60 protein-coding genes (2 of these 60 running past the window's edge) are annotated in these 55,245 nt (G+C 71.0%); 26 read left to right on the top strand and 34 right to left on the bottom strand.

Annotated elements, in window-relative coordinates; all coding sequences use genetic code 11:
* Positions 1-13 carry the 5' end (the start) of a DNA-3-methyladenine glycosylase gene (locus OHO83_RS33745; RefSeq protein WP_266668979.1) on the bottom strand. 629 nt of this gene lie to the left of the window's left edge, so only the first 13 of its 642 coding nucleotides appear in the window; its start codon is at positions 11-13; its stop codon lies beyond the left edge, outside the window.
* 193 nt (positions 14-206) lie between these two features.
* Here OHO83_RS33745 and OHO83_RS33740 point away from each other — a divergent pair, with 193 nt between their 5' ends.
* The 3 genes from OHO83_RS33740 to OHO83_RS33730 all read left to right on the top strand — a co-directional run bounded on the left by OHO83_RS33740 (position 207) and on the right by OHO83_RS33730 (position 2,276).
* On the top strand, positions 207-989 hold the full coding sequence (locus tag OHO83_RS33740; RefSeq protein ID WP_266668981.1) for a sporulation protein: 783 nt from the start codon (positions 207-209) through the stop codon (positions 987-989).
* Between the two features lie 95 nt (positions 990-1,084).
* Entirely contained in the window at positions 1,085-1,624 is a 540-nt protein-coding gene (locus OHO83_RS33735; protein WP_266668983.1) for a YbhB/YbcL family Raf kinase inhibitor-like protein, read from the top strand.
* Positions 1,625-1,769: 145 nt separating this feature from the next.
* Complete coding sequence (locus OHO83_RS33730) at positions 1,770-2,276, top strand: HNH endonuclease (RefSeq protein WP_266668985.1); 507 nt, start codon at positions 1,770-1,772, stop codon at positions 2,274-2,276.
* Between the two features lie 72 nt (positions 2,277-2,348).
* On the opposite strand, the gene OHO83_RS33725 is transcribed toward OHO83_RS33730, so the two are convergent.
* From OHO83_RS33725 to OHO83_RS33715, 3 genes are all read right to left on the bottom strand, one after another.
* Complete coding sequence (locus OHO83_RS33725; protein ID WP_100592537.1) at positions 2,349-3,281, bottom strand: SPFH domain-containing protein; 933 nt, start codon at positions 3,279-3,281, stop codon at positions 2,349-2,351.
* 140 nt (positions 3,282-3,421) lie between these two features.
* The gene (locus OHO83_RS33720; protein ID WP_266668987.1) at positions 3,422-3,853 is read right to left on the bottom strand and encodes an NfeD family protein; all 432 of its coding nucleotides are present in this window, start codon (positions 3,851-3,853) and stop codon (positions 3,422-3,424) included.
* 64 nt (positions 3,854-3,917) lie between these two features.
* Complete coding sequence (locus OHO83_RS33715) at positions 3,918-4,715, bottom strand: ABC transporter ATP-binding protein (protein ID WP_266668989.1); 798 nt, start codon at positions 4,713-4,715, stop codon at positions 3,918-3,920.
* A 124-nt stretch (positions 4,716-4,839) separates the two neighbouring features.
* Here OHO83_RS33715 and OHO83_RS33710 point away from each other — a divergent pair, with 124 nt between their 5' ends.
* Entirely contained in the window at positions 4,840-5,628 is a 789-nt protein-coding gene (locus tag OHO83_RS33710) for a hypothetical protein (protein ID WP_266668991.1), read from the top strand.
* A gap of 118 nt (positions 5,629-5,746) precedes the next feature.
* Here OHO83_RS33710 and OHO83_RS33705 read toward each other — a convergent pair whose 3' ends face one another.
* The 4 genes from OHO83_RS33705 to OHO83_RS33690 form a co-directional block, all read right to left on the bottom strand.
* Complete coding sequence (locus tag OHO83_RS33705; RefSeq protein WP_266668993.1) at positions 5,747-5,986, bottom strand: chaplin; 240 nt, start codon at positions 5,984-5,986, stop codon at positions 5,747-5,749.
* A gap of 198 nt (positions 5,987-6,184) precedes the next feature.
* Positions 6,185-6,427: a chaplin gene (locus OHO83_RS33700; protein ID WP_266668995.1), complete on the bottom strand. Its 243-nt coding sequence runs from the start codon at positions 6,425-6,427 to the stop codon at positions 6,185-6,187.
* Between the two features lie 196 nt (positions 6,428-6,623).
* Positions 6,624-7,268: a response regulator gene (locus OHO83_RS33695; protein WP_266668997.1), complete on the bottom strand. Its 645-nt coding sequence runs from the start codon at positions 7,266-7,268 to the stop codon at positions 6,624-6,626.
* Positions 7,261-8,406, bottom strand: coding sequence for a GAF domain-containing sensor histidine kinase (locus tag OHO83_RS33690; RefSeq protein ID WP_330280185.1), 1,146 nt, complete (start codon positions 8,404-8,406; stop codon positions 7,261-7,263). The genes OHO83_RS33695 and OHO83_RS33690 overlap by 8 nt, the downstream gene beginning before the upstream one ends.
* 202 nt (positions 8,407-8,608) lie before the next feature.
* On the opposite strand from OHO83_RS33690, the gene OHO83_RS33685 reads away from it, so the two are divergent.
* The 3 genes from OHO83_RS33685 to OHO83_RS33675 all read left to right on the top strand — a co-directional run bounded on the left by OHO83_RS33685 (position 8,609) and on the right by OHO83_RS33675 (position 11,412).
* Entirely contained in the window at positions 8,609-9,310 is a 702-nt protein-coding gene (locus tag OHO83_RS33685; RefSeq protein ID WP_330280184.1) for an SDR family NAD(P)-dependent oxidoreductase, read from the top strand.
* A complete protein-coding gene (locus OHO83_RS33680; protein WP_330280183.1) occupies positions 9,307-10,389 on the top strand; it encodes an S-adenosylmethionine:tRNA ribosyltransferase-isomerase in 1,083 nt (360 codons plus the stop codon). The genes OHO83_RS33685 and OHO83_RS33680 overlap by 4 nt, the downstream gene beginning before the upstream one ends.
* A gap of 294 nt (positions 10,390-10,683) precedes the next feature.
* On the top strand, positions 10,684-11,412 hold the full coding sequence (locus OHO83_RS33675; protein ID WP_266669005.1) for a transglycosylase SLT domain-containing protein: 729 nt from the start codon (positions 10,684-10,686) through the stop codon (positions 11,410-11,412).
* 87 nt (positions 11,413-11,499) lie between these two features.
* Here OHO83_RS33675 and OHO83_RS33670 read toward each other — a convergent pair whose 3' ends face one another.
* Positions 11,500-14,037: an FHA domain-containing protein gene (locus tag OHO83_RS33670; RefSeq protein WP_432748821.1), complete on the bottom strand. Its 2,538-nt coding sequence runs from the start codon at positions 14,035-14,037 to the stop codon at positions 11,500-11,502.
* Positions 14,038-14,304: 267 nt separating this feature from the next.
* Between OHO83_RS33670 and OHO83_RS33665 the strand changes: the two genes are divergently transcribed.
* A complete protein-coding gene (locus OHO83_RS33665) occupies positions 14,305-16,341 on the top strand; it encodes a streptophobe family protein (RefSeq protein WP_330280182.1) in 2,037 nt (678 codons plus the stop codon).
* Between the two features lie 113 nt (positions 16,342-16,454).
* Positions 16,455-17,693: a phosphoserine phosphatase SerB gene (serB, locus tag OHO83_RS33660; RefSeq protein WP_266669011.1), complete on the top strand. Its 1,239-nt coding sequence runs from the start codon at positions 16,455-16,457 to the stop codon at positions 17,691-17,693.
* Positions 17,694-17,790: 97 nt separating this feature from the next.
* Here the strand turns inward: serB and OHO83_RS33655 are convergent, their stop codons facing one another.
* The 4 genes from OHO83_RS33655 to OHO83_RS33640 form a co-directional block, all read right to left on the bottom strand.
* Positions 17,791-18,309, bottom strand: coding sequence for a SixA phosphatase family protein (locus OHO83_RS33655; protein WP_266669013.1), 519 nt, complete (start codon positions 18,307-18,309; stop codon positions 17,791-17,793).
* A gap of 85 nt (positions 18,310-18,394) precedes the next feature.
* Positions 18,395-18,610 (bottom strand): hypothetical protein, encoded by a 216-nt coding sequence (locus OHO83_RS33650; protein ID WP_266676250.1) that lies wholly within the window; start codon positions 18,608-18,610, stop codon positions 18,395-18,397.
* A gap of 250 nt (positions 18,611-18,860) precedes the next feature.
* Complete coding sequence (locus OHO83_RS33645; RefSeq protein WP_264484672.1) at positions 18,861-18,980, bottom strand: SGM_5486 family transporter-associated protein; 120 nt, start codon at positions 18,978-18,980, stop codon at positions 18,861-18,863.
* Between the two features lie 60 nt (positions 18,981-19,040).
* Entirely contained in the window at positions 19,041-20,333 is a 1,293-nt protein-coding gene (locus OHO83_RS33640) for a CynX/NimT family MFS transporter (protein ID WP_330280181.1), read from the bottom strand.
* Positions 20,334-20,460: 127 nt separating this feature from the next.
* Here OHO83_RS33640 and OHO83_RS33635 point away from each other — a divergent pair, with 127 nt between their 5' ends.
* Positions 20,461-21,144, top strand: coding sequence for a FadR/GntR family transcriptional regulator (locus tag OHO83_RS33635; RefSeq protein ID WP_266669017.1), 684 nt, complete (start codon positions 20,461-20,463; stop codon positions 21,142-21,144).
* A gap of 22 nt (positions 21,145-21,166) precedes the next feature.
* On the opposite strand, the gene OHO83_RS33630 is transcribed toward OHO83_RS33635, so the two are convergent.
* The 3 genes from OHO83_RS33630 to fabG form a co-directional block, all read right to left on the bottom strand.
* Positions 21,167-21,544 (bottom strand): hypothetical protein, encoded by a 378-nt coding sequence (locus OHO83_RS33630; RefSeq protein ID WP_266669019.1) that lies wholly within the window; start codon positions 21,542-21,544, stop codon positions 21,167-21,169.
* A gap of 153 nt (positions 21,545-21,697) precedes the next feature.
* Entirely contained in the window at positions 21,698-22,465 is a 768-nt protein-coding gene (fabI, locus tag OHO83_RS33625) for an enoyl-ACP reductase FabI (protein ID WP_330280180.1), read from the bottom strand.
* Positions 22,466-22,470: 5 nt separating this feature from the next.
* On the bottom strand, positions 22,471-23,187 hold the full coding sequence (fabG, locus tag OHO83_RS33620; RefSeq protein ID WP_116502852.1) for a 3-oxoacyl-[acyl-carrier-protein] reductase: 717 nt from the start codon (positions 23,185-23,187) through the stop codon (positions 22,471-22,473).
* A gap of 244 nt (positions 23,188-23,431) precedes the next feature.
* Between fabG and OHO83_RS33615 the strand changes: the two genes are divergently transcribed.
* Genes OHO83_RS33615 through tyrS form a run of 3 tightly spaced genes read left to right on the top strand, consistent with a single transcriptional unit; the run spans position 23,432 to position 27,676 of the window.
* Complete coding sequence (locus tag OHO83_RS33615; protein WP_330280179.1) at positions 23,432-24,955, top strand: TldD/PmbA family protein; 1,524 nt, start codon at positions 23,432-23,434, stop codon at positions 24,953-24,955.
* 5 nt (positions 24,956-24,960) lie between these two features.
* The gene (locus OHO83_RS33610; RefSeq protein WP_266669026.1) at positions 24,961-26,355 is read left to right on the top strand and encodes a metallopeptidase TldD-related protein; all 1,395 of its coding nucleotides are present in this window, start codon (positions 24,961-24,963) and stop codon (positions 26,353-26,355) included.
* A 52-nt stretch (positions 26,356-26,407) separates the two neighbouring features.
* Positions 26,408-27,676 (top strand): tyrosine--tRNA ligase, encoded by a 1,269-nt coding sequence (gene tyrS / locus OHO83_RS33605; protein ID WP_266669028.1) that lies wholly within the window; start codon positions 26,408-26,410, stop codon positions 27,674-27,676.
* 79 nt (positions 27,677-27,755) lie between these two features.
* On the opposite strand, the gene OHO83_RS33600 is transcribed toward tyrS, so the two are convergent.
* Entirely contained in the window at positions 27,756-28,031 is a 276-nt protein-coding gene (locus OHO83_RS33600; protein ID WP_330280178.1) for a GlsB/YeaQ/YmgE family stress response membrane protein, read from the bottom strand.
* Positions 28,032-28,246: 215 nt separating this feature from the next.
* On the opposite strand from OHO83_RS33600, the gene OHO83_RS33595 reads away from it, so the two are divergent.
* On the top strand, positions 28,247-28,633 hold the full coding sequence (locus OHO83_RS33595; RefSeq protein WP_266669032.1) for a DUF3099 domain-containing protein: 387 nt from the start codon (positions 28,247-28,249) through the stop codon (positions 28,631-28,633).
* A gap of 196 nt (positions 28,634-28,829) precedes the next feature.
* Positions 28,830-29,051 carry a hypothetical protein gene (locus OHO83_RS33590; protein ID WP_206301923.1) on the top strand — a complete coding sequence of 74 codons (222 nt, stop codon included), beginning with the start codon at positions 28,830-28,832 and terminating at the stop codon, positions 29,049-29,051.
* A gap of 9 nt (positions 29,052-29,060) precedes the next feature.
* Here OHO83_RS33590 and moaA read toward each other — a convergent pair whose 3' ends face one another.
* The 3 genes from moaA to OHO83_RS33575 all read right to left on the bottom strand — a co-directional run bounded on the left by moaA (position 29,061) and on the right by OHO83_RS33575 (position 32,188).
* On the bottom strand, positions 29,061-30,050 hold the full coding sequence (moaA, locus tag OHO83_RS33585; protein ID WP_266669034.1) for a GTP 3',8-cyclase MoaA: 990 nt from the start codon (positions 30,048-30,050) through the stop codon (positions 29,061-29,063).
* A gap of 144 nt (positions 30,051-30,194) precedes the next feature.
* A complete protein-coding gene (locus tag OHO83_RS33580; RefSeq protein ID WP_266669036.1) occupies positions 30,195-31,823 on the bottom strand; it encodes a solute symporter family protein in 1,629 nt (542 codons plus the stop codon).
* Positions 31,820-32,188, bottom strand: coding sequence for a DUF485 domain-containing protein (locus OHO83_RS33575; protein WP_266669038.1), 369 nt, complete (start codon positions 32,186-32,188; stop codon positions 31,820-31,822). Before OHO83_RS33575 ends, OHO83_RS33580 begins: the two co-directional genes overlap by 4 nt.
* Before the next feature lie 335 nt (positions 32,189-32,523).
* On the opposite strand from OHO83_RS33575, the gene OHO83_RS33570 reads away from it, so the two are divergent.
* From OHO83_RS33570 to OHO83_RS33555, 4 genes are all read left to right on the top strand, one after another.
* On the top strand, positions 32,524-34,065 hold the full coding sequence (locus tag OHO83_RS33570; protein WP_266669040.1) for a S8 family peptidase: 1,542 nt from the start codon (positions 32,524-32,526) through the stop codon (positions 34,063-34,065).
* 103 nt (positions 34,066-34,168) lie between these two features.
* Complete coding sequence (locus OHO83_RS33565) at positions 34,169-35,716, top strand: S8 family serine peptidase (protein WP_330280177.1); 1,548 nt, start codon at positions 34,169-34,171, stop codon at positions 35,714-35,716.
* A gap of 86 nt (positions 35,717-35,802) precedes the next feature.
* Positions 35,803-37,209 (top strand): CoA transferase, encoded by a 1,407-nt coding sequence (locus OHO83_RS33560; RefSeq protein WP_330280176.1) that lies wholly within the window; start codon positions 35,803-35,805, stop codon positions 37,207-37,209.
* An 84-nt stretch (positions 37,210-37,293) separates the two neighbouring features.
* Entirely contained in the window at positions 37,294-38,325 is a 1,032-nt protein-coding gene (locus OHO83_RS33555; RefSeq protein WP_443066070.1) for a CopD family protein, read from the top strand.
* 18 nt (positions 38,326-38,343) lie between these two features.
* Here OHO83_RS33555 and OHO83_RS33550 read toward each other — a convergent pair whose 3' ends face one another.
* From OHO83_RS33550 to OHO83_RS33515, 8 genes are all read right to left on the bottom strand, one after another.
* On the bottom strand, positions 38,344-39,387 hold the full coding sequence (locus OHO83_RS33550; protein ID WP_266669048.1) for a zinc-dependent alcohol dehydrogenase family protein: 1,044 nt from the start codon (positions 39,385-39,387) through the stop codon (positions 38,344-38,346).
* Positions 39,388-39,445: 58 nt separating this feature from the next.
* Entirely contained in the window at positions 39,446-40,171 is a 726-nt protein-coding gene (locus tag OHO83_RS33545) for a lysoplasmalogenase (RefSeq protein WP_266669050.1), read from the bottom strand.
* Positions 40,168-41,070 (bottom strand): sterol desaturase family protein, encoded by a 903-nt coding sequence (locus OHO83_RS33540; protein ID WP_330280175.1) that lies wholly within the window; start codon positions 41,068-41,070, stop codon positions 40,168-40,170. The genes OHO83_RS33545 and OHO83_RS33540 overlap by 4 nt, the downstream gene beginning before the upstream one ends.
* Positions 41,071-41,194: 124 nt before the next feature.
* Positions 41,195-41,917 (bottom strand): VIT1/CCC1 transporter family protein, encoded by a 723-nt coding sequence (locus tag OHO83_RS33535; RefSeq protein WP_266669054.1) that lies wholly within the window; start codon positions 41,915-41,917, stop codon positions 41,195-41,197.
* Between the two features lie 22 nt (positions 41,918-41,939).
* The gene (locus OHO83_RS33530) at positions 41,940-43,166 is read right to left on the bottom strand and encodes an amidohydrolase family protein (protein ID WP_330280174.1); all 1,227 of its coding nucleotides are present in this window, start codon (positions 43,164-43,166) and stop codon (positions 41,940-41,942) included.
* Positions 43,163-44,455, bottom strand: coding sequence for an amidohydrolase family protein (locus OHO83_RS33525; RefSeq protein WP_330280173.1), 1,293 nt, complete (start codon positions 44,453-44,455; stop codon positions 43,163-43,165). Before OHO83_RS33525 ends, OHO83_RS33530 begins: the two co-directional genes overlap by 4 nt.
* A 10-nt stretch (positions 44,456-44,465) precedes the next feature.
* A complete protein-coding gene (locus tag OHO83_RS33520; protein WP_329435778.1) occupies positions 44,466-45,350 on the bottom strand; it encodes an SDR family NAD(P)-dependent oxidoreductase in 885 nt (294 codons plus the stop codon).
* The gene (locus OHO83_RS33515) at positions 45,350-46,147 is read right to left on the bottom strand and encodes an acetoacetate decarboxylase family protein (RefSeq protein WP_329435777.1); all 798 of its coding nucleotides are present in this window, start codon (positions 46,145-46,147) and stop codon (positions 45,350-45,352) included. Before OHO83_RS33515 ends, OHO83_RS33520 begins: the two co-directional genes overlap by 1 nt.
* Before the next feature lie 53 nt (positions 46,148-46,200).
* Here OHO83_RS33515 and OHO83_RS33510 point away from each other — a divergent pair, with 53 nt between their 5' ends.
* From OHO83_RS33510 to OHO83_RS33485, 6 genes are all read left to right on the top strand, one after another.
* Positions 46,201-46,860 carry a TetR/AcrR family transcriptional regulator gene (locus OHO83_RS33510; RefSeq protein WP_405636513.1) on the top strand — a complete coding sequence of 220 codons (660 nt, stop codon included), beginning with the start codon at positions 46,201-46,203 and terminating at the stop codon, positions 46,858-46,860.
* A 61-nt stretch (positions 46,861-46,921) separates the two neighbouring features.
* Positions 46,922-47,917, top strand: coding sequence for a DEDDh family exonuclease (locus tag OHO83_RS33505; protein WP_266565783.1), 996 nt, complete (start codon positions 46,922-46,924; stop codon positions 47,915-47,917).
* Positions 47,918-47,980: 63 nt separating this feature from the next.
* Positions 47,981-48,214: a hypothetical protein gene (locus OHO83_RS33500; RefSeq protein ID WP_100592621.1), complete on the top strand. Its 234-nt coding sequence runs from the start codon at positions 47,981-47,983 to the stop codon at positions 48,212-48,214.
* A 55-nt stretch (positions 48,215-48,269) separates the two neighbouring features.
* On the top strand, positions 48,270-49,064 hold the full coding sequence (locus tag OHO83_RS33495; RefSeq protein WP_266669065.1) for an SURF1 family cytochrome oxidase biogenesis protein: 795 nt from the start codon (positions 48,270-48,272) through the stop codon (positions 49,062-49,064).
* 90 nt (positions 49,065-49,154) lie between these two features.
* Complete coding sequence (locus tag OHO83_RS33490) at positions 49,155-50,942, top strand: glycoside hydrolase family 15 protein (protein ID WP_266669067.1); 1,788 nt, start codon at positions 49,155-49,157, stop codon at positions 50,940-50,942.
* A gap of 5 nt (positions 50,943-50,947) precedes the next feature.
* Entirely contained in the window at positions 50,948-51,703 is a 756-nt protein-coding gene (locus OHO83_RS33485) for an SDR family oxidoreductase (protein WP_266669069.1), read from the top strand.
* A 25-nt stretch (positions 51,704-51,728) separates the two neighbouring features.
* Here the strand turns inward: OHO83_RS33485 and amaP are convergent, their stop codons facing one another.
* From amaP to OHO83_RS33460, 5 genes are read right to left on the bottom strand one after another with little or no spacing between them, the layout of a single operon-like run.
* Positions 51,729-52,316: an alkaline shock response membrane anchor protein AmaP gene (gene amaP, locus OHO83_RS33480; RefSeq protein WP_266669071.1), complete on the bottom strand. Its 588-nt coding sequence runs from the start codon at positions 52,314-52,316 to the stop codon at positions 51,729-51,731.
* On the bottom strand, positions 52,313-52,978 hold the full coding sequence (locus OHO83_RS33475; RefSeq protein WP_330280171.1) for a DUF6286 domain-containing protein: 666 nt from the start codon (positions 52,976-52,978) through the stop codon (positions 52,313-52,315). The genes amaP and OHO83_RS33475 overlap by 4 nt, the downstream gene beginning before the upstream one ends.
* Complete coding sequence (locus OHO83_RS33470) at positions 52,975-53,319, bottom strand: hypothetical protein (RefSeq protein WP_266669075.1); 345 nt, start codon at positions 53,317-53,319, stop codon at positions 52,975-52,977. Before OHO83_RS33470 ends, OHO83_RS33475 begins: the two co-directional genes overlap by 4 nt.
* 3 nt (positions 53,320-53,322) lie before the next feature.
* Entirely contained in the window at positions 53,323-53,508 is a 186-nt protein-coding gene (locus OHO83_RS33465; RefSeq protein ID WP_227293983.1) for a hypothetical protein, read from the bottom strand.
* A 39-nt stretch (positions 53,509-53,547) separates the two neighbouring features.
* Positions 53,548-54,009 (bottom strand): Asp23/Gls24 family envelope stress response protein, encoded by a 462-nt coding sequence (locus tag OHO83_RS33460; RefSeq protein ID WP_266669077.1) that lies wholly within the window; start codon positions 54,007-54,009, stop codon positions 53,548-53,550.
* 117 nt (positions 54,010-54,126) lie between these two features.
* Here OHO83_RS33460 and OHO83_RS33455 point away from each other — a divergent pair, with 117 nt between their 5' ends.
* Positions 54,127-54,861: a nucleopolyhedrovirus P10 family protein gene (locus OHO83_RS33455; protein WP_266669079.1), complete on the top strand. Its 735-nt coding sequence runs from the start codon at positions 54,127-54,129 to the stop codon at positions 54,859-54,861.
* 44 nt (positions 54,862-54,905) lie between these two features.
* Here the strand turns inward: OHO83_RS33455 and OHO83_RS33450 are convergent, their stop codons facing one another.
* Positions 54,906-55,245, bottom strand: partial view of an enoyl-CoA hydratase/isomerase family protein gene (locus OHO83_RS33450; RefSeq protein ID WP_116502821.1) — the 3' portion only. The gene runs 473 nt beyond the window's last position; 340 of the gene's 813 nt are visible here — the last part of the coding sequence; its start codon lies beyond the right edge, outside the window — the gene reads right to left on this strand; its stop codon occupies positions 54,906-54,908.

Raw genomic sequence — 55,245 nt, 5'->3', positions numbered from 1 at the left:
GGGCCGCGATCATGGCGGACGAGCGTAGTCCAACGGAGAAGTAACGGAGAAGTGCGGCGAATCGGCGTGGACGGGTGGCCTCGGGCTCCGTTGCTTGCCAGGGTGAGCCGCGCGGAACCGGTCACCGGTCTATCGCGTTGGTAGAGATCAAGGATCGCGACAGGAAGACACGGGCCACGGGTTGTGGCACGGGGAGGAGTGGAGTCATGGGGTTCAAGCGGCTGCTGGCGAGTCTGGGTGCGGGCGGTGCGTCGGTCGAGACGGTGCTGACCGAGATCAACGTGGTGCCGGGTGGCGTCGTCCAGGGTGAGGTGCGGATCCAGGGCGGGTCCGTGGACCAGGACATCGAGGGGCTGTCGGTCGGTCTGCAGGCGCGGGTCGAGGTCGAGGGCGCCGACCAGGAGACCAAGCAGGACATCGAGTTCACGAAGCTGCGCCTCGGCGGGGCGTTCCAGCTGCAGGCGAACGCGGTGCACGCGGTGCCGTTCGGGCTCGAGATCCCGTGGGAGACGCCGGTCACGACGATCGACGGGCAGCAGCTGCGCGGCATGAACATCGGTGTGACGACGGAGCTGGAGATCGCGCGTGCGCTGGACTCCGGTGACCTCGACCCGATCAACGTGCACCCGCTGCCGTCGCAGCAGGCGATCCTGGACGCCTTCATCGGGCTGGGCTTCCGGTTCAAGAGCGCGGACATGGAGCGCGGGCACATCCGGGGGACGCGGCAGAAGCTGCCCTTCTACCAGGAGATCGAGTTCTACCCGCCGCAGCAGTACCGCGGGCTCAACCAGGTCGAGCTGAGCTTCGTGGCGGACGACCGCGAGATGGACGTCGTCCTGGAGATGGACAAGAAGCCGGGGCTCTTCAGCGAGAGCAGTGACACGTTCCGGTCGTTCGTCGTGGGGCACAACGACTTCCAGGGGACGGACTGGTCGGCGTATCTGCACCAGTGGCTGTCCGAGGTCGGCAGCAAGCGCAACTGGTTCTGACCCCGGTGTGCCGGCCGGTGGCGGCGCCGTCCGCTGCCGGCCGGGCGGGGCATAGGCTCGGCACCGAGAGTTTTCGCCGATCAGGAGGTGCCGACGTGACCGACCTCAAGAGGCCGCCGCTTCCCCATGACTTCCATCCGCAGGTGCCGTCGTTCACGGTGGTGAGCGAGGACTTCGAGCCGGGTGCGGTACTCGAGGACGCTCAGGTCTACGCGGCCGGGAACACCTCGCCGCAGCTGCGGTGGGAGGGCTTCCCGGCCGAGACCAAGAGTTTCGCCGTGACGTGCTTCGACCCGGACGCTCCGACGGGCAGTGGTTTTTGGCACTGGACCGTGTTCGACATCCCGGTGTCGGTGACCGAGCTGCCGGCCGGCGCGGGCAGCGGCAAGTTCGAGGGGCTGCCCGCCGGTGCGGTGCAGGTGCGCAACGACTACGGGACGAAGGACTTCGGGGGCGCCGCCCCGCCGCCCGGTGACCCGGCCCACCGTTACGTCTTCACCGTGTACGCGGTGGATCAGGAGAAGCTGGGTCCCGACTCGGACGCCTCGCCGGCTGTCGTCGGGTTCAACCTGCGCTTCCACACGCTTGCGCGCGCGCAGGTCCTCGCTCAGTACGCGGCTTCCGCGGACAGCTAGCGTTCATCGGCTGTTTGCCCGTCCCCGGTCATGGAAGTGATCGGGGGCGGGCATTTTTATTGCGTTGTCCATCTCGGCGCGCCCGGCCAGAGTTGATCCAAGCCCGCCACGGGGGTGGGCCGGGGTCGTACGGGAGGTGGGCGAGATGCGGGACACGCTGGTACTGAACGCCAGCTTCGAGCCGTTGTCGACGGTGACGCTCAACCGAGCCGTCGTACTGGTGCTGCAGGACAAGGCCGTCGTCGAGCAGGCCCACCCCGGACTCCGAGTGCGTGCGGCCGCCGTGGACATACCGGTGCCGCAGGTGATCAGGCTCTGCAGGTACGTACGGGTGCCCTTCCGAAGACGGGCTCCGTGGTCGAGGCGGGGTGTGCTGGTGCGTGACCAGCACCGGTGTGCGTACTGCGGGCGGCGGGCGACGACCGTGGACCACGTGGTGCCGCGGTCGCGCGGTGGTGCGGACTCCTGGCTGAATACGGTCGCCTCGTGTGCGGAGGACAACCACCGCAAGGCGGACCGGACCCCGGAGCAGGCGGGGATGCCGCTGCTGCGGGAACCGTTCGAGCCCACGCCGGCCGATGCGATGCTGCTGACGCTCGGCCAGTCCGAGCGGGACGCGCTGCCGGCCTGGCTGGCGCGTACGGCGGCGTAGCGCGGGACGCGGCGCGCACGGAAGAGCCCGCCTCCGGGGTGCCGGGGCGGGCTTCTTCGTGTGCGGGGCGGGTCAGTCGATGGGGGGCTGCTCGCGGCGCTCGGCGCCCGCGGGGGCCGAACCGCCGCCCATCGGGCCGAAGTTGCCCATGGCGCCGGAGAGCCCCTTGAGGGCGTCGCCGATCTCGCTGGGCACGATCCAGAGCTTGTTGGCGTCGCCCTCGGCGATCTTCGGGAGCATCTGGAGGTACTGGTAGGCGAGGAGCTTCTGGTCGGCGTCACCGGCGTGGATGGACTCGAAGACCGTACGGATGGCCTGGGCCTCGCCCTCTGCGCGCAGGGCGGCGGCCTTGGCCTCACCTTCGGCGCGCAGGATCGCGGACTGCTTCTCGCCCTCGGCGGTGAGGATCTGGGACTGGCGGATACCTTCGGCGGTGAGGATCGCGGCGCGCTTGTCACGGTCGGCGCGCATCTGCTTCTCCATCGAGTCCTGGATGGAGGTGGGCGGCTCGATCGCCTTGAGCTCGACGCGGTTGACGCGGATGCCCCACTTGCCGGTGGCCTCGTCGAGGACGCCGCGCAGGGCCGCGTTGATCTCCTCGCGGGAGGTCAGGGTCCGCTCCAGGTCCATGCCGCCGATGATGTTGCGCAGCGTGGTGACCGTGAGCTGCTCGATGGCCTGGATGTAGCTGGCGACCTCGTAGGTCGCGGCGCGGGCGTCGGTCACCTGGTAGTAGATGACGGTGTCGATGTTCACGACCAGGTTGTCCTGGGTGATCACCGGCTGGGGCGGGAAGGGTACGACCTGTTCACGCAGGTCGATCCGGTTGCGGATCGAGTCGATGAACGGGACGACGATGTTCAGGCCCGCGTTCAGGGTGCGGGTGTAGCGGCCGAAGCGTTCGACGATCGCCGCGCTCGCCTGCGGGATGACTTGAATGGTCTTGATCAGGGCTATGAAGACCAGCACCACCAGAATGATCAGGACGATGATGATCGCTGACATCGCGTCTCCCGTGCCCTTCGTGCCGTCGTCGTTCCGGCGGGTCCCGCCGGAAGATCTTGAGGATCTTGCTGGTCGAGTCTGTCAGAACGGGCCCTGCGGCGTGGGGAGTTCAAGCCACCTCCCCGATCACGTCACCATGATCACACGACGATCGCGGTGGCTCCCTCGATGTCGACGACGTCGACGTGACGGCCCGGCTCGTAGCTCTCGGACTCGTCGAGTGAGCGGGCGGACCAGATCTCTCCGGCCAGCTTGATGCGGCCGCCGCTGCCGTCGACACGTTCGACGACGACGGCCTGTTTGCCCTTGAGGGCCTCGATTCCGGTGGCGAGCACGGGGCGTTGGGCGCTGTGGCGGGCCGCGATGGGCCGTACGACTGCGATGAGCGCGACCGAGACGGCGGCGAAGACGAGGACCTGCATCACCATCCCGCCGCCGAGGCCGGCGGTCACGGCGCCCGCGACGGCGCCGGCGGAGAGCATGCCGAATTCGGGCATCGCGGTGATGACGAGAGGGATTCCGAGCGCGGCCGCCCCGATCAGCCACCACACCCATGCGTCGATGTCTGCCACATGGTCATGGTAGGACCGGGGTTCCCTCCGGCGACAGGGTGCCTTGGGAGCGGCCCGCGCCGGGTCAGCCCAGCGGGAGGCCCTGCGCGCTCCAGCGCTCGCCGCGCTGCTCGACGACGAGCGGGAGGCCGAAGCAGAGGGAGAGGTTGCGGGAGGTCAGCTCCAGCTCCAGGGGGCCCGCGGCGAGGACCTTGCCCTGGCGGATCATGAGGACGTGGGTGAAGCCGGGGGCGATCTCCTCGACATGGTGCGTGACCATGATCATCGAGGGGGCGATCGGGTCGCGGGCGAGGCGGCCGAGACGGCGTACGAGGTCCTCGCGGCCGCCGAGGTCGAGGCCGGCGGCGGGCTCGTCGAGGAGGAGGAGCTCGGGGTCGGTCATGAGGGCGCGGGCGATGAGGGTGCGCTTGCGCTCGCCCTCGGAGAGCGTGCCGAACTTGCGGTCCACGTACTCGGTCATGCCGAGGCGGTCGAGGAAGGCGCGGGCGCGCTGCTCGTCGATGTCCTCGTAGTCCTCGTGCCAGCCGGCGGTCATGCCGTACGCGGCGGTGAGGACCGTCTGCAGGACGGTCTGGCGCTTGGGGAGCTTCTCGGCGAGCGCGATGCCGGCGACGCCGATGCGCGGGCGCAGGTCGAAGACGTCGGTGCCGGGCTTGCCGAGGGTCTCGCCGAGGATCGTGGCGGCGCCCTGGCTGGGGAAGAGGTAGCTGGAGGCGACGTTCAGGAGGGTCGTCTTGCCGGCGCCGTTCGGGCCGAGGATGACCCAGCGCTCACCTTCCTTGACCGACCAGGAGACCTGGTCCACCAGAGCCCGGCCCTCGCGGACCACGGATACGTCCACCAGCTCCAGTACATCGCTCATGAGCGCGTTGTCTCCCATTGCAGTCTCGGCAGTCGCGTGCGTCTTGTGGACGCATCCCCCAAGGGAAAACCTACGCCACCGGTCGACCGCTCCAATCCATCGGCCGGTCTTTAGGGTGGAGCCCATGCTTTCGGAACCACGCTCAGGTCGGCTGGCCGCATGGGGAAATGCCCTTTTGGCCGGGTTTGTCGCTCCCGATGACGCCGCGCTCGCCATAGTCGGCGAGGACGCGGTGCACCGGGTGGAGGGGCTGCCCGGCGAGTCGGCGCCGGTGGGGCTGACGCTCGCCCTGGGGCGGCTGCGCACGCTGGGGGCGACCGGGCTGCGGGTGGCGCTGCCCGCGCCGGGCCACCCCCTCGGCCTGAGCGGTCCTCCCGAGTTCAACGCGCGCGCCCTCGACGCGGAGGAGGCCGTCGTATGCGAGGGGGCCGCGCTCGGGCTCGTGCCCGAGGTGTACGAGGCCGGGCCCGCCGGCGACGTCCATGTGGACGTCCTGTGGCACTGCCTACCCGTGCGGGAGGCGCCCCCTGCTGACGTGCCTTCCCTCAGTGAGGCCGAGCGGGAGCTGGCGGAGGCGCTGCGGGACGCGACGACCGTGCTTTCGCGGCTCGACGTCGCCGGGTCGGGCCCTGTGGCCGAGGCGGCGGTGGACGCGTACCGGGCGCGGGCCGAGCGGGGGCGTGAGGTTCTCGCGCCGGGTTATCCGCCGCGCGCGGTAAGGGTGTTGGAGCTGGCGCAACGCGTCGGGCTGCTGATCTCGGTGGCGTACGAGAGCGGACACGGCGGGGCCGTGAGCGCCTCGGAGATGGCGGCGCGGTCGGAGGCGCTGCGTCCGGTGGAGCGGACGGCCCGGCGGGCGCAGGTCGCGGCGTACAACGCTTTCGTGGAGGAGCGGGAGCGCGGGGGCCGGTGAGGCCGCGACGTAGGGCGTTGAGGCGCGGGGCGCCGGCGCTCTCAGGCGCTCGGGAGTGACGTAACACGGGGGAAGGGCCCCGCGGATCTGTGTCCGCGGGGCCCTTCCTGGGGGTGTGTCAGCTGTTCGTGGAGGCGTTGCCGAACGTCGGGTTCAGCAGGCCGATCACGTTGACACTGTTGCCCGTGGCGTTGACCGGAACGTGGACCGGGACCTCCACCAGGTTGCCCGAGCCCACACCCGGGGAGTTGGCTGCCAGGCCCTCGGCGCCCGAGTCCGCGAAAGCGGCTCCGGCGGAAGCGCCCGCGGCGAGACCGGCGACGGCGACGGCCAGGGCGGCCTTCTTGGCGATGTTCATGAGAAGTATTCCTCCAGCTATGGCGATTCGACCCCAGCCACGGGGGTGCACGCTGTGCAACGGGTGGGCGAGGCTGATGACACGGGCGGGAGCGGCGATGCGCCCGTTCGGATCAACTGCTCCGCGGCCGGGCCGGAAACGGGACCGGCCCCCGGGGGTACCGGGGGCCGGTGGTCACTGGTGGACCTGAAAGCTACGTCAGTGGTTGACGCCGAGGTTGCCGAAGGCCGGGTTGAGCAGACCGATGACGTTCACGGTGTTGCCGACGACGTTGACCGGGACGTGGATCGGAGCCTGGATCACGTTGCCCGAGACGACGCCGGGCGAGTGCACGGCCTGGCCGTCCGCGTGCGCGTCGGTGGCGGAGGCCATACCGGCGCCGGCAGCCACGAGCCCACCGGCGACCATCGATACGGCCGCGACCCTCTTCAGCTTCTTCACTTCTTGACCCTCCTAGGCGATCACTGCGACGAACCGCCGCAGCACGCACTGGAGAACGCCGGAGCCTCGCGCAGGATGTGCCATCCGAGGGACATACACACGACAGTATGAATCTCAGCCCGGAACGGAACCATCCGATGCCGTCCCCTCGCCCGGCCCGGCGAAGCCTCGTGCCGTGCCGCAGCCGCGGCGTCGTTCAGCCGGCCGCCCCATGGCGTACGGCCCACAGAGCGGCCTGGGTACGGTCCGCCAGATCGAGCTTCATGAGGATGTTGGACACATGAGTCTTGACCGTCTTCTCGGAGAGGACGAGGGCGCGGGCGATCTCCCGGTTCGACCGGCCGTCCGCGATCAGGCCGAGCACCTCTCGCTCCCGCTCGGTCAGAGAATTGCCTCTCCCCTGTCCTCCGCCGGTCTCCTCCTGCGAGAGCAGGGCGCCCGCCACCTCCGGCTGGAGCAGGACATGGCCCGCGTGCACCGAGCGGATGGCGCCGGCCAGGGCGTCCGGGTCGACGTCCTTGTAGACGTATCCGGCGGCGCCCGCGCGCAGGGCGGGGACCACGGTGCGCTGTTCGGTGAAGCTCGTGACGATGAGCACGCGCGCGGGGTTGGACAGCTCGCGCAGCTTGCGCAGGGCCTCGACGCCGTCCATGACGGGCATCTTGACGTCCATCAGGACGACGTCCGGCTTCAGCTCCTCGGTACGGGCGACACCCTCGGCGCCGTCCGACGCCTCCCCCACGACCTCGATGTCGTCCTGGACCTCGAGGAACGTGCGCAGCCCTCGGCGGACGACCTGGTGGTCGTCGACCAGCAGCACCCGGATCCTGTTGTCAGCCACCGGGGACCTCCATCTCGATCGTGGTGCCCTTGCCGGGCTCCGATTCCACCGTCAGACGGCCGCCGACGCCACTGGACCGGTCACGCATCGAGACCAGGCCGAGGTGGCGTCCCGCATGCCGGACGGCCTTGGGTTCGAAGCCGCCGCCGTCGTCGCTGACGCGCAGGACGGCTCCGGGGCCTCTTTTGTCGAGCGTCACGCTGACGTGCTCGGCGCCCGAGTGGCGCAGCGCGTTGTGCAGCGCCTCCTGGGCGACGCGGAGCATGGCCTCCTCCTGGGAGGCGGGCAGGGCGCGGATGCCGCCGCAGTCGAACGTGACGCGGGCCGAGTGGGCGCGGTCGAGTACCTGGATCTGCGTGCGCAGCGTGGCGATCAGACCGTCCTCGTCGAGTGCGGCGGGGCGCAACTCGACCACGGCGGCGCGCAGTTCGTCGGTGGCTTCGGCGGCCAGCTCCGCCACGTGCTGCAACTCGCCCTTGGCGCGGGACGGGTCGCGGTCGACGAGGGCCGCGGCGGCCTGGGCGGTCAGGCGCAGGGAGAAGAGCTTCTGGCTCACGGCGTCGTGCAGTTCGTGGGCGAGGCGCGAGCGCTCCTCGGCGATGGTGAGCTCGCGGCTGCGTTCGTACAGGCGGGCGTTCGTCAGGGCGATGGCCGCGTGCTGGGCGAGGATCGTCAGCAGCTCCTCGTCCTCCCTCGTGAAGCCGCAACCTCCTTGCGGCTTGGGGCACTTCTTGTTGGCGAGGAAGAGAGCGCCGATGACCTCGTCCCCGTCACGGATGGGCAGGCCGAGGAAGTCGGACATCTCGGGGTGCGCGGACGGCCAGCCCTCGAAGCGCGGGTCCTTGCGCACGTCGCCCAGGCGCTCGGTCTTCGCCTCGCGCAACATCGCGGCGAGGATGCCGTGCTGGCGCGGGAGCGGGCCGATGGCCTTCCACTGCGCGTCGCTGACGCCGTCGACGACGAACTGGGCGAAGCCTCCGTGGTCGTCCGGCACTCCGAGGGCCGCGTACTCGGCGTCGAGCAGCTCGCGGGCCGACGCGACGATCGTCTTGAGGACGTCGCGCACCTCGAGGTGTCTGCTCATGGCCAGCAGCGCGGAGCTCACCGCGGAGAGGCCTGATCGTGGGCCGTGACTCATGACCTCAACTTACCGGCGGGGTGTGACAGCGCGTATCGGGCCTGCGGGGACCGCCTTCTGGTCCGGTGGACGTAGGGCGAAGGGCCCCGGTCAGGTGCGGCCCGCGGACGAGGCGCCCGGGACGGGTCGGTTCCTACGTTGGAGGCAGATCGAAGCACGTACGGCACAAGGGCGGCCCGACGGGCCCGAGGGGACGGATGTCATGCCGGTGGCGATCATCACGGGGGCTTCGAAGGGGCTCGGTCGCGCGCTCGCCGTGGCTCTCGCGCGGCGCGGCTGGGATCTGGTGCTCGACGCCAGGTCCGGGGCGATGCTGCGGGAGGCCGCGGACGAGGCGGGGAAGTACGGGACGCGGGTGGAGGCGCTGTCCGGGGATGTCACGGACGCGGCGCACCGCGCGGAGCTGGTGGCGGCGGCGCGCAGTCTCGGGGGTCTCGATCTGCTGGTGAACAACGCGAGCGCGCTGGGGGCCGAGCCGCTGGTCCGCCTCGACGCGCTGCCGGTGGAGGGGCTGCGGCGGGCGCTGGAGGTCAATGTCGTGGCGGCGCTCGGGCTGGTGCAGGAGGCGCTGCCGCTGCTTCGGGAGACGGCCGGGGGCGCGGTCGTCTCGGTGAGCTCGGACGCGTCGGCGGAGGCGTACGAGACCTGGGGCGGCTACGGGGCCTCCAAGGCCGCGCTCGACCAGCTGTCCGCGGTCCTCGCGGTGGAGGAGCCGGGGCTGCGGGTGTGGGCGGTGGATCCGGGTGACATGCGCACGGATCTCTACCGGGCGGCGGCGCCGCTCGACGACGACTCGGACCGGCCGCTGCCGGAAACCGTGGTGCCGGCGTTCCTGCGGCTGCTCGACGAGCGGCCGGACAGCGGGCGGTATGCCGCTCCCTCTCTTCTTCTGGAGGCACGGTGACGATCGCGGTGCGCGTACCGGAGGAGTTGTCGGCCCGGGTGCCGGCGGAGCAGCGTGGGCCCGGTCTGGACAGGGACGCGGTGCGGCTGCTCGTCTCGCGCGGCACGGAGGTCACGCACCGGGACTTCGCACAGCTGCCGGGAGAACTGCGGGCCGGGGATCTGCTCGTGGTCAATACGTCGCCGACGCTGGCCGCCGCGGTCGACGGGCAGATCGGGCACGCGCGCGTGGTGGTGCATTTCTCCACGCGTGGCGATGACGGGCGATGGGCCGTCGAGTTGCGAAACCCGGACGGGCGTGGCACCACGCGCCCGCGTGCGGGCGGTCCGAAGGGGACGGCGGCAGTGCTCCCCGGGGATGTGCGCCTCGTATGGGAGGAGCCGCAGGCGGGCGGTGGGGCGCGATTGTGGTGGGTGCGGGTCACGGGGGACGTGCCCGCGCTGCTGCGGCGGCACGGCAGGCCCATCCGCTACTCCTATACGGAGCGCGATCAGCCGCTCTCCGTCTATCAGACGGTGTTCGCGCTGCCGTACGCGGACGGCGCGGGGAGTGCGGAGATGCCGAGTGCGGCACGTCCGTTCACCGCGCGGCTGGTGGCGGAGCTGGTCAGCAGGGGTGTGCAGTTCGCGCCCGTCACGCTGCACACAGGGGTGGCGTCGGCGGAGTCGCACGAGCCGCCGTATCCGGAGCGGTTCGAGGTGCCGGAGGCGTCGGCACGGCTGATCAACGCGGCGAGGGCCGGGGGCGGCCGGGTGGTGGCGGTCGGTACGACGGCCGTACGGGCCGTGGAGTCGGCCGCCGGGCGGGACGGGGTGGTGCGGGCGGTCGCGGGCTGGACGGACCTCGTGGTGACGCCCGAGCGGGGTGTGCGGGTGGTGGACGGCCTGCTCACCGGGCTGCACGAGCCTGAGGCGTCGCATCTGTTGATGCTGGAGGCCATCGCAGGAGTCGAGGCAATTACCAGTACATATACGGAAGCATTGGGACATTTTTACCTGTGGCATGAGTTCGGGGACGTCCACCTCATACTTCCCGATAAATCTGGTCACACAGCGCGTTGCAGTGGCAACGCTTGGTGAGGTCGTTACGTGCCCGATGTGAGCCCGCGCATAGGGCGCACATCACGTACGAAGGCGGCTAGGAATTAGCTGGGGGCAGCGTTACCGGGGCAGGAGGGGGGAAATCGACCTCGCCGGGGGGCCTGATCCACTACCCGGCTTCGTACGTCACACCTTTGCCACGCAATTTTGCGGCCGCTAACAATGGCTCTCGTTGCTCGACAGCGTGGGCCTCTACCCGCGGCGTTCATGACCGAAACATGAACGGTCCTGCTTGGACCGGTGAGCGACTTCCCCGATTCGAAGAGGTCCTCCATGTCCAAGCTCAGCTTCTCCGGTCATAGTCCCCTGACGAAGACCCACAAGTACTCGATCGCCGGTATCGCCACCCTTGGCGCCGCTGCCCTCGCGTTCACGCTGGTGCCGGGCAACTCGAACGCGGAGGCCGAGACGATGTCGGCGGCTCCGGTCGCCTTCCAGGTGGCCGGCAAGCCCCAGATCAAGGACGTACACGCCAGCGTCACCAACCAGCAGGCCACCGTCGACCAGCAGGTCAAGAACGCGGCCGCCAAGCTGAAGGCCACGCAGGTCGCCGCCACGAAGAAGGCCGCCGACGCGGCCGCGGCGAAGGCGAAGGTCGACACGGCCGCAAAGGCCAAGGCCGAGAAGGACCGCCAGGTCAGGGAGGCCGCCAGCCGCGCCGCCGCCCGCAAGCCGATCTACGCGAACAACCTGGACGGCTGGATCCGCCAGTCCCTGGACATCATGAAGTCCAAGGGCATTCCGGGCTCCTACGAGGGCCTGCACCGCAACATCCTCCGTGAGTCGTCCGGCAACCCGCAGGCGATCAACAACTGGGACATCAACGCGATCAACGGCATCCCGTCGAAGGGTCTGCTGCAGGTCATCCCGCCGACCTTCGCCGCGTACCACGTCCCCGGTACCTCGTGGAACATCTACGACCCGGTCGCCAACATCACCGCCGCCGCGAACTACGCCGCGGACAAGTACGGCTCGATGGACAACGTGAACAGCGCTTACTGAGACTCTCCCTGGACCTCAGGGTCTTCGTGAACGCCGAAGGGCGGCACCCCGTGCGGGGTGCCGCCCTTCATCCGTGCGCGGGTCACGCTACTTGCGCATGACCTCGGGCTCGTGGCGGCGCAGCAGGCGCGCGACCGCGAAGCCGCAGAGGACCCCGAGGGCGATCAGGATCGCGAGGTTGATGCCCCACTGGCTCACCGAGTGCTCCCACAGCGGGTCCAGGTCGTTCGGGTGCGCCTGGTCCCACGGCGGCATGAGGTGCGCGAGGTCGAGCGTCGAACCGGCACCGGCGATGGCCCAGCGCGACGGCATCAGCCAGGCGAACTGCTCCAGGCCCGGCGAGCCGTACACCTGGAAGAGGATGCCGGTGAAGACGACCTGGACGATCGCGAACATGACCAGGAGCGGCATCGTCTTCTCGGCGGTCTTCACCAGCGAGGAGATGACCAGGCCGAACATCATCGACGTGAAGCCGAGCGCGATGATCACGATGCACAGCTCGACGGCCGGCGGCATCATCAGACCCTCGGCCGGCAGGTCGCGCGGGACGAAGCCGATGGCGCAGATGATCACGCCCTGGATGGCCGTGACGACGCCGAGCACGATCACCTTGGACATCAGGTACGCCGAGCGGGACAGGCCGGTGGCCCGCTCCCGTTCGTAGATCACGCGTTCCTTGATCAGCTCACGCACGGAGTTGGCCGCGCCCGAGAAGCACATGCCGACCGCGAGGATCAGCATGATCGTGCCGGCGTCGCCGTTGAACCGGGACGGCGGCTTCGGCGGGCCCAGGCCGAAGTCGGCCGGGATCACCGTGCTGACGACACCGAGGACCGCGGGCAGGATCACCATCAGGCCCAGGAAGCCCTTGTCGGACGCGATCACCGACGTGTAGCGGCGGATCAGGGTCCACAGCTGCGAGCCCCAGCCCTGCGGCTTGGGCGGCTTCATCGCCTGCGGTGGCGGCATGTGTACGGACTGTGCGGCGACGGCGTCGATGTCCGCGGCGTACATCTGGTAGTGCTGCGAGCCCTTCCAGCGGCCCGCCCAGTCGTAGTCGCGGTAGTTCTCGAAGGCGGAGAAGACGTCGGCCCAGGTGCCGTAGCCGAAGAAGTTCAGGGCCTCCTCGGGCGGACCGAAGTACGCCACCGAACCGCCGGGCGCCATCACCAGGAGCTTGTCGCAGATCGCCAGCTCGGCGACCGAGTGCGTGACGACGAGGACCGTGCGGCCGTCGTCGGCGAGGCCGCGCAGGAGCTGCATGACGTCGCGGTCCATGCCCGGGTCGAGGCCGGAGGTCGGCTCGTCCAGGAAGATCAGCGACGGCTTGGTGAGCAGCTCCAGGGCGACGGAGACACGCTTGCGCTGGCCACCGGAGAGGGAGGTGACCTTCTTCTCCTTGTGGATGTCCAGCTTGAGCTCGCGCAGCACCTCGTCGATGCGCTGCTCGCGCTCCTGCTCACTGGTGTCCGAGGGGAAGCGCAGCTTGGCCGCGTACTTGAGAGCCTTCTTGACGGTCAGTTCCTTGTGCAGGATGTCGTCCTGCGGAACCAGACCGATGCGCTGACGCAGCTCGGCGAACTGCTTGTACAGGTTCCGGTTGTCGTAGAGCACGTCGCCCTTGTTGGCGGGCCGGTAGCCGGTGAGCGCCTTGAGCAAGGTGGACTTGCCGGAACCCGAGGGGCCGATGACCGCGATGAGCGACTTCTCCGGGACGCCGAAGGAGACGTCCTTGAGGATGTCCTTGCCGCCGTCGACCGTCACCGTCAGATGGCGGGCGGAGAAGGAGACCTCACCGGTGTCGACGAACTCTTCGAGACGGTCGCCGACGAGGCGGAACGTCGAGTGGCCGACGCCGACGATGTCGTTCGGGCCGAGCAGCGCGGAGCCGCCCTTGGCGATCGGCATACCGTTGACGTACGTGCCATTGTGCGAGCCGAGGTCACGGATCTCGTAGCGGCCGTCGGGCGTCGCGTGGAACTCGGCGTGCAGGCGCGAGACTTGGAGGTCGGAGACCACCAGCTCGTTCTCGAGGGCACGGCCGATCCGCATCACGCGGCCGAGGGCCAGCTGGTGGAACGTGGTGGGGCTGCGGTCGCCGTACACCGGCGGGGCCCCCGCGGCACCGCCGGGCCCCTGCTGGGGCGGGATGTTCTGCGCCTGCTGCGGCTGCTGCCAGCCCTGCTGGGCGGGAACCTGCTGCTGCGGCGGGGCTTTGTGCACCCAGCCGGGGTCGCCACCCTGCGGCGCCACGTGCGGCTGCTGGGCCGGCGCCTGCTGCGGATGGGCCTGCTGCTGGGCCTGCTGGGCCGCGGGCACGGCCGCGCCGGAGGCGCTGCCCGAGAGGCTCACCCTCGGACCGTCCGTCGCGTTGCCGAGGTGCAGCGTCGAGCCCGGGCCGATCTCCATCTGATGGATCCGCCGGCCCTGCACGAACGTGCCGTTGGTGGAGCCGTGATCCTCGATGACCCAACTGCGGCCGCCCCAGCTGATGGTGGCGTGACGCCAGGACACCCTGGCATCGTCGATCGCGACGTCCCCCTGCGGATCACGTCCGAGGGTGTATGGCCTGGACGGGTCGAGCGTCCAGGTCCTTCCATTCAATTCCAGTACGAGTTCCGGCACTCCATGCCCCACTGAGTTGTCCCCCGAGCTAGCCCCCATCTTGGGGAGTCTAGGGATGTCGAACATCGTGGGGAACTATTTCAGGCGGAGCCCCCTGACCGAAAGTCGGGCCTTGAGGCGGGCCTTGTGAAGACCGTCCACGCGCCTGTACGCCCGCCCCGTTGACGAGGCAGAAACAGCCCCGGAGAGTGGTAAGCACCCACAAGTGCCTACGGATCATGCGCAAATGGGACATCCGATACATGGCCGTACGGATCGGGGGCCCTGATGGAGACCGTTGTCCGGGGGAGCGGGCGCGAGGGCGTGCGCTGGAGCGACGTATTGCTCTGCGCGGTCGCCTCCGTGAGCTGGGCGTTCATCGGGATGGCGACGGTCGCCGCGGCCGGCCTTCATCTGCTCGGAGCGGATTCCGCGGGTTCGCTCGGCCCGATGACGGCCGCGGTGGTGGCCCTTGGGGTGGGTGGGAAAGTCACGCCGTCGGGAGACGTCTCAGCCTTCGGACTGGACGGCGCGCAGGCCCACACGGCCATCGATATCGCGCCGCTCGGCGTGGGCCTCACGGGCGCTCTGCTGCTCAGCTGGTTCTTCCTGCGTTCCCTACGTGGGGCGGGAGTTGAGGTCACGCCGGCCGAACTCGCGGCACGCGCGGGGAGCGTGGTCACACTGTTTCTGGCGATGCTCGCAGGGCTTGCCCGGGCGGGTCACGACCTCATCACGATTGACGGCGGGAAGCTCGGGCTCGACCGGATACCGGACGGGGATCTGCCGGGCGGCATCAAGGACAAGCTGCCGGGCGGCCTCGACCTCGGAGGACTCCTGCCGGACCACATCGGCCGCCTCGCGGACGCGAAGGCGACCGTCGGGTTCACCGTCGAGACCGGATCCTCTCTGCTGGGCGGCGCCGCGTGGGTGATCGGCGTCCTGCTGATCGCACTGCTCGCCTCGCGCAGGACGCCGCTCCCGCGCGCCCTCGACGCGCTGCACCGGGTGGTCCGTCCCGCCGCTTCGTCACTGGTCACGGTGTTGTCGGTAGCGGTTGCCGCGGGGCTCGCGGCAGCGGCGTACGCGATGATCGGCGACGACCATCCGCGGCGGATCGCGGGCGCCGCGCTGCTCGGGGCACCCAACGGGGTGTGGCTCGGCATCCCCCTCGGCCTCTTCGTCCCGTGGGACGGCAAGGCGACGGGCACTCTCGCGCAGACCCTTCCCCACCCGGTCGACGAGTTGCTGCGGATGCACACGAACGAGCCGGTGACGCTGGGCCGTCTCGCCGAACTGGACGACAGAATATGGCTGTTGGCCTTCGCGACCCTTCTGATGACGGTGCTCGCGGGCGTACTGACCGCCGTGCGGACACCTGCGGTGACCGGCGGGCCCGGGTCGCGGCCGATGGGCGCCGCCGGCTTCGCCGGGAGGTGCGCGCTGCGGCTCGGGGTCGTCATGGCGCTCGGCCTCCCGCTGCTCGTGCGGCTGACGGACGTGTCGGCGGACGCCTCGCTGTCCGTACTCGGCTTCGACGCGTTCGGGGCCGGCATCGAGCTGCACGGACATCTCGGCATGGCGCTGCTGCTCGGGGCCGCCTGGGGAGCGGGGGCGGGAGCGGTGGGAGCGCTGCTGGCTCACGGGGCGGGGGCGGCGGGCCGGCGGGCGGCGCCAGCTGCGCTGAGCGGGGGCGGAGTGGAACCGGAGGAGCGGTGGGCACGGGGCGAACCGCGCGAACGGGGGGACGGTGTGGTCCGGCCCGTCGGGCTCGTCCCGTCCCAGGAGGCGGGGCCGTATCGGCCGAGCACGCCGTACCGGGCGTCGCCGGACGCGACGAACCCGTATCTGAAGCCGCCGGGCGAACTGGCCGACGAACGGGCGGGCGATCGGACGAGCGATCGGTCGGGGAACAGGTCGAGCGATCGGCCGCAGGATCGGTCGGAGAACAGGCCGAGCGATCGGCCGCAAGATCAGTCGGAGAACAGGCCGAACGATCGGCCGCAAGATCAGTCGGAGAACAGGCCGAGCGATCGGCCGCAGGATCGGTCGGAGAACAGGCCGAGCGATCGGTCGGGCAATCGGCAGGATGATCTGCCGGACGATCTGTACGGGGCGCCGACGATGGTGGGGCCGGTCAGGCCACCGGTGCCGCCGCGTCCGCGAGGGCGGCCCGGGTCGGGTTCCGGGTCCGGGTCCGGCAAGGGATGGCCCGTGCCGCCACCGCCTCCTCCCCCACCGCCACTGCCGCGCCCGCCGTCACGGTCACCGTCGGCGCCGGACGAGGAGGGGCCGCAGCCACCCCGGAGGGGCCCGCGCGGCTGAGCCGAGTACGGGCGGTGGACGGCGAACCGGCCGGTCGGAGCGGGCGCCCCACATGTCCGCCACACGGACCACCACCGCGCGCCGCGACGTGGGCCGGATAACGTGGGACCACCATGAGTGCTTCGCAGCCCCGCCACCCCGCTGATGTCCCGGTCGCAGTTCCGGACGACGTCCCGACGCTCCTCGTCAAGATATTCGGCAAGGACCGACCCGGTATCACCGCCGGGCTCTTCGACACCCTCGCCGCCTACTCCCTCGATGTCGTCGACATCGAGCAGGTCGTCACCCGCGGCCGCATCGTCCTGTGCGCCCTGGTGACGGAGCCGCCCCCCGGTCTCGAGGGCGACCTGCGGGCCACCGTCCACAGCTGGGCGGAGTCCATGCGGATGCAGGCCGAGATCATCTCGGGCATCGGCGACAACCGTCCGCGCGGTCTCGGCCGCTCGCTCGTCACCGTGCTCGGCCACCCGCTGACCGCGGAGACGACGGCCGCCATCGCCGCCAGGATCACCGGCACCGGCGGCAACATCGACCGTATCTTCCGGCTCGCGAAGTACCCCGTGACCGCGGTCGAGTTCGCCGTCTCCGGCACCGAGACCGAGCCCCTGCGCACCGCACTCGCGACGGAGTCGGCGGCGCTCGGCGTCGATGTCGCCGTCGTCGCGGCCGGACTGCACCGGCGCGCCCAGCGCCTCGTCGTGATGGACGTCGACTCGACACTCATCCAGGACGAGGTCATCGAGCTCTTCGCGGCGCACGCCGGCTGCGAGGACAAGGTCGCCGAGGTCACCGCGGCGGCGATGCGGGGCGAGCTGGACTTCGAGCAGTCGCTGCACGCGCGGGTCGCGCTGCTCGAGGGGCTCGACGCGTCAGTCGTCGACAAGGTCCGCGCCGAGGTGCGGCTCACGCCCGGCGCGCGGACCCTGATCCGCACCCTGAAGCGGCTCGGCTATCAAGTGGGCGTCGTCTCGGGCGGATTCACCCAGGTCACGGACGATCTGCAGGACCGGCTCGGGCTCGACTTCGCCCAGGCCAACACCCTGGAGATCGTCGACGGAAAGCTGACCGGCCGGGTCACCGGCGAGATCGTGGACCGCGCGGGCAAGGCGCGTCTGCTGCGCCGGTTCGCCGCGGAGGCCGGGGTGCCGCTCGCGCAGACCGTGGCGATCGGCGACGGAGCCAACGATCTGGACATGCTGAACGCGGCGGGCCTCGGTGTCGCCTTCAACGCGAAGCCCGTGGTCCGCGAGGCCGCGCACACCGCGGTGAACGTGCCGTTCCTCGACACCGTGCTCTACCTCCTCGGCATCACCCGCGAAGAGGTCGAGGCCGCGGACGCCCACGACGACTGACTCCGGTCGACGCGGACGATCACTGATGCGGCGGGCCCCGGTACCCATGCGTATCGGGGCCCGTCGGCGTGTCAGGGTCCGGCCGTCGGTCGACGGGTCACTCGGACGGTGCCCAGTAGTCGACGAGGGTGGCGGTGCCCGGCTCGAGTGACTTCCAGGGGCCGGTGAAGGACAGGACCGCGAAGGCGGAGGTCGGGAAGCCGCGCCGGGCCATCCGCTCCCCCGCGTCGCCCTCGGCCTGCCCGGAGAGGACGTCGGCGAGCCCCTGGATCCCGGGGTTGTGGCCGATCAGCACCGCGCTCCGCACGTCGTCCGGGGTCTCGTTCAGTACGGCGATGAGCTCACCGGGCGAGGCCTCGTAGACCCGCTCCTCGTACACCGTCCTGGGCCGGTGGGGCAGCTCGTGGACGGCGAGCTTCCATGTCTCGCGGGTCCTCGCGGAGGTCGAGCAGAGGGCCAGGTCGAGGTCGATACCGGAGTCGGCGAGCTTGCGGCCGGCGACGGGCGCGTCCTTTCGGCCCCTCTCGGCGAGCGGCCTCTCGTGGTCGGAGACCTGGGGCCAGTCCGCCTTCGCATGCCGGAAAAGGACAATCCTGCGGGGTTCTGCGACGCTCATGGGTCCCAGCTTCGCACGAAACCGGCCACGGGGCGCAGGGAGTTGGCGCGCTCGACCGGCACGGGTGACGCGCCGTGCGGGCCGCTCACGGGGCCGTGTGCAGCACCGCCTGCTGAATGCGGTCGAGGAGCTGGCCGACTGCCGGGTCACCGGTCGCTGCGTGCGCGTCGGCCGGGTTGAGTATCAGGAGCAGGAGTACGGCGAAGGTGATCGCGGGCAGGGCGATCGCCCACCACGGGAGCCTGACGTCGATGCCGCCCGCTGGGGCCGGGTGGGGCCTGGTGTGCGTAGGGGCCGACATGACGCCTCCGGGGTCATCGAGATGCTCGCTGCCGTGGTCCGCGGTGTTCGCGGTCACATCTCGAATTTACGGAAGGCCGGGCCCTCAACCCATCCGGTGATCCACCCAGTTGACCCTGACACTGGCCCCCTAGGGGTTGGTGGTGCCAGCACCACCAACCCCGGCCACGAACGGGCCGGGGACCGCTGTCACAGTGCCGCGATGGCGCCTATGAGGTCGATGGCGTCGATGGCGTCGATGGCGTCGATGGTCACGGTGAGGCGATCGAGGCGATGACCGCGATGATCACGGTGATGGCCAGCATCGAGCCGAGCACGATGAGGAGCTTCTTCTGGCCGTTCTGGGGGTTCGGGTCGAGCACAGGCGACATGCGGTCAGTCTCGCACCCTTTGCCCCGGCTCCTGGAGCCGGGGTGGGCACCGTGCGGAGGTCAGACCGCGCCGGCCGGAGCGGCCTCGTCCTCGACCGTACGGTTGCGTCCCGCGATGACGCCCACCACGATCTGCGGCACCATGAGGGCCGCCATGAGCGCGATGGGGACGCCCCAGCCGCCGCTGTGCTGGTAGAGCACGCCGACGAGCAGCGGTCCCGGGATGGAGATCAGATAGCCGGTGCTCTGGGCGAACGCGGAGAGCTTGGCGACGCCCGCGCCGGTCCGCGCCCGCATGCCGACCATCGTCAGGGCGAGCGGGAAGGCGCAGTTGGAGATGCCGAGGAGGACGGCCCACGCCCAGGCCCCACCGGCCGGGGCGAGGTAGAGGCCCGCGTAACCGGCGAGTCCGCACACGCCGAGGGCGATGACGATGGGTCCCTGGCTGGGCAGGCGGGTGGCGAGGCGCGGGATGACGAAGGCGAGCGGTACGCCCATCGCCATGGTGACGGCGAGCAGCACACCCGCGGTGCCCGCGGAGACTCCGGCGTCACGGAAGATCTGCGCCATCCAGCCCATGGTGATGTAGGCGGCGGTGGCCTGGAGGCCGAAGAAGACGGCGAGCGCCCAGGCGGTGCGGCTGCGGGTGATGCGCAGGCCGTCGTCCTGCCTCGGGGTATCGGCGGTACCGGCGGTGGTGCCGCTCTCGGCTCCCTGTTCGCGTACGAGCGGGACCCACGGGACGACGGCGGCCACGGCGAGAGCGGCCCAGACGGCGAGTCCGGTCTTCCAGCTGCCGCCGAGCGCGTCCGTCATGGGCACGGTCACGGCCGCCGCGAGGGAGGTGCCGAGCGCGAGGGCCATCGAGTAGAGGCCGGTCATGGAGCCCACGCGGTCGGGGAACCAGCGTTTGACGATCACCGGCATGAGGACGTTGCTGACCGCGATGCCCATGAGGGCGAGGCCGCTGGCGACGAGGAAGCCCACGGTGCTGCCGGTGAACGGGCGGATCACCAGACCGGCGGCGATCGCGGCCATTCCGGCGCACACCACGGCGCCGGGGCCGAAGCGGCGGGCGAGCCGGGGCGCCATCACCCCGAAGATCGCGAAACAGAGCGGGGGTACGGAGGTGAGGAGGCCTGCGACGCTGCCGCTCATGCCGAGCCCGTCGCGCACCTCTTCGAGGAGGGCACCGAGGCTGGTGATGGCGGGGCGCAGGTTCAGGGCCGCAAGGACGATGCCCACGATCATCAGGCGCACGGCCCACGCGCGCGTGGGGGCTGTTTTCGCTTCGGGTGCGCTCTCGGTCCGTATCGGGGTCTGTGTCATCGTCGGGGTTTCCTCACTGGCCATGACCCCATCTTAGAATCATGGGATGATTGGGTGTCCAATCGGATTGCGTCACACTTGGCGCGGTCACCCCGCCCGCGCCCGTTTCTGCCCGCCCCGGTTCGCCCCGGACATCGCACCAAGGACCGTCATGCCGCTGACCTCCCCCAGGCGCTCGGCTCTCTCCGAACAGGTCATCGCCGAGCTGCGCGCCCAGATCTCGTCGGGCGAGTGGCCGGTGGGCTCCCGCATCCCGACCGAGCCCGAACTGGTCGAGCAGCTCGGCGTCGCGCGCAACACGGTGCGCGAGGCCGTGCGCGCACTCGCCCACAACGGCCTGCTCGACATCCGGCAGGGGTCGGGCACCTACGTCGTCGCGACCAGCGAGCTGGCGGGCGTGATGCAGCGCAGGTTCGCCGACGCCGACCCCCGGCACATCGCCGAGCTGCGCTCGACGCTGGAGTCCAGCGCCGCGAGCCTCGCCGCGCAGCGTCGTACCGAACGCGACCTCAAGCAGCTCGACGCGCTGATGGTGCGCCGCGAGGACGCCTGGGCGTCGGGCGACGCGGAGGCGTTCGTGACCGCCGACGCGACCTTCCACCTGGCGGTCGTGGCCGCGTCGCACAACGACGTCATGACGGCCATGTACGCGGACCTCGGTGAGGTCCTGCGGGACGTCCTGCGCGTGGATGTGGGCGAGGAGCTGACGCCCGAGAACCACATGGACCACAGGGGTCTGCTCGAGGCGATCCGGATCGGTGACGCGGAGGCGGCCGCCGCCGAGGCGGCGCGCTATCCGTTCCTGTGCCTGCCGATCCCGTCCGCCACTCAGTAGCCGAAAAGCCCGGGCGCGGCGCTCAGCCGTCGACCTTGGCGTGGCTGATCCAGGCCGAGCTGACCTCTTTCCAGCACCGGCCGGTGAGCCGCACGGTCTCGGCGGCCTCGGCCGGAACCTGCCCGCCGTCGCTGTCTATGTCCCACCAGCGGTCGCACTCGACGTGGAGGCTGACCGCGTCGGTCGCCGGATACGGGTTGTGGCAGTACGCCGTCACGTCCGAACCGGAGACGGTCACCCGGCAGTCCGCCCCGAAGGGCTCGGTCCCGCGGTCGTCCCCGCCGTCCGCCACGCGCGCGTGGGGCGCGGTCCGGGCGGGCCGGGAAGCGGCGTCGTACGGCACCGCGAAGAGGAGTACGAAAGCTGCGAGTACCTGGGCACTGCGCTGGAAAAGGCGCACAAAGGGACCTCCTCGGCCGTACGGGAGAGGGGGAACGAACGCCTTCTCAGCCTGCGTGCCCACCCCATGCACCCGCCCGGCCGGTGGGCCGAACGGGTGACGCCCCGCCCCCCGCGCAGTGCGGGGAACGGGGCGTCGGCCACGTACGGGTGATCAGGCGCCGATCGCGTGCAGACCGCCGTCGACGTGGATGATCTCGCCGGTGGTCTTCGGGAACCAGTCGCTCAGCAGGGCGACGATGCCCTTGCCCGCCGGCTCCGGGTCCTTGAGGTCCCACTCCAGCGGAGCGCGGTCGTCCCAGACGGCGGCCAGCTCGCCGAAGCCCGGGATGGACTTGGCGGCCATGGAGCCGATCGGGCCGGCCGAGATGAGGTTCGAGCGGACGTTCTGCTTGCCGAGGTCACGCGCGAGGTACCGGTTGGTGGCCTCGAGGGCGGCCTTGGCCGGGCCCATCCAGTCGTACTGCGGCCAGGCGTACTGGGCGTCGAAGGTGAGGCCGACGACCGAGCCGCCGTTCTGCATCAGCGGCAGGCAGGCCATGGTCAGCGACTTCAGGGAGAAGGCGGAGACGTGCATGGCCGTGGCGACCGACTCGAACGGGGTGTTGAGGAAGTTGCCGCCGAGGGCGTCCTGCGGCGCGAAGCCGATGGAGTGCACGACGCCGTCGAGGCCGCCGAGCTCCTCGCCGACGATCTCGGCGAGGCGGCCGAGGTGCTCGTCGTTGGTGACGTCGAGCTCGATGACCTTGGTGGGCTTGGGGAGCTTCTTGGCAATGCGCTCGGTCAGCGTGGGCCGCGGGAACGCGGTGAGGATGATCTCCGCACCCTGCTCCTGGGCCAGCTTCGCGGCGTGGAAGGCGATGGAGGACTCCATCAGCACACCGGTGATCAGGACGCGCTTGCCCTCGAGAATTCCGCTCATGGTGATCAGTGACCCATGCCCAATCCGCCGTCGACGGGAATGACGGCTCCAGTGATGTACGAGGCGTCGTCCGAGGCGAGGAACCGCACCGTCGCGGCGATCTCCTCGGGCTGCGCGTAGCGGCCGAGGGGCACCTGCTTCACGATGCCCTCGCGCTGCTCGTCGGTGAGCGCCTTGGTCATGTCGGTGTCGACGAAACCGGGCGCGACGACGTTGAAAGTGAGGTTGCGCGACCCGAGCTCACGGGCCAGGGAGCGCGCGAAACCGACCAGACCCGCCTTCGACGCGGCGTAGTTCGCCTGTCCCGCGGAGCCGAGCAGGCCGACCACGGAGGAGATGAGTACGACGCGGCCCTTCTTGGCGCGCAGCATGCCGCGGTTGGCACGCTTCACGACCCGGAAGGTGCCGGTGAGGTTGGTGTCGAGGACCGACGTGAAGTCGTCCTCGGACATGCGCATGAGGAGCTGGTCCTTGGTGACGCCGGCGTTGGCCACGAGGACCTCGACGGGACCGTGCTTCTCCTCGATCTCCTTGTAGGCCTGCTCCACCTGCTCGCTGTCGGTGATGTCGCACTTGACGGCGAGGAAGCCGGCCTTCTCCAGCTCGGCGGCGTCGCCCGAGCGGTACGTGATCGCGACCTTGTCGCCGGCGTCGGCGAACGCACGGGCGATGGCGAGGCCGATGCCCCGGTTTCCTCCGGTGACGAGAACCGAGCGGCTCAACGGATCACCCTTTCGATAGCGGTCTGGTACCTCGAAAACCTATCGGTACCGCCCTGGATACGGAGAATCGACCACCGACAGTGGCGCCGGACAGTCGCTGTCGGGTCCCTACAGAAAAGTGTGGCCGCGGGGCCCGCCGACGCGACATGATCGGGGCTGACCGGTGCCCGTACCCGGGAGCGGCCGGTGCCCGAGGCTCCTGACAGCTCTGGCGACAGCGCCTCCGACAGCAGGGAGAACATCCGTGCCCCATTCGATCGATGAAGCCTTCACGGCGCTGCCGCTGCGGGCCCTCGCCGATGCCGCGCTGGCCCGCGCGCGGGCTCTCGGCGCCGACCACGCGGACTTCCGCATGGAGCGGGTGCGCAGCGCGGAGCGGCGGCTGCGGGACGCGCGGCCCGCGGGCTCGTCGGACACCACGGACCTCGGGTACGCGGTGCGCGTCGTACACGGCGGCACATGGGGCTTCGCGTCGGGCGTGGATCTGACGATGGACGCGGCCGCGAAGGTGGCGTCGCAGGCCGTCGCGATGGCGAAGCTGTCGGCACAGGTGATCAAGGCCGCGGGTTCGGACGAGAGAGTGGAGCTGGCCGCCGAGCCGGTGCACGAGGACCGGACGTGGGTGTCCTCGTACGAGATCGATCCGTTCGCCGTGCCGGACGAGGAGAAGGCCGGGCTGCTCGCCGACTGGAGTGCTCGGCTGCTCGGTGCGAACGGCGTCGACCATGTGGACGCCTCGCTGCTCACCGTGCACGAGAACAAGTTCTACGCCGATACGGCGGGGACGGTGACGACGCAGCAGCGGGTGCGGCTGCATCCGCAGCTGACGGCGGTCGCCGTGGACGGTTCGAGCGGCGAGTTCGATTCCATGCGGACGCTTGCGCCACCGGTGGGCCGGGGCTGGGAGTACCTCACCGGGACCGGCTGGGACTGGGACCGCGAGCTGGCCGAGATCCCGGAGCTGCTCGCCGAGAAGATGCGGGCGCCCAGCGTCGAGGCGGGCCTGTACGACCTGGTGGTCGACCCGTCCAACCTGTGGCTGACCATCCACGAGTCCATCGGCCACGCGACCGAGCTGGACCGGGCGCTCGGCTACGAGGCGGCGTACGCGGGCACGTCCTTCGCCACGTTCGACCAGCTCGGCAAGCTCAGGTACGGCTCCGAGATCATGAACGTGACGGGTGACCGCACCGCCGAGCACGGCCTCGCGACCATCGGGTACGACGACGAGGGCGTGGCGGGGCAGTCCTGGGACCTGGTCAGGGACGGGACGCTCGTCGGCTATCAGCTGGACCGCCGCATCGCGAAGCTGACGGGCTTCGACCGGTCGAACGGCTGCGCGTACGCGGACTCCCCCGGCCATGTGCCCGTCCAGCGGATGGCGAACGTGTCGCTCCAGCCGGACCCGGGCGGCCTGTCGACCGAGGACCTGATCGGGGGCGTCGACCGCGGCATCTACGTCGTGGGCGACCGTTCCTGGTCGATCGACATGCAGCGCTACAACTTCCAGTTCACGGGGCAGCGGTTCTACCGCATCGAGAACGGCCGGCTCGCCGGGCAGCTGCGCGACGTCGCCTACCAGGCCACGACCACCGACTTCTGGGGTTCGATGGCGGCGGTCGGCGGCCCGCAGACGTACGTACTGGGCGGCGCGTTCAACTGCGGAAAGGCCCAGCCGGGGCAGGTCGCTGCGGTGTCGCACGGCTGCCCGTCCGCCCTCTTCAAGGGCGTGAACATTCTGAACACCACGCAGGAGGCCGGACGGTGAGCCCTATGAGTCCTCGTACGAACAAGCCGCACGAGATCGTCGAGCGTGCCCTCGAACTGTCCACGGCCGACGGCTGCGTGGTCATCGCCGACGAGCAGTCCACCGCCAATCTGCGCTGGGCGGGCAACGCGCTCACGACGAACGGAGTCACGCGCGGGCGCACCCTCACGGTCATCGCCACCGTCGACGGCAAGGAGGGCACGGCCTCCGGGGTCGTCTCCCGCTCGGCCGTGACCACGGACGACCTCGAACCGCTGGTGCGGGCCGCCGAGGCCGCCGCCCGGGGCGCGGCGCCCGCCGAGGACGCCGGGCCGCTGGTCTCCGGAATGCCGCACTCCCCCGACTTCACGGACGCGCCCGCCGAGACCTCGTCGGCCGTCTTCGCGGACTTCGCCCCGGCCCTGGGCGAGTCGTTCGCCCGCGCCCGCGCGGGAGGGCGTGAGCTGTACGGCTTCGCCAACCACGAGCTCGTCTCCAGCTATCTCGGTACGTCGACGGGCCTGCGCCTGCGCCACGACCAGCCGAACGGGACGCTGGAGGTGAACGCGAAGTCCCCGGACCGGACGCGCTCGGCCTGGGCGGGGCGCTCGACGCGCGACTTCAAGGACGTCGACCCGGGCGCGCTCGACGCCGAGCTGGCGCAGCGCCTCGACTGGGCGCGCCGCCGCATCGAGCTGCCCGCGGGCCGTTACGAGACGCTGCTGCCGCCGACCGCGGTCGCCGACCTGCTGATCTACCAGCTGTGGTCGTCCGCGGCCCGGGACGCCGCCGAGGGCCGGACCGTCTTCAGCAGGCCGGGCGGCGGCACGCGCGTCGGCGAGCGGCTGACCGAGCTCCCGCTGTCACTGCGCAGCGACCCGAACGAGCCGGGCCTGGAGTCGGCGCCGTTCGTCCTCGCGCACGCCTCGGGCGACAGCGCCTCCGTGTTCGACAACGGGCTGCCGCTGACGGCGACAGACTGGGTGCGCGAGGGCGAGCTGGCCCATCTGACGACGACCCGGCACAGCGCGGGCCTCACCGGTCTCCCGGTGGCGCCGGCGATCGACAACCTGATCCTGGACGGGGGCGAGGACCGTTCCCTGGACGAGATGGTCGCGGCCACCGGGCGCGGGCTGCTCCTGACCTGCCTCTGGTACATCCGTGAGGTCGATCCGGCGACGCTGCTGCTGACCGGTCTGACCCGGGACGGGGTGTACCTCGTGGAGGACGGCGAGGTGGTGGGCGAGGTGAACAACTTCCGGTTCAACGAGTCGCCCGTCGACCTGCTGGGGCGCGCGGTGGAGGCCGGACGGACGGAAAAGACGCTGCCCAGGGAGTGGAGCGACTGGTTCACTAGGGCTGCGATGCCGGCCCTTCGGGTGCCGGACTTCAACATGAGCTCGGTCAGCCAGGGCGTATGACCCCGTAACCTGGTCGGGCAGCATCCAAGTCATCCGAGGAGATACGAGAACCGTGACGGACATCGTCGACGAACTTCAGTGGCGCGGCCTGCTGGCCCTGTCCACTGACGAGGACGCATTGCGCAAGGCGTTCGCGGACGGTCCCCTCACGTTCTATTGCGGGTTCGACCCGACCGCGCCGAGTCTCCACCTCGGCAACCTGGTCCAGATCCTCACCATGCGCCGCATCCAGCTCGCGGGGAACCTCCCGCTGGGCCTGGTCGGCGGGGCCACCGGCCTGATCGGCGACCCGAAGCCGAACGCCGAGCGGACGCTGAACGCCCCGGAGACGGTGGCGCTGTGGGTCGAGCGGCTGCGCGGGCAGATCGAGCGGTTCCTCGACTTCGAGGGCCCGTACGCCGCCCGCATGGTCAACAACCTGGACTGGACCTCGGGTCTGTCGGCGATCGACTTCCTGCGGGACATCGGCAAGTACTTCCGGGTCAACAAGATGATCGCCAAGGAGGCCGTCTCCCGACGGCTCAATTCCGACGCGGGCATCAGCTACACCGAGTTCAGCTACCAGATCCTTCAGGGCATGGACTTCATGCAGCTGAACCGTCGGTACGGCTGCACGCTGCAGACCGGCGGCAGTGACCAGTGGGGAAACCTCACCGCGGGCACCGACCTGATCCACCGGGTCGAGCCCGAGGCGTCGGTGCACGCGCTGGCCACTCCGTTGATCACCAAGGCGGACGGCACCAAGTTCGGCAAGACGGAGTCCGGCACGGTCTGGCTCGACGCCGAGCTGACCACCCCGTACGCCTTCTACCAGTTCTGGCTGAACGCCGACGACCGCGATGTGTCCAAGTTCCTGCGGATCTTCAGCTTCAAGTCCCGTGAGGAGATCGAGGACCTGGAGCGGCAGACCGAGGAGCGGCCGCAGGCGCGGACCGCTCAGCGGGCCCTGGCCGAGGAGCTGACGACGCTGGTGCACGGCGCCGACCAGTGCGCCGCCGTCATCGCCGCGTCCAAGGCGCTGTTCGGGCAGGGTGACCTGGGTGAGCTGGACGAGGCGACCCTGGCGGCCGCCCTGTCCGAGCTGCCGCACGCCAAGGTCGACGCGCTCGGCCCGGTCGTGGACCTGCTCGCCGAGGTCGGTCTCGTGGCGAGCAAGTCGGCCGCCCGGCGCACGGTGAAGGAGGGCGGCGCGTACGTGAACAACGTGAAGGTCGCCGCCGAGGACGCGGTGCCGGCCGCGGACGAGCTGCTGCACGGGCGCTGGCTCGTGCTGCGCCGCGGCAAGAAGAACCTGGCGGCGATCGAGGTCGTCAGCGCCTGAGCGCACAGTCTTCGAACACGCTCTGAGACAGCCGGAAGGGCGGCCGCGCACCTGGTGCGTGGCCGCCCTTCCGGCTGTCTCAGACGCGCTGTTTGTTGCGTCGCAGGGCCACCCAGGCCATGTCTCCCAGCCACACGATGAGCACGGCTCCGGCGAGTTGGAGCAGGTGGCGGGTCCAGTCGATGCCTTTGGTGTCGTTGACGCCGATCCAGGTGGCGACCGTGTTACCCAGCACGCTGCCGATGATTCCGAAGATCACGGTCAGCCACAGAGGGATCTGCTGCTTGCCCGGCAGGATCGCCTTCGCGATCAGTCCGAGCACCAGACCCACGATGATCGCCCACAACCAGCTCATGTCGTCGCCTCCTCTGTGGCGCGCTGTGCGCATCTGCGCCCAGTCTCGGCTTGTCCGCCATACAGCGCATGTCGGGCGCACCCGTACGCGGTACGGGGCAGCGCGTACGCACAGGCCGGGCCCGCCCCGGTCTCGAACGCGAGGGAAGCCGGGCGTACCGTGGAAGAAGTCCGGACCGGGGAGAGTCCGGCATGGCAGGCAGGTGGTGGTGTGTGATGCGGAAGCAGAGCAGCGGCGAGGTCTTCCGGATCACCGGGGCGAGGCAGAGTCTCGCCGACGACGTCCGTGGCCGGCAGCGCCGCTATGTCATCTCGATGTCGGTCCGCACCCTCGCCGTGATCCTCGGCGCGGCCCTGTGGAACGTCGAACGCCCGGTGGCGATCGTGGCCCTGGTGCTCGGCCTGCTGCTCCCCTACGTCGCCGTGGTGATCGCCAACGCGGGCCGGGAGAACGTCCGTTCGCTGCCGTCGACCTTCGTCACCACGCCCGTGCGGCCGATGATCACGCCGCCCGCCGCCGACGCCTCCGCGGAGTCCGTTCCGCGGGACAGCACCGGCGCGCACGACGACGCTCGGAGTGATCACTTCGGTGACCGCGGCTGACCACCGGCGATCCGCAAAGCTCAATAAAAGCTCAGATCAATCATGTAGTTCCGGTGCCGGGCGGCCGGTCCCCCATGACATACTTCGTACGCGCTCCGCATCCCCCGTCGGAGCGACGGACCGACGCCGGGCAGCTCCCCCCGTGGCTGCTCGGCGTCGCCTTTGTTTGGGCGCGTATGTGTTTGGGGCGGTACCTGTGAGTGACGAAAACCCGATCTGTTCCGCCAAGGGCTGCCGCGTCGACGCGGTCTGGGTGCTCGCCTGGAACAACCCGAAGCTGCACACGCCGGAGCGGCGCAAGACGTGGCTCGCGTGCGACGAACACCGCGAGCATCTCTCCCAGTTCCTCGGCGTGCGCGGCTTTCTGAAGGATGTCGTCGCGCTGAAGGACTGGGAGTCCGGGGACCACGAGGGCTGAGGCCCCGGGTCAGCCGCCGATCGCGGACATCGGGCGCTCGGGCTGGAGGAACGTCGGGTCGTCCAGGCCGGAGCCGGCCTTCTTGCCCCACATGGCGAGCTTCCAGATACGGGCGATCTCGTCGTCCCCGCTGTCCGAGCGCAGGGCCGCGCGCAGGTCCGTCTCCTCGCTGGCGAACAGGCAGGTGCGCACCTGTCCGTCGGCGGTGAGCCGGGTGCGGTCGCAGGCCGAGCAGAACGGGCGGGTGACGGAGGCGATGACGCCGACGCGCTGCGGTCCGCCGTCCACCAGCCAGCGCTCGGCGGGGGCGGAACCCCGCTCGCCGGAGCCTTCGGGCGCGAGGTCGAAGCGCGTACGCAGGGACGCGAGGATGTCACCGGCGGTGATCATGCCGTCGCGCTTCCAGCCGTGCTGGGCGTCCAGCGGCATCTGCTCGATGAAGCGCAGCTCGTAGTCGTGCTCGACGGCCCAGGCCAGGAGTTCGGGTGCCTCGTCGTCGTTCAGCCCCGGCATCAGCACGGAGTTGACCTTGACGGGGGTGAGGCCGGCTTCGCTCGCGGCTTCGAGGCCGGCGATGACGTCCTTGTGGCGGTCGCGCCGCGTGAGGGTCTTGAAGACGTCGGGGCGCAGGGTGTCCAGCGAGACGTTGACCCGGTCGAGGCCGGCCTGCTTGAGGGCGGCGGCGGTGCGCTTGAGCCCGATCCCGTTCGTCGTCAGGGACATCTGGGGGCGCGGCTCCAACTGGGCCACGCGCTCCACGATGCCGACGAGGCCGGGGCGCAGCAGGGGCTCGCCGCCGGTGAACCTGACCTCCGTGATGCCGAGCTGGGTGACGGCGATCCGGATGAGCCGGACGATCTCGTCGTCCGTGAGCAGATCGGGCTTGGCCAGCCACTGGAGGCCCTCTTCGGGCATGCAGTACGTACACCGGAGATTGCACCGGTCGGTCAGCGAGACGCGGAGGTCGGTGGCCACTCGGCCATAAGTGTCGATCAGCACGTGGGCCCCCTCTCCGATGCGGATCTGATAGTGCGAGCCTACGTGATGGGTCCGACACCGGGGTGCCCCTGATCCCACGGGAGCGGGACGGCCGCCTCGTAGATCCGTACGAGGGTCCGCGAGGCGGCCGTCCGAATCCCGAGGTCAGTGGGCTCCCGTACCGGTGAGGGAGCGGACTTCGAGCTCCGCGTATTTGCCGGCGTCCGCCTTCTCCTTGGACAGGACGGTGCCGAGCCAGCCGAGCAGGAAGCCGACCGGGATCGAGATGATGCCCGGGTTGTCCAAGGGGAACCAGTGGAAGTCGACGCCCTTGAACATGGACGTCTTCGGGTTGCCGGAGACGACCGGCGAGAACAGCACCAGGAAGACCGCCGCGAAGAGGCCTCCGTAGATCGACCAGAGCGCGCCCTGGGTGGTGAAGCGCTTCCAGAAGAGGCTGTAGAGGATCGTCGGCAGGTTGGCTGAGGCGGCGACCGCGAAGGCGAGCGCGACCAGGCCGGCCACGTTCAGGTCGCGGGCGAGGGCGCCGAGGCCGATGGAGACGATGCCGATGAAGACGGTCGCCCAGCGGGCCGCCTTCATCTCCTGCTTCTCGGAGGCCTTGCCCTTCTTGATGACGTTCGCGTAGATGTCGTGCGCGAACGAGGAGGACGAGGCGAGGGTCAGGCCCGCGACGACCGCGAGGATCGTGGCGAAGGCGACCGCCGAGATCGTCGCGAGGAGGATCGCGCCCCACGACGAGTCGACCCCGCCGAGGTGCAGCGCGAGCAGCGGCGCCGCGGTGTTGCCCGCCGGGTTGGACGCGATGATCTCTTCCGGCTTGATGAGGGCGGCGGCACCGAAGCCGAGCGCGATCGTCATCAGGTAGAACGCGCCGATGATGCCGATCGCCCAGTTCACGGACTTACGGGCGGCCTTGGCGGTGGGGACCGTGTAGAAGCGGATCAGGATGTGCGGCAGTCCCGCGGTGCCGAGGACGAGCGCGATGCCGAGCGAGATGAAGTCGATCTTCGACGTCGACGTGGCGCCGTACTTGAGTCCCGGCTCCAGGAACGAGGCGCCCTTCCCGCTGTTGGACGCCGCCTTGCCGAGCAGGTCGGAGATGTTGAAGTTGAACTTCAACAGGACCAGGAAGGTGAGCAGGATCGTGCCCGCGATCAGGAGCACGGCCTTGACCATCTGGACCCAGGTGGTGCCCTTCATACCGCCGATGGTGACGTACACGATCATCAGGACGCCGACGAGGGCGACGATGCCGACCTTGCCCGCGTCGGACGTGATGCCGAGGAGCAGCGAGACGAGGACGCCCGCGCCCGCCATCTGCGCGAGCAGGTAGAAGATCGAGACGACGATCGTGGAGGTGCCGGCCGCGGTGCGGACCGGGCGCTGGCGCATCCGGTACGCGAGGACGTCGCCCATCGTGTAGCGGCCGGAGTTGCGCAGCGGCTCGGCGACCAGGAGCAGGGCGACGAGCCACGCGACGAGGAAGCCGATGGAGTAGAGGAAGCCGTCGTAGCCGAAGAGGGCGATCGCTCCGGCGATGCCGAGGAACGAGGCCGCGGACATGTAGTCGCCGGAGACGGCGAGTCCGTTCTGGAAGCCGGTGAACTGGCGCCCGCCCGCGTAGAAGTCGGAGGCGCTCCTCGTCTGACGGCCCGCCCAGACGGTGATCACCAGGGTGGCGAGGACGAACACCGCGAACAGGGAGATGATGAGCGGCCGGTGCTCGCTCGCCTCACCCACGGCGATTACCTGCGTGACTGCGGGGCTCATGCGCCGCCCTCCATCCGGGACTTGATCGCCTCGGCCTTGGGGTCGAGCTTGGTGGCAGCGTGGCGGGAGTACCACCAGGCGATGAGGAACGTGGTCAGGAACTGGGCGAGGCCGAGGACCAGCGCGACATTGATGTTGCCGAAGAGCTTGGTGCCCATGAAGTCGCCCGCGTAGTTCGACAGCAGTACGTACAGCAGGTACCAGGCGATGAAGGCGACGGTCAGAGGGAAGGCGAACGAGCGGTGCGCGTGGCGCAGTTCGGCGAACTCCGCGCTCTCCTGCTCCGCGATGAATTCCTCCGTGGAGGGCGGTGCGGGTTGGTTGCGGGGCCCGCTTTTCGACGGTGGCGGTGCATCGGTGGCCACGGAGTCTCCTCGCGGTGCGGGTGCGGCGGGTGAAACGGACATGTGGTTCTCAGACCTCACAGTGATCTGGATCACCTGGGCCGGGAGGCGATGGTAGGGCCACCCGGCGTGATCCGACAGGGGGCGAGGATCGTGCGCATGCCCCCTGCTCAACGTCACGGGGGCACGCGCACACCGGTTCAACTGCGTTGCCCGGTCATGCGCTTTCTTTGGGATTTCATTGCTGGCCTGCGAGGACCCGGGATACGTTCACCCGAGCACCACGCGTCATGTACCTGCCCGGGCACCAACTGTGTTCGGGCTTTTCCATATACGACGGATGATGTGGAGATCCCATGGCTCATCTGCGCTCCAGACGCCGGCTGGCGCTCACCCTGCCGCTCGGCCTCGCGCTCACCGCGTCCCTCGGCTTCCTGCCCGGCGCCGCGTCGGCCGCACCCGCCGACTCCCCCGCCGCCACTGCCGGTTCGGCCACCGCCGACGCAGGGGCACTCGCGTACGTCGTGAACACCAGGACGGACCACCGCACCCTCGCGTCGGTGAAGAAGGCGATCGACAAGGCCGGCGGGACCGTCGTGGCCTCGTACGACCGGATCGGCGTGATCGTCGTCCACGCGTCGAACCCGGACTTCGGCCGGCAGATCCGCGCCGTCAAGGGGGTGCAGTCGGCGGGCGCCACGCGTACGTCCCCGCTGGTCGCCGCCGGCACCACGGACGAGGGTGCCGCCCAGGTCCTGTCGAAGGCGCAGGCCAAGTCCCTTGCGGCGAAAGCCGATTCGGGCGCCGAGCCACTCGAGGCCGACCAGTGGGATCTGCGGGCGATCGGCGCCGACAAGGCCGCGAAGATCAACCCGGGCAGCCGCGACGTCACCGTCGGTGTCATCGACACGGGCGTCGACGACACCCACCCCGACCTCGCCCCGAACTTCTCCGCCTCGCAGTCCGCGAACTGTGTCGGCGGCAAGGCGGACACCTCGCCCGGCGCGTGGCGACCCTACGACCCGGCCGAGGACTACCACGGCACGCACGTCGCCGGTGAGATAGCCGCGGCCCGCAACGGCATAGGCGTCGCCGGGGTCGCTCCCGGTGTGAAGGTCGCGGGCATCAAGGTCAGCGACCCCCACGACGGCCTCTTCTACCCGGAGAACGTGGTCTGCGCCTTCGTGTTCGCCGCCGACCACGGCGTCGAGGTCACCAACAACAGCTATTACGTGGACCCTTGGCTCTACAACTGCATGGACGACCCCGACCAGAAGGCCATCGTCGACGCGGTCGACCGGGCCCAGCTGTACGCCCAGAAGAAGGGCACCCTCAACCTGGCGTCGGCCGGCAACTCCAACGACGACCTGGACTCGGACGCGCTCGTCGACGACTCCAGCCCCGACGACTCGACGCCGGTCCACCGCACGATCGACCCGCACAAGTGCTTCGACATCCCGACGCAGCTGCCGGGCGTCGTCACCGTCAGCGCCTCGGGCCCGACGGGTGCCAAGGCGTACTACTCCAGCTACGGCAAGGGTGTCATCGACATCGCGGCGCCGGGCGGAGACAAGTTCCAGTTCCCGGACACCCCGTCGAAGAACGGCCGCATCCTGTCGACGATGCCGGGCGGCCAGTACGGCTTCCTCCAGGGCACGTCGATGGCGTCGCCGCACGCCGCCGGGGTCGCCGCGCTGCTCAAGTCGACGCACCCGAGGGCCACTCCGGCCCAGCTCCAGGCCCTGCTCAAGGCCGAGGCCGACAACCCGGGCTGCCCCTCGGCCCCGTACGACGGGGACGGCGACGGTGTCGTCGACGCCACCTGCGAGGGCGGGAAGCACGTCAACGGCTTCTACGGCTTCGGCATCGTCGACGCGCTCGACGCCGTCAAGAAGTGACCCTGACGCGACCCGCCGAGCAGCCCTGCACCAGAGGTACCCGGGGCGGCTCCGGCTGCCTGCCGCTCCACGCATCCCGAACGCAACGAACCCAGGAGACACCATGACGGCGCCCCTCGCGCGCTCCCGTTCCATCCGCCGTTCGATAGCCGTACCGGCCGGGATGGCCATGGCCACGGCGCTCGCGTTCCTGCCGAACGCGACCGCGTCGGCCGCGGGTCAGGCCCCGCAGGCCCCTCAGGCCCCGGTCGCCACGGACGGCCCCTCGCTCAGCTACGTGGTCAACGTGCGTTCCGGACACGGCACTTCGGCCGCCGTCCAGAAGGAGATCACCAAGGCCGGCGGCACCGTCGTCATCGCGTACGACAAGATCGGCGTCATCGTCGCGCACTCTTCGAACCCGGACTTCGCGAAGACGATCCGCAAGGCCCGCGGGGTCGACTCGGCGGGTGCCACGCGCACCGCGCCGCTGCCCGCCCAGTCCACGGCCGACCTCGGCACCCCGAAGGCACTGACCGCAGCCCAGCTGGCGGCCACGACCGGTCAGGCCGCCGCCGGACAGGACCCGCTGGAGCCGTTGCAGTGGGACCTGCCCGCCATCAAGGCGGACAAGGCGCACGAGAAGTCGCTCGGCAGCAGGAAGGTCACCGTCGCGGTGATCGACACCGGCGTCGACGACACCCACCCGGACATCGCGCCGAACTTCGACCGCGGGGCGTCCGCGAACTGTGTCTCGGGCAAGCCGGACACGACGGACGGCTCCTGGCGCCCCAGCGCCTCGGAGAGCCCGCACGGCACGCATGTCGCGGGTGAGATCGCGGGCGCCAAGAACGGCGTCGGCATCACGGGGGTCGCGCCCGGCGTGAAGGTCTCGGGCATCAAGGTGGGCAACCCGGACGGCTTCTTCTACACGGAGGCCGTGGTGTGCGGCTTCGTGTTCGCGGCCGAGCACGGCGTCGACGTCACCAACAACAGCTATTACACCGACCCGTGGTACTTCAACTGCACGGACGACCCGGAACAGAAGGCCCTGGTGAAGGCCGTCGCGCGGGCCTCGCAGTACGCGGAGAAGAAGGGCGCCGTGAACGTCGCGGCGGCGGGCAACGAGAACTACGACCTCGCCTCCGACGAGATCACCGACCCGTCGAGCCCGAACGACACGACCCCGGGCGACCGGGTCGTCGACCCGTCCAAGTGCTTCGACATCCCGACGCAGCTGCCGGGCGTCGTCACGACCGCGGCGACCGGGGCCAAGGGCCTCAAGTCGTCGTTCTCCAACTACGGTCAGGGCATCATCGACATCGCGGCCCCCGGCGGCGACTCGACGGCGTACCAGACGCCGGCGCCGCCCGCCACGAGCGGCCTGATCCTCGGCCCGCTGCCCGGCGGCAAGTGGGGCTACATGGCCGGTACGTCGATGGCGTCCCCGCACGTCGCCGGCGTCGCCGCGCTGATCAAGTCGACGCACCCGCACGCCTCCGCGGCGGCGGTGAAGGCGCTCCTGTACGCGCAGGCCGACGCCACGCCGTGCACCGACCCGTACGACATCGACGGCGACGGCAAGGTCGACGCGGTGTGCGAGGGCGGCAAGAACAAGAACGGCTTCTACGGGCACGGCATGGCCGACGCCCTGGACGCGGTGACCAAGTAGCCGCGCAGGCATGACAGTTCAGGTGGGCCGACGGCTTCGTCCGGCCCACCTGTGTCGTTCCTCGGGCCGTGCGCGATAGTGCCCGCATGACACATGCACCGGTGGGTGAGGGAACGCGGGCGGCCTGGGCGGCGCTCGGCGGCGACCCGGCCCTGACCTCGCACATCACGTCCGTGGCAAGGGAGGGGGCGCTGCCCGCGCGGCTGCCCGTGATCGACCTGGCACGCGCGTGCGTGGGCGCGTGCTCGCTGGCCGCGGCCGAGCTGGCCGCCCGGCGCACCGGACGGCCCGTACCCCGCGTGGTCCTCGACGACGGCGCCCTGGCCACCGCGTTCGTCAGTGAGCGGCATCTGCTGATCGACGGGCGGGCGACGGTCAACTTCGCGCCGCTGTCCCGGTTCTGGCGCACGGCGGACGGGTGGCTGCGCACCCATGCCAACTATCCGCACCACCGGGCACGGCTCCTGGCCGCGCTCGGGCTCGGCGACGACGCCTCCGTGGAGCGGGTCGCCGCGCTGCTCGCGGAGCGGTCGGCCGCCGAGGCCGAGGAGACCGTGTACGCCGCCGGGGGCCTGGCCGTCGCCCTGCGCACCACGGAGGAATGGGCCGCGCACCCTCAGGCAGTGGCGATCGCCGGGCGGTCGCTGCTCGACCGTGAGCGCCTCGACAAGGCGGCGCCCCGTTCTCTGCCCCCGCTCACGGGTGACCCGCTGCTGCCCGCGTCCGGCCTGCGTGTCCTCGACCTGACGCGGGTCACCGGCGGTCCCGTCGCCACGCGCACCCTCGCGCTGTTCGGCGCGGACGTGCTGCGCGTCGACGCCCCGCAGCTGCCGGAGGATCCGGAGGCGCACGCGGACACCGGGTTCGGGAAGCGGTCCACACGGCTCGATCTGACGGGCGCGGCGGACCGGCGCGCCTTCGAGGACCTCCTCGCGGGCGCGGACGTTGTCGTGACCGGCTACCGGCCCGGCGCGCTCGACCGGTTCAGCCTCACCCCCGAGGCGCTGGCCTCGCGCAGGCCGGGGCTCGTCGTGGCGCAGCTGTCCGCGTGGGGCGCGTACGGGCCGTGGGGCGAGCGGCGCGGCTTCGACAGCGTGGTGCAGGTGGCCACGGGCATCGCGGTCGTCGAGGGGTCCGTGGAGCGGCCGGGGGCGCTGCCCGCGCAGGCCCTGGACCACGGCACGGGCTATCTCCTGGCGGCGGCCGTGCTGCGCGCCGTCACCGAGCAGCTGGACGAGGGCGGCACGCGCGCGCTGCGGGCGGCGCTCGCCCGGACCGCGCACTGGCTGACGCGGAAGCTCCCGCACGGGCCCACCGCGGTCACGGAGACGTACGACGCCGAGAACCCGGCGCGCTGGCTCACGGAGACCGACAGTGCCGCGGGACGGCTGCGGCACGCGCTGCCGCCGGCCGGCTTCACCGGAGGACCCGTCAACTGGGAGCGCCCGCCCGGGCTTTGGGGTGCCGACTCGCCCGAGTGGCGGCATGGCTGAAGCCGGCCGCTCAGGCGGAATGACACTGCGCCAGTTGTTTTCCTGGACTTGCCCGGATCTGTCACACCTGGCGAAGATCATGCGGTGAGTTCCATACGACCGACCGCCGAGGCGCCCGCCCCCGGTGGGGACGACCCCGCCCTTCCCGCCCGACGGCCCGCCACCGCACGCGCCGTCCTCGCGCTCGTCCTCGTGGCCGCGGCCGCGGTGATCCCCCTGCTCGGGCCCTCCGCCGCCCTTGACGGCACGGGGGAGGCGGCGGCGCCCGGGGTCACCGGCGTGGCGCTCCTTCGGACGGTCCTGTTCGCCGCCCTCTGCGTACAGGCGGGCGAGCTGTTCGTGGCGCGGCTGGCCCGGCGGGTGCCCGGGGCGCCGTCCGCGGACGAGCCGCGCAGCTGGTCGGCGTACGCGCCCTGGGCGGGGTTCCTGGCCGCACTGGGGCTCGCGTCGATCGTGGCGAACGGCAACCTCGTGCCGCACGCGCTCTCCGACCTGGACATCGCCGGGCTCTACGGGACCAGGGACGGCAGCCTCGCCCTCGTCGAGGTCAACGCGTTCGTGGTGGCGGCCCTGTGCGCCCGGTCGCGGCGCCCGGCGACCGCGCTCGCGCCGCTGGCCGCCGTCGTGGTGGCGGAGGCGCTGCGCGCCCATCCGCCGGCCGAGCACACGGCGTATCTGGGCTCGGCCCTGACCGTCGTCCATCTGACGTGTGCCGCGCTGTGGGTGGGCGGTCTGCTGCACGTCCTGCGGACGCTGCGCCGCTGGCGTACGACGGCTCCCGGGGCGGGAGCCGCGCTGCTGGGGCTCTACGCGCGCGTGGCGGCCGTCCTGCTCGCCGCCATCACGGCGACCGGTGTGTGCAGCACGCTGCGCCGGATGCCGGTGAGCACGGTCCTCGACCAGCTGGTGACGACGGCCTACGGGCGCACCCTGCTGGCGAAGGTGATCCTCGTGGCCGTCGTCTCCGTGTTCGCGCTGGCCGCGCGGGGGCGGCTGCGCCACCGCGACCTGGGGGCCGCGTACGTGCCCGCGCGCGCGGAGGTAGCCGCCTTGGGCGTGGTGGTCGCGGTGTCGGCCGTCCTGACCGCGCTGCCGCTCCCGATCCGCTGGTCGTGAACCCCCGCGCGCGGGACGTCAGTTCGTGACGAGCACCTTGAGCGCGGTGCGCTGGTCCATCGCCTTGTAACCGTCGGGGACCCCCTCGATGCCGACGGTCAGGTCGAAGACGGGCGACGGGTCGATCGTGCCGTCGAGGATGTCGGGCAGCAGCTGCGGGATGTACGTGCGCACGGGTGCGACGCCGCCGCGCAGGGCGATGTTCCGGTCGAACATGACGCTGAGGTCGAGACCGGTGCCGCTGCCGTGCGGCACGCCGACGAAGCCGATGGCGCCGCCGTCGCGGGTGATGCTCACGGCCGTGCTCATGGACTGCTCGGTGCCGACGGCCTCGATCACGGCATGGGCGCCCTGGCCGCGGGTCAGCTCACGGACGGCCTCGATCGCCGCGTCACCGCGCTCGGCGACGACGTCGGTGGCGCCGAAGCGGCGCGCGATGTCGGTACGGACCTGGTGCCGGCCGAGCGCGATGATCCGCTCGGCGCCGAGCCGCTTGGCGGCGAGGACCGCGCACAGGCCGACGGCGCCGTCACCGACGACGGCGACCGTGGCGCCCGCGCGCGCACCCGCTCCGAGCGCGGCGTGGTGGCCGGTGCCCATGACGTCGGAGAGCGTGAGCAGCGCCGACAGGAGGTGCTCGTCGGAGGCCGCGTCGGCGGGCAACTGGACGAGGGTGCCGTCCGCGTACGGGACGCGGACCGCTTCGCCCTGGCCGCCGTCGTAACCGACCGCGCCCCAGAAGCCGCCGTGCTCGCAGGAGGTGGTGAGGCCCTCGGTGCAGTAGTCGCAGACCCCGTCCGACCACATGAAGGGGGCGACGACCAGGTCGCCGCGCCGGACGCCGGCCACCTCGGAGCCGGTGTCCTCGACGATGCCGAGGAACTCGTGTCCGATGCGCTGGCCGGGCTGGCGGGCCGCCTCACCGCGGTAGGCCCACAGGTCGCTGCCGCAGATACAGGCCCGCAGGACCCTGACGACGGCGTCGGTGGGGAGCTGGACGACCGGCTCCGGCACGTCCTCCACGCGCATGTCGAACGGGGCATGGATGGTGGTGGCGCGCATGAGTGGGGGTCCTTCGTGCTGGTCACAGGCGCCGCTGACGGATCGCGTGCGGGACGCCTCAGGTGGTGGTCGTGCGCCTTTCACGGTACGCCGCCACCGGTACGGCCCGCGCGTCGAGGGGGTGTCCGAGCACGCCGCGCGCCAGCAGGTATTGGGCGGCGAGGTAGGTGAGCATCACCCAGAAGTCGGGCCGAGGGGGCTGCGGCCAGTCGGCGACGCCGGTCGCGATGAGGGTGTCCGACAGCAGGAAGAGCGCGCCGCCCCATCCCGCCGTGGCGCCCAGGCGTGAGGAGCCGTACGCCATGGCGGTCAGGAGCAGGCTGTAACCGGCGACGGGCCCGCGCATGTCGGCCGGCAGGTCGGGCCACAGGAGCACCACGGTCGTCACGAGCGCGATGCCGTACGCGGCCGCGAGCAGGGCGCCACGGGCGCGTGGTGTGCCCGCGCGCTTGAAGAGCACGAGGTAGCAGACGTGTCCGGCGGCGAAGGACCCCATGCCCGCGAGGAACGCGATGTCGGCGTCGAAGAGGAGCAGCACGTCACCGCCCCACCCGAGGAGCAGCGCGGCGGTCAGGAGCCGGGGGCCGCGGCGCACGACGACGTACGCGGCGAGCAGCGGCATGAGGAGCGGTTTGGCAGCGGTGTGGACGATGTCGGTCCCGGCGAGCACGGCGATCAGGTCGACGGCGGTCGCCAGGGCGAAGGCGGCGAGCAGGAGGCGCGCCGCGCGCTCACGGGCGGGTACCGGCGCCTCTGCCGGCACCGGGGCCGGAGTCGGCGTCACGCGGTGCCCTCGGCTGCCTTCTCGGTGGTCTGGCCCGCAGCGGGGGCCGGAACCGGTGCGGGCGCGTCCTTCGGCTGCCACCCCGGCCCGCCGAACACCCGGCCGCCGCGCTCACGCCAGCTGCCGGCCGCCTTCACGTCCCTGGCGATGGCCGCGTACTCGTGCGTGGCGACCCGCAGCGGGTTGTACGTGCTGATGTTCTTGGTCAGGCCGAACACCGGGCGCTCGACCTCGGCCACGAAGGACCCGAAGAGGCGGTCCCAGACGATGAGGATGCCGCCGAAGTTGCGGTCCAGGTAGCCGCCCTGGGAGGCGTGGTGGACGCGGTGGTGGGAGGGGGTGTTGAGGACGAACTCGAAGGCGCGGGGCAGCTTGTCGATGCGCTCGGTGTGGATCCAGAACTGGTAGACGAGGTTCACCGACGAGCAGAACGCGAGCGCGGCCGGGTGCACGCCGCATGCGATGAGCGGCAGGTAGAACGGCCACACCGTCAGGCTCGTCCACGGCTGGCGCAGCGCGGTCGACAGGTTGAACTTGCGGCTGGAGTGGTGCACGACGTGGCAGGCCCACAGGATGCGGATGACGTGGTGCCCGCGGTGCGACCAGTAGTAGAAGAAGTCCTGCGCGAGGAGCATCAGCGGGATCGTCCACCACAGGATCGGCACGCGCAGCGGTGTCAGCTCGTAGACCGCCGTGTAGATCGCGACGATCGGGATCTTCCACAGGAAGTCGAAGACGAGGCTGCCGAGCCCCATGCCGATGCTCGTCGCGGCGTCCTTGGTCTCGTAGCCTGCGGCGTCGTCGTCGGGATGGATGCGTACGCTCACGATCTCGACGACGGTGAGCAGCACGAAGGCCGGGATCGACCAGAGCACGACATCGGGCAGGTTCGGCGACATGCCTGCACCGTAGAGGCGCGGACGGGCCACGGCTAGACGGTGTTACCGACAAGTATTACCTGCGGTACACCGCTCGTTGTTGGTGCCTTCCTCCATTGATCTCCGCCGGTTCCCGCGCGTTCGCTCAGACCCCGGCCGCCCCCAGGAGCGACCCCGCCCCGTACGTCACGGCCATCGCGAGGGCCCCGCCCGCCATGTTCCGCCACACCGCGGGCCGCACCGCCGCCGAGCCCATCCGGGCGCTGCTCCAGCCGGTGAGGGCGAGCGCCGCGAGCACGGAGACCACGGTGACGGGCAGCCGCCAGGCTCCGGGCGGCAGGACGATCGCGAGCAACGGCAGCAGCGCCCCCACGGTGAAGGCGAGGAAGCTCGCCCAGGCGGCGTGCCACGGGTTGGTGAGGTCGTCGGGGTCGATGCCGAGCTCCACGCGCGCGTGCGCCCGCAGCGCGTCGCGCGAGGTGAGCTGCTCGGCGGCCTCCCGCGCCACTTCGGGGCTGAGCCCTCGGTCCTCGAGCAGCCCCGTCAGCTCCACGAGTTCGGCTTCCGGGTACTCGCGCAGCTCCCGCTTCTCCTGCGCGAGCGCCGCCTTCTGCGAGTCGCGCTGCGTGGACACGGAGACGTACTCCCCCGCGGCCATCGACATGGAGCCGGCGAGCAGCCCGGCGAGGCCCGCCGTCAGGAGCGTGCTGCGGTCCTCGGTGGCGCCGGCCACGCCGACGACCAGCCCGGCGGTGGAGACCACGCCGTCGTTGGCGCCGAGCACGGCGGCGCGCAGCCAGTTGAGCCGCGCTCCGAGCGCGCCGCCGTGGGACTCATCGTGCGGTTCGTCCTGCACATCGTCAGTCACCCGACGAGCATCGCACCGTCGGTCACCAGATCCGGACCGACCCTCCCCGGGCGAACACCGGACTTGTCGCGTCCTTCGGCGCCTCGTCGAGGAGTTCGTCCAGTTCCTGGACGGTCGGCCCGACGCGGGCCGCGATCGGGTCGAGCAGGCCGAGGTCGAAGCCGTAGACGCGGGCCGTGTTGCCGCCGACCATCGCGGCGACCTCGTCGCGCGGCAGCCCCGCGTACGCGATCCGCAGCCCTTCGCGGGTGTACGGGTACGTGCCCTCGTCGTGCGGGTAGTCGCTGCCCCACATGATCTTGTCGAGGCCGATACGGTCGCGCAGCGGCACCTCGTGCGGGCGCATGAAACTGGCCCCCACGTAGCAGTTCTCCCGCCACACCTCGGATGGCCCCTTGCCCATCGAATCGGCCAGCCCCGCGCCGAACTTGGACTCCGCCGTGCTCGCCCGTGTCGCCGCGGCCACCAGACGCCCGTGGTAGTAGTCCAGCATGTCCAGGACCCCGGGGATCCAGCCCGAGCCCTGTTCGGTCAGGACCAGCTTCAGGCCGGGGTGACGGCGGAACGCGCCGCCGAACACCAGGTGCCACAGGGCCCGGTGCGAGAACCACGTCGTCTCGACCATGAACACGGCGCGCGCGGCCGGTTCGTCGCCGAGCGGCGGGGACGCCGAGCCCGCGTGGTGGTTGACCGGCACGCCGAGCTCGGCGCAGGTCGCCCAGATCGGGTCGTACGCGGCCGAGTACAGCTCGGGAAGGCCCGAGCCGGGCGGTGTGCCGGGCAGCAGCAGCCCGCCGGTGAGCCCTGCGGCCGCGGCCCACCTGATCTCCTTGACTGCCTCGTCGACGTCGTTGAGAAGGATCTGGAAGACGCCCGCCCTGCGTCCCGGGGCGGCGGCGCAGAAGTCGGCGAGCCAGCGGTTGTGGGCGCGCAGCCCCGCCCAGCGCCGCGTGAACTCCTCGCGCGTCGGGGCCGGGGCCATCAGGGACGCGGACGGGAAGAACGGCGGGATCGTGTTCGGGAAGACGACCTCCGCGACGATGCCGTCCTGTTCGAGCTCGGCGATGCGCCGGTCCGAGTTCCAGTTCCGGTCGGCGGTGTCCGCGAGCAGGTCGGCGTACGGATTGACGTAGCTCGCCGCCCACGCGTCGAAGGCGTCGTGGTGGCGGGACTCCAAGTAGGGCCGGTAGTCGAGGAGATCGGCTCCCGCGTGGCAGTCCGCGGAGATCACGGTGTAGCGCTCGCTCATGAGGTCACCCCCAGGGTGGGGAAGTCGTGATCGGTCAGCCAGTGGCGGCCCACCTCACGCGAGCGCGCCCAGGAGGCCTCGACGGCCGACTGGGCCGCGTCGTCTGCGTCTTGGCCGAGTTCGGCGGGGGTCGGTCCGATGCGGGCGGCCAGCGGGGCCAGTTTCCCCGTGTCGAAGCCGAAGACCTCGGCGGCGGCGAGCCCCAGCATGCGCCGGGTCTCCGCCACCGGGATGTCGTGGAAGGTCTTCTTCAGCCACGTGCGCGTGTCGGGCCAGGTGCCCTCGGGGTGCGGGAAGTCGCTGCCCCAGAGGATGTTGTCGACGCCGATCTCGTAGCGCTGGGCGAGTTCGCGGCGCTTGGTGTTGGTGGCACAGATGAACACCTGGCGGTCCAGGTACTCGTGCGGGGAGCGTTTCAGCTCCGCGAACGGCGAGAGCTTCTTGCCGCCGTGCGCGCCCAGATAGAGGCGGTCCATGAACCACAGCAGGTTGGGCAGCCACCAGCAGCCCGACTCCGCGACGCCGAACTTCAGGCCCGGGTGGCGCTCGAAGACGCCCGACCAGAGCATGAACCACAGCGGCCGCGCGGGCCACCACGTCACTTCGGAGACATAGATCCCGAGGTGGTCGCCGTACTCGTGGCGGGGCGCCGCCCCGGAGTGCGTGACCACGGGCATCGCGCAGTCCGCCGCCGCGGCCCACACGGGGTCGTAACGCCGGTCGTGGTAGGGCGCCTTGTCGACCCACATGGAGGGGATCATCAGCGCGCCGAGCCCCGACTCCTTGGCCCGGTGGACCTCGGCGACGACGCGGTCCACCTCGCCGGTGATGGGCAACAGGGCCACCCCGCAGTGCCGTTCGGGGTGTTCGGACACGAAGTCGGCGAGCCAGCGGTTGTGCGCCTGGGCGCCCGCCATGCCGAGCTCCGGGTCCTGGTCACCGGAGAGCCCGAGCCCCACGCCGAAGGGCGCGGCCGTCCGGCTGTCCACGGCGTCCGCGTCGGGGAAGACGACCTCGGCGGCCACCCCGTCGCCGTCCAGCTCCTTGAGGCGCTGTGCGGCGTCCCAACCGCCGCGCAGTCCTTCCGAGTTGTCGGCGAACCATTTGGCGGCGAACTCGTCGTTGCGGATGCCGAGCCGCGTCGCCTCCTCGCGGCGGGCGCCCCGCTCGCCGAGGAACTCGTCGAAGGCGCGGTGGAAACGGCTGTCCAGATAGGGCCGGTACTCCTCGGTGGGCAGCCCGGCGTGGCAGTCGGAGGAGATGATCAGGTAGGGATCCTGGTCGGTCATCACATGCCCTTCAGTCCAGAATGAAGCTCTCCAGGTACGCCGGGTTCGCGCGCTCGAGCATCGAGGCGGACCTGGCCTTGATCTGCCGGTCGCTGTGCTCGCTCTGCGGCAGCAGCCAGAAGCGGCCGGCGCCGATGCCCTCGGCGACGAAGTCCGCGACCTCCTCGACCGGCGTGAACTCCACCTCCTTGCCCGCCTCCTTCATCGCGGACTCCCACTGGCCGAGGCTGCGGTAGGGGGTCCTGCGCGGCCTCTCCTTGGCGTACCGCTCGGGCCGGTTGCGGTGCGACTCCCACAGCCCGGTGCGCAGCATGTGGGGTCCGGGGAAGAGCACGGAGGCGCCCACGCGCGCGTGCTCCGCCTTCAGATGCGCGTACAGGGACTCGGTCATCGTCACGACGGCCGCCTTGGTCACCGCGTACACGGAGGCCGTGGGCAGCGGGGCGATACCGCCGTCGCCGGAGGACGTGTTGACGACGTGGCCGGGCTCGCCGCCCTCGATCATGCGCGGCACGAAGGCCTGGATGCCGTGGAAGACGCCCCACACGTTGACCTCGAAGGCCCACTTCCAGTCGTTCGGTTCGTGCTGCCACATGCGGCCCTCGGCGCCCGAGCCGACGCCCGCGTTGTTGCACAGGACATGGACGGCGCCGAACTTCTCGTACGCCGCGTCCGCGAGGCCGAAGACCTGCCCTCGGTCGCCGACGTCGACCACGCGCGCGTGCACGGTGGCACCGTCCTCGCGCAGGCCGGCCGCGGCCTTCTCCAGGGCGGACTCCTCGACGTCCGCGAGCACGACCTTCAGGCCGTCCGCCGCGAACCGCCGCGCCATCGCGAGGCCGATGCCGCTCGCCGCGCCCGTGACGACGGCGACCTGTCCCGCTTCCAGCCGCATCACAGGCTCCCCTCGGGCGGCCCGTCGAGGATCTGCTGCGGGTCGTCGTAGCGCTGGTGAATGTACGGCAGCAGGGCCTGCGCGCTGACGCGTTCGACGACCCTGCCCTTCTGGTCGGTCGTCTTCTCGCCGATGGTGAGCTCGACGACGGCGCGCACCGGAAGGTCGGCGACCGGGTCGTACATCGACTCCCGCAGGACCACGTCCCCGGTGATCCGCTCCAGCTTGCGGACCTTCTCGTTGCGCAGACAGTGCACGAGCACCGGCTCCATGTCGAAGCCCGAACCGTCCACCGCGGGAAGGAACTTGAAGTAGAAGTCCGTCTTGAGCGCCGGTTCGGGCAGGGGCAGGGCGCCGCTCACCGCGCCGCGCACCTCCACGAAGGCGATGCCGTGCCGGGCGAGTGCCGCGCGCACCACGAGGCCGTCGCGCTCGACGCTCACCTCGCCGAGCTTCTTGGGCTCGCCGAAGACCTCACGGCCGCCGATCAGGGCGCGCTCGTGCGTCATCGGCATGACGAGCGGATACCAGCCCTCGACGCCGCCGTGCTCGGCGGCGACGGCGACCGAGCCGGCGCCCAGGGGGTAGCCGGGCAGGTCGACCTTGCTGATGTTGGCCCGCACCAGCGGGCGTTCGGTGGGCTTGAGCGGGGGCGGAAGTACCGCGGCGACCGCGTCCGGGTCGCTCTCCCAGACGGCCACCACCCCCGTGGACCAGATGTCGGGGAGCTTCGAGCTCGCGGTGCGCGCGGCGGAGATCTCCGCCTCCGTGCGTGCTCCGTATCGAATGCGTGCCATGTCGTACCACCCTTCGTCGGCGCGGACTTGCGTGGACGGGCGTGCACTTGCGGATGCTCTGTAACACAGTTACAACAGCTTCCGTGAAGGGTAAAGACACGCGCACACATCTCGACAGGGAACAGGTCCTCGCCGCCGCCGCGAAGCTGGTGAAGCAGCAGGGCCCGCAGTCCCTGACGATGCGCAAGCTCGCCGCCGAGCTCGGCACCGCCGTCACCTCGATCTACTGGCATGTCGGCAACCGCGAGTCGCTGCTCGAAGCCCTGGTCGAGCGCACCGTCGCCGACCTCGGGGAGATCCGCCCCCGCGGCGCCACACCGGAGCAGCGCGTCGCCTCCGTCGCCCGCGCCCTGCGCCGGCAGCTGCGCGACCACCCGCATCTCGTCGCGATGGTCCACGAACGCGGCCTGACCGAGCGGATGTTCCTGCCCGCGCAACAGGTCCTCGTGCGCGAGGTGCACGCCGCGGGCCTGCGCGGGACCCGCGCCGCCGGGGTCGTACGCGCGGTGCAGTTCCATGTCGTCGGCCACGTCCTGGTGGAGCGTCAACGCGAGCGCGCGCCCGTGCAGCGGCCCGGCGAGGAGGAGCTGTGGGGCGCGCGGACGGCGGAGGGCGACGCCTTCTTGGCCCGCGCGCTCAGCCTTCCGGCCGACCCGGAGAAGGTGTTCGACGCCTCCGTCAGGGCTCTGGTGTCAGGCCTGTTGCGGACATAACGGACGCAGTCGCGGGACCGGGCGACGGAGGTGTCAGTCGCGGCCCGTATCCTCATGGACCATGCTCGAAGACCAGACGACCGCCGCGTCCGCCGCTCCTTGGCCGGCCGCGTATCCGCAGGGATACGCGGTCGTCGACGTGGAGACCACCGGCCTCTCCCGGGACGACCGGATCATCTCCGCAGCCGTCTACCGGCTCGACGCGCGGGGCGAGGTCGAGGACCACTGGTACACGCTGGTCAACCCCGAGCGCGACCCGGGCCCCGTCTGGATCCACGGCCTGACGAACGACGTGCTCGAAGGCGCGCCCCTCTTCAAGGACATCGCCGAGGAGTTCGCGACCCGGCTCGACGGCCGCGTGCTCGTCGCCCACAACGCGGTCTTCGACTGGTCGATGATCGCCCGGGAGTACGCCCGCGCGGAGCGCACCGCCCCCGTCCGCCAGCGCCTGTGCACCATCGCGCTGTCCAAGGAGCTGGGCCTCCCCCTGCCCAACCACAAGCTGGAGTCCCTCGCCGCGCACTTCGGCGTCGTCCAGCGCAACGCGCACCACGCGCTCGACGACGCGCGCGTGCTCGCCGAGGCGTTCCGGCCGAGCCTGCGGGCCGCCGCGAGCGGCGGAGTGCGGCTGCCCCTGCTCGAGTGCAGGCCGCTCACGGAGTGGACGGACGGCGCGGCGCGCATCGGCCGCCAGGGCTCGGCCCCGTCGTCGTCCTCGTACGGGGGCGGCGGGACGTGGCGCCCGTCGCGCAAGCGGCAGCCGTGCCCGTACCCGAACCCCGGACGGTACGAACCGGGCAAACAGCTCAAGCAGGGCATGCGGGTGGCGTTCTCCGGAGACACCTCGGTGGACCGCGAACTCCTGGAGGACCGCGCCGTCGAGGCCGGGCTGCACATCGCGACGAGCCTGTCCCGGCTCACCAGCGTCCTCGTCACGAACGACCCCGACTCGTACACGTCGAAGGCCGTCAAGGCGAAGCAGTACGGGACACCGGTCATCGACGAGGCGGCCTTCGGGCAGCTCCTGCGGGACGTGGCCCCGGCGTCAGACGGGTGATTGCGCGGCGACTCGCCCGCCCGCCGCTCGCCCCACGCGACGGCGAAGCCCACCCTGTGGCGCATGGCACGTTGTGAGGTCTGCGGAAACGACTACGGAATGTCCTTCGAGGTGCACGCGCAGGGCGCGGTGCACGTCTTCGACTGTTTCTCCTGCGCCATCCACCGCATGGCGCCGATCTGCGAGCACTGCCGGTGCCGCATCGTCGGCCAGGGAGTAGAGGTCGACGGGCACTGGTACTGCGGGGCGCACTGCTCCCGCGCGGAGGGGAAGGTGGGGATCGTCGACAAGGTCTGACTCCTCCGGCACACCCCCGTGATGTCGCCCCACGACCGAGTTGTACGGTCGTGGGGTGTACCGCTTCCTGTTGTCCCGGCAGTGGGTGATCCTCACCCTCATCACCCTCCTCCTCATCCCCACGATGATCGAGCTGGGCTTCTGGCAGCTGCACCGCCACGAGCACCGCGTCGCGCAGAACGATCAGATCGGTGCCGCGCTCGCCGCGAAGCCGCTGCCCGCAGAGCAGCTCACCTCCCCCGGGAAGCCCGTTCCCAAGGCCGAGATCCACCGCAGGGTCTCCGCGAAGGGGACGTTCGACACTGCGCACGAGGTCGTCGTCCGGCGCCGCACGAACACCGACGACGAGGTCGGCTTCCACGTCCTGACCCCGTTCGTCCTCGACGACGGCAAGGTGCTCCTGGTCAACCGCGGCTGGATCCCGGCCGACGGCGCGCAGACCGCGTTCCCGAAGATCCCTGCGCCCGCGAGCGGCGAGATCACCGTCACCGGCCGCCTCATGGCCGACGAGACGACCGCCGCGAGCGGCATCAAGGACATCAAGGGCCTGCCGGACCGTCAGATCATGCTGATCAGCAGCGGCCAGCAGGCCAAGGCGCTCGGCAAACAGGTCCTCGGCGGTTTCATCGAGCAGACGTCGCCCGACCCGAAGGGCGACACCCCCCAGCTGATCCCCACGCCCAACCACAGCGACATCGGCCCGCACATGGCGTACGCGGTCCAGTGGTGGCTGTTCGCCGCGGCCGTGCCCGTCGGCTTCGTCGTGCTGGTCCGGCGCGAGCGCCGTGACCGCGCCGAGGCGGCGTCGGCCGAGGAGACCCCCGCGGGCCCCGAACCCGCCACGGTGTAGGACCCGGGGCCACCTCCGCACGCGCATTCGCCCTCACCCGCCCGGCCCTCGGTGGGATTGGCGGCCCGCTCCGCCGGGAACCCGGCTCACGTGCACCGACCCCTTGAGGACTACGCGCTCATCGGCGACCAGCAGACGGCCGCCCTCATCTCTCGCGGCGGCTCCGTCGACTGGCTCTGTCTCCCCCGCTTCGACTCGGCGGCCTGTTTCGCCGCGCTCGTGGGCAAGAAGGAGGAGAACGGCCACTGGCAGCTCGCCCCGAAGGCCGCGGGCGACTGCACCCGCCGCTCCTACCGCCCCGGCACCCTCGTCCTCGACACGGAGTGGGACACCGACGAGGGCAGCGTGCGGGTCACCGACCTGATGCCGCAGCGCGACAAGGCCCCCGACCTCGTACGTGTCGTCGAGGGGCTCAGGGGCCGCGTCACGATGCGCGGCACTCTGCGCCTGCGCTTCGACTACGGGTCGATCGTGCCGTGGATGCGCAAGTCCGACGGCCACCGCGTGGCCGTCGCGGGGCCCGATTCGATGTGGCTGCGCAGCGAACCCCCCGTACGCACCTGGGGCAAGGACCTCACCACCCACTCCGAGTTCACCGTCGAGGAGGGCGAGTCCGTCGCGTTCGTGCTGACCTGGCACCCGTCGCACGAGCCGCGCCCCGGCCTCATCGACCCGTTCGACTCCCTGCGCCGCTCCGAGGAGGAGTGGGAGGAGTGGTCGGCGCAGTGCCGCTACGAGGGTCCGCACAAGGACGCGGTCCTGCGCTCCCTGCTCACCCTGAAGGCGCTCACGTTCGAACCCACCGGCGGGATCGTCGCCGCGCCCACCACGTCGCTGCCGGAGGAGATCGGCGGCGTGCGCAACTGGGACTACCGGTACTGCTGGCTGCGCGACTCGACCCTCACCCTCGGCGCGCTCGTGTCGGCCGGCTATCTCGACGAGGCCAAGGCGTGGCGGGACTGGCTGCTGCGCGCGGTCGCGGGCGACCCGGCGGACCTGCAGATCATGTACGGGCTCTCGGGCGAGCGCCGCCTGCCCGAGACCGAACTCCCGTGGCTGGCCGGATACAGCCACTCCGTCCCCGTACGCGCGGGCAATGACGCCGTGCACCAGCTCCAGCTGGACGTGTACGGAGAGGTGATCGACTCGCTGGCCCTGGCACGGCTCGCGGGTATGCCGTCCGAGCCGCACGCGTGGCGGCTCCAGCTGGCCCTCGTGGAATTCCTGAGCACCGCGTGGCGCCGGCCCGACCAGGGGCTCTGGGAGGTGCGTGGGCCGCGCCGGCACTTCGTGCACTCCAAGGTGATGGCGTGGGTGGCCGCCGACCGCATCGTCAAGGTCCTCGAGGACGAGCCCGATCTGCCGGGCGATCTCGACGCCATAAGGCGGCTGCGCGACGACATCCACCATGACGTGCTGGAGCGCGGATACGACGCGGAACGCAACACGTTCACCCAGTACTACGGCTCGACGGAGCTCGACGCGTCCCTGCTGATCATCCCCCGCGTCGGCTTCCTGCCGCCGGACGACCCGCGCGTCATCGGCACCGTCAAGGCGGTCCGCGACGAGCTCTCCGACAACGGCCTGGTGCGCCGCTACAGCGCCGAGGCGACGGGCGTCGACGGACTTCCCGGCCGCGAGGGCACGTTCCTCGTCTGCTCGTTCTGGCTCGCGGACGCGCTGCATCTGACGGGGCACACGAAGGAGGCCCGCGACCTGTTCGACCGGCTCTGCGCGCTCGGCAACGACGTGGGACTGCTCGCCGAGGAGTACGACCCCGTGTCGGGGCGCCAGCTCGGGAACTTCCCTCAGGCCTTCAGTCATATCGGCCTGGTGGGGACCGCCTTCACCCTGTTCGGGACGGGCGAGGCAGGATAGGCCCCATGGATCTTGGACTGAAGGACCGTGTCTACGTCGTCACCGGCGCCACCCGCGGCCTGGGCAACGCCGCCGCGCGTGAGCTCGTCGCCGACGGCGCGAAGGTGATCATCACCGGGCGGGACGAGAAGCGGGTGGCCGAGGCCGCCGAAGCGCTCGGCGAGAACGCCGTGGGCGTCGCCGCCGACAACGCCGACCCCGCCGTCGCGCGGCGCCTGATCGACGCCGCGCGCGAGCACTTCGGCGGCTTCGACGGCGTACTGATCAGCGTCGGCGGGCCGGCCCCCGGCTTCCTCGCGGACAACACCGACGAGCAGTGGGAGTCGGCCTTCGAGTCGGTCTTCCTCGGCGCGGTGCGGCTCGCCCGCTCGGCCGCGGCCGAACTCGGTGAGGGCGGTGTCATCGGCTTCGTGCTCTCCGGCTCCGTCCACGAGCCGATCCCCGGACTGACCATCTCCAACGGCCTGCGCCCCGGGCTCGCCGGGTTCGCGAAGTCCCTCGCGGACGAGCTCGGCCCGCGCGGCATCCGCGTCGTCGGCCTGCTCCCGGCGCGGATCGACACGGACCGGGTCCGTGAGCTCGATGGCCTGTCCGCCGACCCGGAGGCGACCCGCGCCGCCAACGAGGCGCGCATCCCGCTGCGCCGCTACGGCAGGCCGGAGGAGTTCGGCCGCGCCGCCGCCTTCTTCCTCTCGCCCGCCGCGTCGTACCTGACGGGCGTGATGCTCCCGGTGGACGGCGGCTACCGGCACGGCTTCTGACCGGGCGGGCGCCGAGCCTGCCGGGTCAACTCACACGCTCCGCGCGGTGCTTCACCGCGCGGAGCCGTACCTCGGCCGGCAGGGCGGCGAGCCCGGCGGAGTCCCGCGCGTGGCCCAGGGCCTCCTCACTGATCCGCTGAAGCGCGGCCCCGGGCTCCGCGTGCGGTTCGAGGAGCAGGCCCATGCGTACGTGGGGTGCGGAGCGCCGCCCGGTCAAGCGGACCCGCGCGCTCTCCACGCCGTCGAGCGACTCCGCCTCGCTGACGAGGACCCCTTCGAGCGCCCGGCCGCGCAGCAGCGCGCCCTCGCCGTCCCCGGTGTCGACGAGGACCTCGGCGAGCCGGCGCCGGCGCAGCTGGGCGACCAGCCACCACAGCGCGAGCAGCACACAGACGGCGAGCACCGCGATGACGGCCGGCCACCACCAGCCCTCGCCGCGCCACCGGTAGCGGTCCGCCCTGCTCAGCAGCACGTCGTGCCGCCCGTCGTAGATCCACCAGGACGGCGGGGACACACCGAGTCCGACGGCGAGTACGGACCCTCCGACCACGACGAGGATCAGCCCGACGAGGCCGACGACGACCCGGTTCACGGTCCTGAGCACGGGGCTCATCCCTTCTTTCCGGGCCGCGCCACGTGTACGGACAGGCCAGGCGTGGCGGTGAGCCCGAGTCCCTTGACGGTCTCGCCGATCACGGCATCCAGATCGGCGCGTACGTCGTCGAGTCGACGGAAGTGCGAGACGGCCCGCACCTGGGCCTTGGAGCGCTTCATCCGTACGCGTACGGACTGCACGCCCGCCACCTCCATGGCCCGGTCCCGCAGGACCATGGCGGCCGCGTCGCGGTGCAGTCCGGCCCGTACGTCGGTGTGGGCACGGCGCATCGGCAGGACGGCGCGGAGGCCGGGCGTCACGGCCAGCACGATCAGCCACAGCCCGAGCGCGGCGGCCACCCCGGCGCCGACCAGCACCCAGACGTTGTCCAGGGGCCGCTCGGCGAGTTCGCGGGCGAGGGCGCGCCGCCAGTGCATCGCGGTGTGGCCCGCGCGCACGGCGGCGATGTCGTAGAGCAGAATCCCGGAGCCGCCGAGGAGCACGATGGCCACCAGTGCGGCGGGGATCCGGCGCGACGACCAGAAGCGGTGGCCGGTGCCGTGCTCGCCCTCCGGCGTGGGCAGCGCCTTGTAGGAGGCCGCGGACCCCGACTGGCCGAACTGGTCGAGCTCGCCCTGCCCGCGTTCGACGACGGGCAGGGGCTGTGTGGGCTCGCTCATCGGATCCTCCGCTGTGCCGCGCCGCGATCGTGCTCCGAGTGCAGCCGCTCCACCTGGACGGCCACCTCGGGCACCTCCATCCCCGCCAACGCCTTTACCCGCTCGGCGACTCGGCGACGCACGGCGCCGCACTGCGTTCCGATGTCACCGGGATAGTCCAGTTCGAGACTGATCCGCACATGGGCGATGTCGTGGCGCACGGAGACGGTGGCGTGCGGGGCGCTGCTGTCCGCCGGAACGGCGGGCAGCGCCTCACGCGCCGCCTGTGCGGCGATCTTCGCGACGACCCGGTCGGCGATCCGGGTCGCACCGCGGTCGGCGGGCGCGACCTGTGTCGCCACCGGTCACCGCCGCCGGTCGCCGCGCGAGCGGAAGAAATCGCCGGGCTCCAGGTCCCCCTCGAGGAACCGGCCTGCGACGAAGCCGACGGCGCCGAGCGCCGCCACCAGCAGGAAGGCCCCGAAGCCGCCGAAGTATCCGGCGAATGCGAGAGCCATTCCGGCGATCATGCCGATCACGGCCAGGTTCATCGAGCGCTCCTCCTCAAGGGCAAGCTCGCGGGCGGGTGGTCACTGAAGCCGGGATTCCGGCTCCTCGTCCTCTTCGTCGGGCAGCTTCACGTCGCTCACCGCGATGTTGACCTCGACGACCTCGAGGCCGGTCATGCGCTCGACGGCCGCGACCACGTTCTCGCGCACGTCGCGGGCTACGTCGGCGATCGACACCCCGTACTCCACGACGATTTCCAGGTCCAGCGCCGTCTGTACCTCTCCGACCTCCGCCTTCACCCCTCGCGACACGGATTTGCCGCCGCCGGGCACCCGGTCGCGTACGGCTCCGAAGGTGCGGGACAGACCGCTGCCCATCGCGTGCACGCCCATGACGTCCCGCGCGGCGAGGCCGGCGATCTTCTCGACCACACCGTCGGCGATGGTGGTGCGTCCTCGCGTCGCGGCGGACCCGCCGCCCCGCTTGGTCACACTGGTCCTGCCCCCGGTCGCTTCGCCCGGCTTCTCTGCGGTGTCGCTCATCGCGGGTCGTCCCTTTCGAAGAGGTTCTCTCAGGTCGTTCTCTGGGAGTCACTGCTCTTTCGACCACACTAAGTGCGGTTGCCCGGCCGCGCGCCATGGATGCGGCAGGCTGGGGCAATGAGCGCTGACCAATGGACGCAGGCAGTACGGCACCAGCTCGGGCTCGGCAGGCTGGTACCGCTCGGAGGGCCGCGGGACGGGTGCTGGCTGGCCGAATCGGCGGCGCGGTCGGCGTTGCGCCGGACAGCCCAATCGGTGCCGGGAGTCCGGCTGGAGAGCCTGCGGATCGAGCTCGCCGACCCCGACGGCTCCTACGAGTCCGCGGTGCCCGCGCCACCGAGTGCCCTGCCGCCGGGGCCGCTGAGAATCGTCGCGGAGTGCGCCGCGGCGCCGGACGAACCGCTGCCCACGGCCGCGTCCCGGCTGCGCGCGGCACTGAACGACGCGGCGTCCGACGGGCTCGGACTCGTGGTGGACCAGGTGGATCTGCTGGTGACGGCGCTGCTCGACGGTACGCAGGCCCAGCCCGCCTCGGTGGACGCGGAGGCCGACGTCGCGGACAGCCGGCAGGCAAGGGGTGACAGCGACGAGGAACGGGCCGGGCAGGCCGCGCTCTCCGTGCCGGGGGTGACGCGGCTGACCGGTTCGCTGGGCGGCCTGGGGCGTGCGGTGCACATCGGGGAGCGTCCCGAGGACGCGGCGGCCGCCCTGCCGCGCCGGCATGTGCGGATCGAACTGGCCGTGTCGGGCGGGCGGCGGGTGCTCGATGTGGCGCGGGACGTGCGGACGGCGGTCACCGAGGCCCTGGCGGATCATCCGTCAGTGGCCGTTCTGGTGACCGCCGTGCACTGAGGGCCGTCCGGCCCGGGTCATGCGTGGGCCGTGCGTGGGTCGCGTCAGTCGCCGAGGCCCGCCAGGTCCCGGAGCCGGCGTCCCTGAGCGGCGCGCTCGGCGGTGCGCTGCTCCTCGTACGAGCGTCCGGAGACGCCCTGGAGCAGGGCCTTGGTCTCGATGACGGCGTCGCGGGGCGCGGCGATGAGCGCTCCGGCGAGGTCACGCGCGGCGGCGTCGAGCTGGTCGGCGGGCACCACGAGGTTGGCCAGGCCGATGCGGCCGGCCTCGTCGGCGTGGACGTAGCGGCCGGTGACGCAGATCTCCAGGGCGCGCGCGTATCCCACGAGGGAGACGAGCGGATGCGTGCCGGTGAGGTCGGGCACCAGACCGAGGCTGGTCTCG

Source organism: Streptomyces sp. NBC_00569 (assembly GCF_036345255.1).
GTDB lineage: Bacteria > Actinomycetota > Actinomycetes > Streptomycetales > Streptomycetaceae > Streptomyces.
The sequence above is the reverse complement of the archived record's forward strand: the minus strand, read 5'-3'. Positions and strand labels throughout refer to the sequence as shown.

Bases quoted from the DNA above. Each gene is read 5' to 3' on its own strand.
- OHO83_RS33740 (WP_266668981.1), top strand. From the start codon at position 207: ATGGGGTTCAAGCGGCTGCTGGCGAGTCTGGGTGCGGGCGGTGCGTCG.
- OHO83_RS33730 (WP_266668985.1), top strand. From the start codon at position 1,770: ATGCGGGACACGCTGGTACTGAACGCCAGCTTCGAGCCGTTGTCGACG.
- OHO83_RS33725 (WP_100592537.1), bottom strand. From the start codon at position 3,281: ATGTCAGCGATCATCATCGTCCTGATCATTCTGGTGGTGCTGGTCTTC.
- OHO83_RS33715 (WP_266668989.1), bottom strand. From the start codon at position 4,715: ATGAGCGATGTACTGGAGCTGGTGGACGTATCCGTGGTCCGCGAGGGC.
- OHO83_RS33710 (WP_266668991.1), top strand. From the start codon at position 4,840: ATGCTTTCGGAACCACGCTCAGGTCGGCTGGCCGCATGGGGAAATGCC.
- OHO83_RS33705 (WP_266668993.1), bottom strand. From the start codon at position 5,986: ATGAACATCGCCAAGAAGGCCGCCCTGGCCGTCGCCGTCGCCGGTCTC.
- OHO83_RS33690 (WP_330280185.1), bottom strand. From the start codon at position 8,406: ATGAGTCACGGCCCACGATCAGGCCTCTCCGCGGTGAGCTCCGCGCTG.
- OHO83_RS33685 (WP_330280184.1), top strand. From the start codon at position 8,609: ATGCCGGTGGCGATCATCACGGGGGCTTCGAAGGGGCTCGGTCGCGCG.
- OHO83_RS33675 (WP_266669005.1), top strand. From the start codon at position 10,684: ATGTCCAAGCTCAGCTTCTCCGGTCATAGTCCCCTGACGAAGACCCAC.
- OHO83_RS33665 (WP_330280182.1), top strand. From the start codon at position 14,305: ATGGAGACCGTTGTCCGGGGGAGCGGGCGCGAGGGCGTGCGCTGGAGC.
- serB (WP_266669011.1), top strand. From the start codon at position 16,455: ATGAGTGCTTCGCAGCCCCGCCACCCCGCTGATGTCCCGGTCGCAGTT.
- OHO83_RS33655 (WP_266669013.1), bottom strand. From the start codon at position 18,309: ATGAGCGTCGCAGAACCCCGCAGGATTGTCCTTTTCCGGCATGCGAAG.
- OHO83_RS33650 (WP_266676250.1), bottom strand. From the start codon at position 18,610: ATGTCGGCCCCTACGCACACCAGGCCCCACCCGGCCCCAGCGGGCGGC.
- OHO83_RS33645 (WP_264484672.1), bottom strand. From the start codon at position 18,980: ATGTCGCCTGTGCTCGACCCGAACCCCCAGAACGGCCAGAAGAAGCTC.
- OHO83_RS33640 (WP_330280181.1), bottom strand. From the start codon at position 20,333: ATGGCCAGTGAGGAAACCCCGACGATGACACAGACCCCGATACGGACC.
- OHO83_RS33635 (WP_266669017.1), top strand. From the start codon at position 20,461: ATGCCGCTGACCTCCCCCAGGCGCTCGGCTCTCTCCGAACAGGTCATC.
- fabI (WP_330280180.1), bottom strand. From the start codon at position 22,465: ATGAGCGGAATTCTCGAGGGCAAGCGCGTCCTGATCACCGGTGTGCTG.
- OHO83_RS33610 (WP_266669026.1), top strand. From the start codon at position 24,961: ATGAGTCCTCGTACGAACAAGCCGCACGAGATCGTCGAGCGTGCCCTC.
- OHO83_RS33600 (WP_330280178.1), bottom strand. From the start codon at position 28,031: ATGAGCTGGTTGTGGGCGATCATCGTGGGTCTGGTGCTCGGACTGATC.
- OHO83_RS33595 (WP_266669032.1), top strand. From the start codon at position 28,247: ATGCGGAAGCAGAGCAGCGGCGAGGTCTTCCGGATCACCGGGGCGAGG.
- OHO83_RS33580 (WP_266669036.1), bottom strand. From the start codon at position 31,823: ATGAGCCCCGCAGTCACGCAGGTAATCGCCGTGGGTGAGGCGAGCGAG.
- OHO83_RS33570 (WP_266669040.1), top strand. From the start codon at position 32,524: ATGGCTCATCTGCGCTCCAGACGCCGGCTGGCGCTCACCCTGCCGCTC.
- OHO83_RS33565 (WP_330280177.1), top strand. From the start codon at position 34,169: ATGACGGCGCCCCTCGCGCGCTCCCGTTCCATCCGCCGTTCGATAGCC.
- OHO83_RS33560 (WP_330280176.1), top strand. From the start codon at position 35,803: ATGACACATGCACCGGTGGGTGAGGGAACGCGGGCGGCCTGGGCGGCG.
- OHO83_RS33550 (WP_266669048.1), bottom strand. From the start codon at position 39,387: ATGCGCGCCACCACCATCCATGCCCCGTTCGACATGCGCGTGGAGGAC.
- OHO83_RS33540 (WP_330280175.1), bottom strand. From the start codon at position 41,070: ATGTCGCCGAACCTGCCCGATGTCGTGCTCTGGTCGATCCCGGCCTTC.
- OHO83_RS33530 (WP_330280174.1), bottom strand. From the start codon at position 43,166: ATGAGCGAGCGCTACACCGTGATCTCCGCGGACTGCCACGCGGGAGCC.
- OHO83_RS33525 (WP_330280173.1), bottom strand. From the start codon at position 44,455: ATGACCGACCAGGATCCCTACCTGATCATCTCCTCCGACTGCCACGCC.
- OHO83_RS33520 (WP_329435778.1), bottom strand. From the start codon at position 45,350: ATGCGGCTGGAAGCGGGACAGGTCGCCGTCGTCACGGGCGCGGCGAGC.
- OHO83_RS33515 (WP_329435777.1), bottom strand. From the start codon at position 46,147: ATGGCACGCATTCGATACGGAGCACGCACGGAGGCGGAGATCTCCGCC.
- OHO83_RS33510 (WP_405636513.1), top strand. From the start codon at position 46,201: ATGCTCTGTAACACAGTTACAACAGCTTCCGTGAAGGGTAAAGACACG.
- OHO83_RS33505 (WP_266565783.1), top strand. From the start codon at position 46,922: ATGCTCGAAGACCAGACGACCGCCGCGTCCGCCGCTCCTTGGCCGGCC.
- OHO83_RS33500 (WP_100592621.1), top strand. From the start codon at position 47,981: ATGGCACGTTGTGAGGTCTGCGGAAACGACTACGGAATGTCCTTCGAG.
- OHO83_RS33485 (WP_266669069.1), top strand. From the start codon at position 50,948: ATGGATCTTGGACTGAAGGACCGTGTCTACGTCGTCACCGGCGCCACC.
- amaP (WP_266669071.1), bottom strand. From the start codon at position 52,316: ATGAGCCCCGTGCTCAGGACCGTGAACCGGGTCGTCGTCGGCCTCGTC.
- OHO83_RS33475 (WP_330280171.1), bottom strand. From the start codon at position 52,978: ATGAGCGAGCCCACACAGCCCCTGCCCGTCGTCGAACGCGGGCAGGGC.
- OHO83_RS33465 (WP_227293983.1), bottom strand. From the start codon at position 53,508: ATGAACCTGGCCGTGATCGGCATGATCGCCGGAATGGCTCTCGCATTC.
- OHO83_RS33460 (WP_266669077.1), bottom strand. From the start codon at position 54,009: ATGAGCGACACCGCAGAGAAGCCGGGCGAAGCGACCGGGGGCAGGACC.
- OHO83_RS33455 (WP_266669079.1), top strand. From the start codon at position 54,127: ATGAGCGCTGACCAATGGACGCAGGCAGTACGGCACCAGCTCGGGCTC.